The following is a 57,671-nucleotide window of genomic DNA, read 5'->3' on the forward strand; positions in this document are numbered from 1 at the left end:
GGACGCCGAGTTGAACATCGGCAGCCTGGACAACACGCAAGGCACGGTCGCGGCAGGCCGCAATCTGGCATTGAGCGGTGGCGACATCGACAATACGAAGGGTCAACTGCAAGCCGTGGCGGGCGATGCGACCTTGAAGGTTGGCAAGCTGAGCAATAACGCGGGCAGCGTGTTTGCCGGCGCCAACCTGAACACCACGCTCGATACCTTGAACAACACCGGCAGCCTGTATGCGGCTGGCAATCAGACTTTGAACGCCAGCGACGCCATCATCAACACGGGCGTCATCGCGGCACAGGGCAACACCAGCCTAACAGCCAACAGCCTCGACAGCGGCGCAAGCAGCCTGATCGGCGCGGGCATGCAGGCCGATGGCAAGCTGGGCACGTCGGGCGCCCTGACGATCAGCACAACACAAACGCTGGTCGCGCATGGCCAGAACCTGGCAGCAGGCAATGCCGTCCTAGCAGGCGCCACACTCGATATCAGCGGCAGCCAGACCAGCGCCGCGAACATCGGCTTGACGGCAACACAGGGCGATGTGACGAACAATAAAGCCGTGGTCAGCACGATCGGCGTCTTGACGGTCCATGCGCAAGATACCTTGCGCAATACGGAAGGACAACTCAGCGCCGGCCAACTCGATCTGCACGTGGGTAAGCTCAACAATGCCAAGGGCAGCGTGATCCAGACGGGCACGGGCGACACCGTCATCCAGACAGGAAAACTGGACAATAGCGCCGGGCGCATCGCTGTTAATAGCAATAATTTGACCCTGGGCGCGTCCACCTTGACGAATGCGGACGGCAAGATCGAGCATGCGGGTGCTAGCACGCTGGCCATCACGGCGGCCAACTTGCAGGGCGCCGGCGGCAGCATCATCGGCAATGGCGCCGTCGATCTCAAGGCCGGTCTGTTTGACCATGCCAACGCCACCACGACGGGGCGTACCCTGAGCGTGCAAGCAGACAGCCTGAGCAACCGGGGCGGCCATTTGCTGCAGACGGGCGCGGGCGGTATGACTGTCGCCATCACAGGATTACTGGACAATACGAGTGGTGAAATCGCCGGCAATGGCGTGTTGTCGGTGCAGATCGGTAGCCTGGACAATACCAAGGGCAAGATTACCTCGGCCACTTCCGCCGATCTTGTCAGCACTGGTGCGCTCGTCAATACCGACGGCGTGATCGCGGCGACGACCGATTTGCACCTGGGCGGCGCCATCGACAACACGCGCGGCTTGTTGCAAGCGGGCACCGGCGCCTTGAGCCTGGATGCAGCCAGCCTAGGCAATGCACAAGGCACCGTCAGCGCGGGCACGGATATCACGGCCAAGGTCGCCGGCGACGTGCTGAACGCTGGCGTGCTGTATGCGGGGGGCAAGCAGACGCTCGATATCGGTGGCTTGCTGAGCAATACGGGCTCGCTGGCCGCCCTTGGCAATACGACGATCACGGCAGGACAGCTCAGCGGTAACGGTTTGCTGGCGGCAGGCATGCGCGCCGATGGCAGCTTTGCCTCGGCCGGTGACCTGACGGTGACAGCCCGTGGCGTCTTGCAATCCGATGGCCAGAACATGGCGGCCGGCCAGTTGCAGATGACGGGCGCATCGGTCGACGTGGGCGGCAGCCAGACTACCGCGGCGAATATCGGCTTGACGGCCTTGGCGGGCAATGTGACGACCAGCAAGGCGATCGTGTCGACCAATGGCTTGCTGGCCATCACGGCCAATGCCGCCAACGGGCAGGCACTGGTCAACCAGGGCGGCAGCCTGAGTACTGGACAACTTTCCCTGCGTGTTGCCAACCTGGACAACACCAAGGGGACCTTGATCCAGACGGGCGCTGGCGACACGCTCATCGAAATGGGCAAGCTGGACAATACGGGCGGGCGCATCGCCGTCAACAGCGCCAACTTACGCCTGCAGGCGGGCGACCTGACGAATGTGGATGGCAAGATCGAGCATGCAGGCAAGGGTACGCTGGCGATCCGCGCCACGAATCTGTACGGCCAGCGGGGCCAGATTACGGGCAACGGTGCTTTTGGCATGGCGGCCGATTATGTCGATCACCGCAATGCCAGCACAATTGCGCGCCAGGTGATGGTGACGAGCGGTGTCTTGGACAATCGTCAGGGTGAAATCATGCAGTTGGGCACCGACCTGGCGAGCATCGTCGCCACGCGCAGCCTGGACAATAGCGGCGGCAAAATCGAGGGCAATGGCGATGTGCAGGTCGAAGCGGCGACCCTACTCAATGACCGTGGCCGCCTTGTTTCGGCACAGAATCTCGGCGTGAACGCCAGTAACGCTTTGAACAATGCTGACGGAAATATTCTGGGTGGGCGCAAGCTGACACTACGCGGGGGCGCAGTGGATAATACGCGCGGCCAGATCCAGGCGCTAGATGGCAACGCGGAGCTGGCTATCGGCGACCTGAACAATACTGGCGGCAAGGTGTTTGCCAGTATCGATCTGATTACGGTCGCCGCCAACGTCGTCAACAGCGGCAGCCTGTATGCGGGTGCCAACCAGACTTTGCGTGCATCGGGCGATGTCAGCAATACCGGCACTATCCTGGTACAAGGACACAACACGATCAATGCCGGCAGCTTGTCCGGTTCCGCGTCGAGTTTGCTGGCGGCGGGCGTCAAGGCTGATGGCAGTTTGCTGGCCACGGGCAATCTGAACGTGACGACGGGCCAGGCCTTGCGCGCATCCGGTCAGAATCTGGCCGCGGGTAACATGATTTTCAGCGGTGCTGCGGTGGATGTGGCGGGCAGCCAGACCAGTGCGTCGAACATCGCGTTGAATGCGAGCGCGGGTGACGTCTCCACCAGCGGTGCCGTGGTAACGACCCCCGGTACACTCGACGTCCATGCCGCCAATCAATATGGCCAGCGCTGGGAGAACGGTCGCGGCCAGGTCAGTGCAGGTCAATTGACAGTGCAAGTGGCGAACCTAGGCAATGTGCAGGGCAGCATCATCCAGACGGGCGATGGCGCGAGTTCGCTCAACCTCACTTCGCCTGGAGGGATGCTCGACAACACAGGCGGACGCATCGCCGTCAACAGTGTCAATCTGAACCTGAACGCAGGCGTGTTGGCAAATACGGACGGCAAGATCGAACATGCGGGTAGCGGGACACTGACGATGCATGCAGGCCAGATCAGCGGCCAGCGGGGCCAGATCACCTCGAATGGCAGTCTGGACATTTCCGCGACGGCGCTTGACCATCGCAATGCCAGCACCATCGCACAGCAGGTAACGATCTCGTCCGGTACGCTCGATAATCGTCAAGGAAATATTACCCAGCTGGGCCTCGGACAGACCGCTATCGGCGCCAGCCAGAGCCTGGATAACCGCGGCGGCACTATCGCCAGCAATGGCAGTACCAGCATCGCTGCCTACTCGTTGAATAACCAGGGTGGCACGCTGCAGGCGGCTGGCAGCGGTAGCTTGGATATTCGCGGTGGTGGTACGCTGGACAATAGCAATAGTGGTGTGATTGCAGCTGGCGGCAATTTCACGGCAGCGGTGGGAGAATTGCTGAACCAAGGCGGAAAAATGACCGCTGGCGGTACCCTCAATGCCAGCGTGGTTCAGGCGCTGCGCAATGAGGGCGGCTTGCTGGCCGCGACCGGCAACCTCGATCTGGCGGCAGGGTCCCTCGACAATACCGGTGGCAAGATTGCTACGGTACAAGGTAACTTGAGTTTCGTCAGCGGTGGGGTCCTGACAAACGACAGCGGTACGCTGCAGGCCGCTGGCGACAACACGCTCCAGAGTACTGCACTGAGCAATACGGTCGCTGCCGGACAAGGCGCTGCCGGTACGATTGTCGGCAAGAATATTCGGATCGATACGGGCCTATGGGCGCTGGATAACCATCTGGGCACCATTGCCGCCAGCCAGACGCTGAGCGTGTACTCCGGCCCGTTGACAAATGACGGCGGCCTGTTGCAGTCTGGCGCCGGTCTGCGGATCGACACGCGCGGCCAGGTCCTCAGCAACGGTAGCGCAGGCGCCTATGCCGCGCGCAACCAGGGCAATGCCGGTGGCATCGTCAGCGGCGGCGATGCCGTCCTGTCGACAGGCAGCTGGAACAACACGGCAGGCTATTTCGGTGCGGCAGGGGCGATCAGCGGCACCACCGGTTTGATCAACAATGCGGGTGGGCAGATCGTGGGCCAAGCCAGCCTGGCGTTGTCCGGCGCTGGCCTGGATAACCAGAATGGCCAGATACAGGTGGTGGGGAATATGTCGTTCGCTACCCCCGGTAGCATCGACAACCGGAATGGATTGATACGCTCCGGTGCCACGCTCAGCCTGACGGCGGCTGCCATCGACAACAGCACGACGCAAGGCAGTAACCAGGGTGTCGAGGCGATTGACGCCAGCCTGACGACGGCCTCGCTGAGCAATCGGGCGGGAGCGCTGCGCACCGATGGCAATCTGGATATCGTTGGCTCAGGTGTCTTTGATAATACACAAGGTCTGGCCAGCGCCGGGAGGGCGTTAAGCGTGGCCGATCAGGCGGCAAGCCGCAGTCTTGCCATCACAAATACGGAGGGGACGGTGATTGCCGGCGCGCTGGCCGATGTGCGCGCCGCCAGTCTGACGGGCGATGGACGCCTGTTGTCGCAACTGGACATGAACCTGGATCTGAGCGGTGGCTATAGCCATGGCGCTGGCGCGGAGCTGGTCGCCAATCGTAACCTTGGCATCGCCACCGGTGGCGACTTCCTGAACATGGGCAAAGTGCGCGCGGGTGGAACATTGACCCTGCGCACCAATGCCAACATCGATAACACGGCTTACGGCGATATCAGCGCAACCATTACGCGCCTCAGTGCCGGCACTCTGCTGGTGAATCGGGGTGTCATCGACGGTGTCGCTACCGAGATTAATGCAAACATTATTCATAACATGGGCACCGGACGCATCTATGGTGACCAGCTCAGTATTGCTGCCGGGACCTTGAACAATGATGTGGAAAATGGCGTCGCTGCGAGCATCGCCGCGCGCAACGATCTGCAAATTGGCGCACAAACCATTAATAACTTTGAACACGCGCTCATTTTCAGTGCCAACACCCTGTCTATCGGCGGCAGTCTTGACGGCAATCGTCAGGCGAACGGACGCGCGGCGGTATTGAATAACGCCAGCGCCACCATCGAAGCTTTGGGCAGCCTGAGCCTGAGCGCTGCCCAGGTCAATAATCTGAATCGGCATATTCAGGTGGAAATGGCCTCATCGACGAAACAGGAGTATGTGACCGAGTATCAGGGGGCCGGTGCAGCGAAACGCTATGTCTCGGGCACGCCGGGCGTGGCGACCTATGACGACGAGTCGCTGCATTTGCGCACGCCAGATGGCAATTATGAAAAATGGACGCTGTACCAGACCACGCGCACGTCGCGCCAGAGCGAGATTGTCAGCTCTGACCCGGGGCGCATTATTGCCGGCGGGAACATCTCCATCAGTGCCGACCTGGTTGCCAACGAGGACAGCCATATCATCGCTGGCGGCCTGCTGGATATGCAGGGCAGCCGCATCAAGAATGGACAGACGCAGGGCCAGAAAATCACCAATGAAACGGGAACAGCGACTTCGTACCGGCGCGATAGAAAGAAAGGACGGGATGTAACTGGAAAAAGCTCAATCGCATATGCACCTGCGCAGAAAATTGAAACTATATCGTTGAACGTTGCGCGGGAAGAACAGTTCGCCACGCCGCAGGGTAGTGGTACCAGCTTGTCCAGCGCCACGACCGGCGGCGTGAATGCGTCCACCAGCGCGGCCGGCGCGGCCAGCGCGCAGGTGCAAAGCAAGGCCATCGTCAGCGTACTGGCAGGCCTGGCCGGGGTTGATAATGCGGCTGGTCGCCAGGCCGGTGCGGCCAGTGGCGGCAGTGGCCCGAATGGAACAGCGCGGACGGCGGGGGCCGGCCAGGGCGGCACTGTCGGCAACATCGCCAGTAGCGCAGTCGATGCGGTTCAACAAGGCAATGGCCCGAATAGTGCTTACCCAGGCGCCATCACGGTTGGTACGGCGACAATGGGCGCCATGGCCCAAGACTTGAAGCATGTCGGCGGTACAGCCGCAGCTGATAGCACGGACCGCATCGGCCAAGCCGGCCACGGGGGATTCATTCGTGCAGTGTCAGGCGCGCTTGCCGCTACCGTGACAGGTTCGGATCAGCAGGGCCAGGCCAACTTGGCGACGGCTGGCAGCACCAGCATAGGCAACGCATCCGGCACCGCCGCGCAGGCTACGGGCCTAGGCGGCTTGCCGAGCCAGGCGCGCCTGGCCGGTATCGCGCAGGTGGCGCTCACGAACGCTTCCGGCCGCGCGCAGTTCGTGCGCACCAGCAGTCCACCGGTCACGCTGCCCAATGTCAGCTTGTTCCGCACCATGCCGTCACTGTCGTCGAGTTACCTGGTCGAGACTGATCCGCGCTTTGCCAGCTTCCGCGAGTGGACCGGGTCGGACTATCTGCTCAATCAAGTCAAGGTGGACCCGTCGGTGACGCAAAAACGCTTGGGCGACGGCTTTTACGAGCAAAAGTTGATCCGCGAACAGGTGGCGCAATTGACGGGCCTGCGCTTTGTCGGCGACTATACGAGCGACGAGCAGCAATACCGTGCCTTGATGGACGCTGGTGTGGCACATGCCAAGAACTATAATCTGCATCCGGGCGTTGCTTTGACGGCCGAGCAAATGGCGGCACTGACGAGCGATATCGTCTGGTTGGTGGAACGCGACGTGACGCTACCCGATGGCTCGGTGCAGAAAGCGCTGGTGCCGCAAATTTATCTGCGCCTGCGCGACGGGGACCTGGACGGTAGCGGAGCATTGCTGGCTGGCAAGGACATCAATATCAATCTGTCGGGCGACCTGAGCAACAGCGGCACGATTGCCGGGCGCAGCGTGGTCAAGCTGACGGCAGACAATGTGGAAAACATGGGTGGCCGCCTGCACGGCGACGCCGTCGCCGTGGCTGCCAGGAATGACCTGAATAATATCGGCGGCACGATCTCGGCCAACAGTGAGTTGATCGCCACCGCCGGGCGCGACATCCATATTGCCAGCACCACGCAAAGTGCCAGCAGCAGCGCTGGCGGCAATAGTTTCAGCCGCACGGATATCGACCGGGTGGCGGGCTTGTACGTGAGCGGCGACGGCAGCAGTGGCGGCGGAACGCTGCTGGTGTCTGCCGGGCGCGATGTGAGCATGCTTGCCGGCGTGATCGGCAATGCCGGCAAGGATGGCCAGAGCATCGTCACCGCCGGGCGCGACATCAATCTGGGCACCTTGACGACAGCGAGCAGCAACAATCTGAGCTGGGATGCAAAAAACTACCGCAAGGACAGCAGCAGTAGCGAGATAGGTAGCCAGATCCAGGGTAGTGGCAGTATTGTGCTACAGGCTGGCAACGATCTGCTTGCGCGGGCGGCCGATGTGCAGGCTGGCGCGGGGCTGGCCGTGACTGCGGGCCATGACATCGTGCTGAGCGCTGGCGCCAACCAGGTCACTGTCGACGAGGGGCATGAACAGACCAGTAGGGGCTTCTTGAACAAGAAGACCATCACCACGCGCGACATGCTGGACCTGGGTACTTCGGCCGGCAGCACTTTTGGCGGGGCCACGCTGGCGTTTGCTGCCGGCAATGACATCAAGCTGAGCGGCGCGCAGGTACTCAGCGATGGCGCCGCCAGCCTGCTGGCGAAGAACGCTATCAGCATTGAAGCGGTGAGCGAAACGAGCAAGGAGCTGCATCACCGCAACGTCAAGGAAAGCGGTCTCATGAGTGGCGGCGGCTTTGGCTTTAGCTATGGCACGCGCACCACGAGCACGGACCAGGAGCGTGACGCCGTCATCCAGAGCGGCCAGGCGCGCAGCAGCGTGGGTTCGACCAGCGGCGCCTTGAGCATCATTGCCGGCAAGGACCTGAAGATCGGTGGCAGCGATATCGTCGCCGCCACTGACTTGAACCTGGCTGGCAGCAGCGTCACTATCGTGCCGGGGCAAGATAGTGACAAAGGCAAATTCGAAACCAAGACCACGCAGGACGGCTTTACCGTCGCCCTGGGCGGCAGCGTGGTGAGCGCCATCCAGACCCTGCAAACCATGAGTACGGCGGCCAGCACGGCGAAGAACAGCCGGGTGACGGCCATGGCTGCGGCGACCACGGCCATGGCCGCCAAGGACGCCGCCAAGGACATGATGAAGGAGGGCGGACCGAGCATCAGCATCAGCCTGACGGCGGGCCATTCGGAAAGCGTGCAGACGCAAACGACGGCCAGCACCACCCATAGCGGCAGCGTATTGACGGGCAACAATATCAACATCTCGGCTACGGGTGGCGGCAAGGATAGCAACATCACGATCCAGGGCAGCGACCTGAACGCGAAGAACGATATTCGCCTGCATGCCGACAATAACGTCAACCTGCTGGCGGCGCAGGATACGGAAAGCCAGCACAGCAAGAGTTCGAGCCTGAGCGCGTCGGTGGGCGTGCAAGCCATCGTCAGCAGCAAGGGCGCGTCGTTCGGCTTCACGGCCAGCGCTAGCGGCAGCAAGGGGCATGAAGACGGCGACGGCACGACGCAGCTCAACACGCATGTGAACGCGGGTGACAAGCTGGTCATCAGCGGCGGCGGCGACACCAACATCAAAGGCGCCGTGGCCAGCGCCAATCAGGTCATTGCCGACATCAAGGGCAATTTGAACCTGGAAAGCTTGCAAGACACAGCCAAGTTCGACAGCAAGAACCAGAGCATCTCCGTCAGCGGCACCATGGGCATCGGTGCCAGCGTCAGCGGCAGCTACAGCCAGAGCAAGATGCACAACGACTACGCCAGTGTGCAGGAGCAAAGTGGCATCAAGGCAGGCGACGGCGGCTTCCAGATCAAGGTCGGCGGCAATACGGACTTGAAAGGCGCCGTCATCAGCGCCACCGAGGCAGGCAAGCAAAATAGCAGCCTGACCACCGCCACCCTGACGCACAGCGATATCGCTAATCATGCGATATCGAAGGGTAGCAGTGTGGGGGTGTCGGGTGGTTTTTCGGTAGCCGGCAAGGCGACCGAAGAGAATAAGAAATTGACCAACGTCGGTGGAAAAAAAGACGCCACTACAGTGGGCCTTCCAGCTATTGTTTCCCTGAGCGAGAACGCTAGCAGTACTACGCGCAGCGGCATTAGTGGCGGCACTCTGGTCATCACCGATGATGCGGCTCAGCGTGCAGCGACGGGCAAGGGAGCGGACGAAGCTATTGCTGGCCTGAATCGTGATGTGACGACCGGAGTGGATTCCAGCGGCAAGATTGGCAATAATTTTGACAAGGCCAAGTTGCAGGCGACGATGGATGTGACGGCGGCGTTTGCTGCTGCCGCGGCGAAGGAGGTTGGGGATTATGCGGCCAAACGCATGGCGGAATCAAAAGAACTCGCAAAGCAAGCGAATGATGAAAACGATCCTGTCAGGAAGAAAGAATTGCAGCAGCAGAGCGACGCGCTGGCAGACACCTGGAAGGAAGGAGGTTTGGCCAAGACGGCATTGCATACAGTTATCGGTGGTATTGTCGGAGGTGGAGGTGGGGCATTAGGCGCGGGTGCGGCAGAAGTCACGACACAAGCGATATCTGATCAAATTGCCAAATTGGGTCTTCCGAAAGAACTACATAGTGCAATATTGTTGGCCGCTAGCGCATCGGTAGGGGCGGCGGTCGGCGGTGAGGCTGGTGCGAATAGTGCGTTGAATGAAGTTGCAAATAATTACCTTAATCACAACAAGGTTGGCATTAAGAATTCGGAGCGGGAGCAGTATGAAGCGGCAAGGGCTGCTTGCAAGAGCCCTGGTGATCCGTCTTGTAAAACCGCCGAAGCTTTGGCGAAAAAGTCAGCGGAGCGGGATGCCTTGTTGACTTCGGTCTGCGCTGGGGGGACGTCGTCAGATTGTAATGTATTGACAAATCAAGCTATTTCATATGGCAATAGAGTTTTTTACGATCATAACAATCTGCCACATGCGATATCGAAGAATGAGCCGATGCTGCAGGCAATTCCAGATTATCGCGCTGGAACTTATCACTATACCCAGGCCGCCAGTTTGCGCGATGGCGTGGAGATGGCGGCAACTGATTTTGTGATTGGTAAAGCGCTGGGTGGTATTGCTGTAGGTGGGAAGTATGTATATGATGGCTTGGCCATTGGCGCGAAATGGATAGCGCCAGCGCTTGGTGAGGCTGTTTTTAAGTATGCTGAGCGTATGGGCGTAATTTCCTATGCGGTAGAGAATACAGGTGTTTCTACAGTAAAAAACGGAGGTTTGTCCCAAGGGGCAAATAGCTCAGTAGCTAACCCGCTAAGGGCCGGTCAACTTCATGAGGCCGAACAGCTCGCAGCACTTGGCATCGAGAAGAATAATGCCGTATTTAGACCGACAGCCGAACAGATTAATTCCTCAACGTTCAAAGATATTGTGGGCGTGCCAAAGTACACCAAAGGCGGTCAACCGAAAGGAACAATTTTTGATGGTGTTGAGAATGGATATCTTGAAATAAAGGGTGGTTCGAGTGCATTAAATTCGACATACCAATTACGTTTGGAAACCTACAAAGCAAATATTGACGGTCAGCCTTTTTTGATCCAAACAACGCGACCAGTAAATCCCCAGTTTCAAGATTACTTGAATGCTTGGGGAGTGAAGGTTGTTAAACCTACTAAGTGAGTAATTGATGGAATTTTCGTATACCAAGCACCAAATGCCCAGAGGGGCTAGAGCGGACGCGGAGGTGGGTGATAAGGTCTATCTAATAAAGAATGTGTCTCAGCTTCGCTTGACCTATCAGATAAAAATGCTAACATATATGGCGAAAACGCGGAACAAGATACTTATTATTCGATTGCCAAAAGCAGCTAAAATCCACGAGTCGTTACGGGAATTCGTGCGTAGCGTGAACGGATTAATAAATATTGAGTGGACGTAATATGGGCCTATATCTTTGTGTATTTGATGATGATGATAATGAGTTGGATGGCGTTGAGGTAGGTTCATATGCGGATTTTAATTTCTTCCGTGACGCTGTTGTTGCCACTGTTGAAAATGGGAATGCAGGTACAGTTTGCCCCGTGCTTAACACCCATTCAGATAATGATGGCGAATGGACAAGTGAGGAGGCTCGTCACTTGCTTACTGAATTGTCTCAGATCGCAGAAGTGATGCGTGGTTATCCACGGGTCGAATTTAATTCCAATTGGAAAAAAGAAGTTGCCAAAACATTCGGCCTTAGTCCTAAAATGTTGTTGGACTGCTTCTTTGACATTGATGGCGAGCCGCTTGTCGAACGGTTAGGTCAGCTTGCGCAGGTAAGTATTTCTAATAGCCAGCCAATTTTATTTCAGTAGTCGAAGGGCAATCTTCCCAAGTTAAGGAATTTTTGTGCCTTTAGCATGGCTTCTGTGTCATGAATTTGTGAGGTTTGGGCCTGTGCTTGCGTGGTTTTGACTGATTTTCTCGATGAAGATAGGTGTGCTTTCCAAGCAACTTGAACGTCTCGCGCAGATGTTTGGCGACTTTTTTCCCGAACAGCAGCGCTGGCATTGCACGTTTGATAACGGTGTGCGCGTAAGAGTGATTGATACGATCGAGGGCGCGCAGGTCAGCTTGGTGATGAGCGGCCAAAGCGACCAATGCCTGCAGGTTGTCACACATGATTTTGGCGGCGACATCGTGCACGACGGCCTGTTGCGACAGGCCTGAGACATGCTCCAGGTGAAGGCGCGACTTGAGCCGCTTGAAGGCCTCCTCGATGCGCCAGCGCTGGTGGTAAAGGTCGCCGAAGGCGCTGGCCGGGAAACGGCCGGTGTCGAACAAATTGGTCATTAACACGCGCACGGCCCCAGTGGAGGCGACGTGGCGCACCAGCCGAACCCGCTGGGGCGTGCAGGTGAAGTCGTAGTCGGCGGCGTCGCGCCGCGACGGCGCGCTGAGCGTGACGACCTGCTCATCGAGGCCGGAGTCCATGAACGCGCGCACGCAGGCGAAACCGCCGTCGCCGGCTTTGTCGACTCGCATACAGAACGAAATGGCGCGCTCCGAGAGTAAGGCCACCAGCCAGCGCGACGGATAGCCCCGGTCCAGCAACAGCAGGTCGTCGCTAGAGAGGCGGTCCAGATGCTGCGCCAGCATCTGGCGCTCGCCGCACTCGTCGATGCCGTGCAACGACGTCGCCAGCATCAGTTCGGCGCCGGGCAGGAACAGGCCGAATAGAATCTGGTCAGGCTGCGCGGCGTGCACGAGCTTGCTGGCGCGCACGCCGAAACGCACCGTCGAGGCATCGGCGGCAACCAGACGCAAACGGCGCCAGCGCGGCACGAAACCATGTTGTTCGGCACGTGCAACGAGCCAGTCGTTGAGCGCTGGAATGGCGGTCAACGACAGCTTGGCGCGCGCTTGCGCGAACGCCTGTTCGGAAACCGTACGCAGCAATTGCGCTTGCCCAGCCAGGTGAGCGAAGAACGTGTCGAGCTCGGCCTGGACACCCATGCGCATGCCGGTCAGCATGAGCGCCACCAGCGACGGCAATGGCAGTTTGCGGCGCCGCGTGAACGCCGTGGGATGCTCGGGATGCCTGGCCGACTCAAGGAATTCGGTGGACTGTAATCGTAAGGCGAGGTCGGTAAAAAGGGTCGTAAGGGACATGGCAACCAGCGAGGTAAAAAATCTCACTGGCGACGCCGTTCATGACTGATATGTCAAGCTATTTATCGCATTTTCCTAAAGTTTTTAGGTGAATTCCTTAACTTGGGAGGATTGGTTGCAGAGGGCCCGAGTCACGCAGGTCTGGCACGAGGGCCGGGGTCAGTGAGCAATCCACCCAAGTTAAGCAACAGGCTGCCATCGAGCAACCTTGTAGGCCATGTGTTTATGGGGCTTGTAGGCGTTGGTTTGCCGTGACCTTGATTGTCCTGGGCGATGTTGAAACGGGAGGGTTAGGGTCATGTCCGGCATTCGTACACGATCTCAGCCTTGGCCGTCTCGATCTGCAGCAAGTGACGCTTTTCTAAATGCCGATACTGCTCGACTGACTGTCCTGCTCGAGACGTGAAAAGCTGCGGCGGTGTGAGACATCGTAAAAGCTGTCGACAGATAAGCGCGTGCCATCGCCTCGTCCCTGTCACTGTAGCGGGCCTGGTATTGGGCTAATGTTAGTGTGACAGCGCGGCGCTGCAGCCTTGGCGTATCTTTTAACTCATCGGAACGCTGCGATTGTTGATGTGCCGAAACGAAGGTTTCATCGCCAAGTAGAATCTGGTGACAGGTGCGAGCGAGTGGACTTGCCTTTCCTATTCCGGACGCGACAAACCGACAGTAGTTGGCAATTTCCTCGTCGCGCGTGTCGCCGAAATGGCTTAAAAGCCAGTCGCATGCTAACCAACATGGAGGCGCTGCGTCGTCCAAAAAGTAGTGATGGCTACTCCAGTACCAGTCGTCGGGGGACGTGACCATGTGCGCGCGGACTGGATTCAATACGATGTAGCGGGCCAATTCCAATAGATAGTTCTCTTTCTGCACCAAGATAGCTTTGTAGCGGCCTTGCAGTACGTGTCCAACAAGCTTATGGCGCCGATTGAAATGCTGAGTGTACACGCCATTCAGTTGGCGCATGCCCTGCGACAGATTTGCCTCGAGCGTTTCAACGAGCAGATGATAATGATTGCTCATCTGGCAAAAGCTATGCACGACAAAATGGTGCCGCTCACATACCAACGCAAGCACTTCTTGCCAGGCAAGGCGATCAGTATCGTCCCGCTAAATGGCGCCGCGCCGGTCGCCGCGCGAAGTAACGTGGTAGAGGGCACCGGCGAACTCAAGGCGTAGTGGTCGTGTCATGGTTAGATGGTGCCTGGGCTAAGTATATTGGCACTGAGATTGCGCAGAGGTTCCTATGTCGGTATGGCTTAGGTCGTGTCGTAATGGCGGACCTGACCCCGGTGCCACCGGTGCCACGTTGCCACCGGTGCCAAAATTGCCAAAAATCGTAATGAAAATGCTTAAAAACGACTTTTAGGTAAAATATGTCCCGACGCCCAAAAAAATTGCGTCTCAGTCGGTAAAAACCGGAGATCTCTCCCCGTTTTTGACGCCCAGTTAATGGCGACGGCCTGCCCGATTTGGTCGACTCTGCCTGCGACGGTGTCTACGTAGCGATCAATCCCGTGAGTGCGCTCAATCCCCCCGCTCAAATAAATTAGCGATTTTGCTTCGGCGACTCTGTTCGCCGGGACCAATATCGACACCTACCTGCGGACCCTGCTCGATGTCTATGGCAACCGCTTGTTGGTGATAAGCCACTGCCGACTAATTGTATTTTAATATCAACATTTTTGTTTGCAAAAAGGTAATTATTTTGGTGAAAAAAATTAAGATGGCGCTGGCGTTCTTTGCGTTGGCTACCGTTGGTCTGATGGAGGCGAAGGCCGCGACGGACTACAACTGGACGCAGGTCTCGCGTTGGAGGGAAGGAGTCCGCTACAACCAGGATGGTGCCACGATTTATCCCCAAGAGTGGTATCCGGCCAAGGGCTATGACGTGCGTCCCCACAAGCAGCTCTACAAGATGTTTCCCGAGCTGGTCGTCGGAGATGGCAATAACAAGGCCACCAGCGACAACCTGTGGAAGGCCTTGCTCAACTCTCCCAATGTGATAGGCAACTCGAGCAACCTGGTTCGCGCACACGACATCTCCGAAGACTGGGACATCAACTTCGTTGATCCAAACGTGTCCAACAAAAACTACTGGACTGATTGGTATGTCGACAAGGGGTGGGGCGAAGTCCCTCGCGGAGCCTATCCTTTGACCCTGACTGGCGGTCCCCAGGCGGGTCAGAGCCTCTTGGGTAACAACAATCTGTTGGCCATGGGTGATGATAAATCGGTGTGGCTGGATGTCGATGGTACTTTGAGCTACTACAACTACTTCACCGGCACGCTGGCGTTCGATTCCAAGAAGACTGCATTCTCGGGTGGCGCAGCTGGCTGGAGTGGCGCATCCCTGACCGGCAAGCTCGGTAACATGATCGGTTTCGAGCAAAATAATTTGTACTTCCTGGAAGGTGCCAATACCGTCCACGTATACAACTATGACCTTGGCTTCGTGCGCACCGACGAGTTCAGATTCGATGGCGATCTGGCTGGGCGTTCGCTGGCCGATCTCATTGATGGCAAGGTTGATGGCTATAGCTACCTTGGCTGGGACTTGGGGCCCGTAGTCGTCGGGGTGTCGGCGGTGTCGCCGGTACCGGAGCCTTCCAGCATGGCCATGTGGTTGATCGGTGGTGGTTTGTTGGCGGCGCGTCTGCGCAAGAAGCGCAAGGGCGGCCAGCAAGCTTGATTCACCTGTCACGCTTGCTTTCTGACTGACTCCAAGGGTTGGTCGGCCAGGTGCTCTCACCGGGTCGGCCAGCCCTTGCGCCTTGTATGCCGGATCTGGCATATCCCAGCCTCAAAGGGGCGCAGCTCGGGAACACCTTCTCCGATAAGGTGTCGCCATGCCAAGAATTTTTTAAATGGCAAGTCAAGGACGTGCTGTGATGATGGCGATGTGCGACGACAAGTCCGCATCGTCGAACGCCCGGTCACAAAAGCCTTTCTCCAGTAAGTTCTAGATCGCCCTGCAACTGTGCCTGGCGCTGGCGAACGTGCGCGGGATCGTCAGAACGCGTGAGAGTGACACGATTTGCGCAAATATACGTGTATTTCTGTCTATATCTTTATGCTCGCATACATGCCCGGCCAGTCCGCAGCCATATCTTGTCGCGCGTAAAACCGTCATATATCACTGGCTGCTTCAGATATTTGCTGTCTTATATAAGATTCGTCCCCATCGGATACACAAACAGCGGCAGGACAGTCTAAAATACGTGGTGGGCAAGCACGGCGTCACCGCCGGCACACTAGCCGTCCAAAGCAAGGCTAACCGTCCTGTGTTTGGAATGAAGAAAGTTAACCACCAGGCATCACCGCATACAAGGGAATGAACATGGCAACACAAAAATCCAAAATCATCTACACGCTGACTGACGAGGCGCCGCTGCTCGCGACGTATTCCCTGCTGCCAATCATCAAAAAATTCACCGCGCCCGCTGGCGTGGACGTCGTCGCCAGCGATATCTCGGTGGCCTCGCGTGTACTGGCCGAATTTCCCGAATTCCTGACGGACGCGCAAAAAGTCCCGAATACTCTGGCTGAACTGGGCAAATTGACCCAGAATCCGGACACCAACATCATCAAGCTGCCTAACATCAGTGCTTCCCAGGGTCAATTGATCGCCTGCGTGCGCGAATTGCAAGCCCGTGGCTACAAGCTGCCCGACTATCCGGAAGATGCCAAGACGGAAGAAGAAAAAGCCTTGAAGGCCCGTTACGGCAAGTGCATCGGCAGCTCGGTCAACCCAGTGCTGCGTGAAGGCAATTCCGACCGCCGCGCACCGAAGGCGGTCAAAGAGTTCGCCCGCAAGCACCCGCATTCGATGGGCGAGTGGAGCCAGGCGTCGCAAACCCACGTCTCGCACATGCATCATGGCGACTTTTACCATGGCGAAAAATCGCTGACCCTGGAAAAGGCCCGCGATGTGAAGATGGAACTGGTCACCGCCTCGGGCAAGACTATCGTGCTGAAACCCAAGGTTTCCCTGCAAGCGGGCGAAATCATCGACAGCATGTTCATGAGCAAGAAAGCGCTGCTGGAGTTCTACGAGAAGGAAATCGACGACGCCTTCAAGACCGGCGTGATGTTCTCGCTGCACGTCAAGGCGACCATGATGAAGGTGTCGCATCCTATCGTCTTCGGCCACTGCGTACGCATTTTCTACAAGGACGCGTTCGCCAAGCACGCAGACCTGTTCGACAAGCTGGGCGTGAATGTCAACAATGGCATGAGCAACCTGTACGACAAGATCGAGACCCTGCCAGCGTCGCAAAAAGATGAAGTGCTGAAAGATTTGCACGCCTGCCACGCGCATCGTCCGGAATTGGCCATGGTCGATTCGGCCAAGGGCATCACCAACTTCCATTCGCCGAACGACATCATCGTCGATGCGTCGATGCCTGCCATGATCCGTATCGGCGGCAAGATGTGGGGCGCCGACGGCCGTCCGAAAGACGTCAAGGCAGTCATGCCGGAATCGACTTTCGCGCGCATCTACCAGGAAATGATCGGCTTTTGCAAATGGCATGGCAACTTCGATCCGAAGACCATGGGCACCGTGCCGAACGTGGGCCTGATGGCGCAGCAAGCGGAAGAATACGGTTCGCACGACAAGACGTTTGAAGTGCCTGAAGGCGGCATTGCCAACATCACCGACATCGAAACGGGCGAAGTGCTGCTGACGCAAACGGTGGAAGAGGGCGACATCTGGCGCATGTGCCAGGTCAAGGACGCGCCGATCCGCGACTGGGTCAAGCTGGCCGTCACCCGCGCGCGCAACTCGGGCATGCCTGCCGTGTTCTGGCTCGATTCTTACCGTCCGCACGAGAACGAAGTCATCAAGAAGGTACAGGTGTACCTGAAGGAGCACGACACCAAGGGCCTGGAAATCCAGATCATGTCGCAGACGCGCGCCATGCGCTACACCCTGGAGCGCGCCTTCCGTGGCCTCGATACCATCTCGGTAACGGGCAACATCTTGCGCGATTATCTGACCGACCTGTTCCCGATCCTGGAACTGGGCACCAGCGCCAAGATGCTCTCGATCGTGCCGTTGATGGCCGGTGGCGGCATGTACGAAACGGGCGCTGGCGGTTCGGCACCTAAACACGTCAAGCAACTGGTGGAAGAAAACCATTTGCGCTGGGATTCGCTCGGTGAATTCCTGGCCCTGGCCGTGTCGCTGGAAGACATGGGCATCAAGACGGGCAATGCGAAGGCTAAAATCCTCGCGAAAACCCTCGATGAAGCCACCGGCAAGCTGCTTGACAACAATAAGTCGCCATCGCCACGCACTGGTGAGCTCGACAATCGCGGCAGCCATTTCTATCTGGCCATGTACTGGGCGCAAGCGCTGGAAGCGCAGAAAGATGATGCGCAGCTGGCAGCACACTTCGCGCCATTGGCAAAAGCCCTGGCCGAGAATGAAGAGAAGATTGTCGCCGAGCTGAAAGCAGTGCAAGGCAAGGAAATGGATATCGGCGGTTACTATCTGCCCGATCCGGCGAAGACGGAAGCGGTCATGCGTCCTAGCGCCAGCCTGAATGCGGTGCTCGACAGCATCTGATGCCGTCCTGACAGGCAGTCAGTGCTTGACTGCTGCAGGATAAAAAACGCCGCCGGGAGTGATCCCGGCGGCGTTTTTCATTGCGCCGCAGTGTGCAGCCCGCAAGCGGCCATGGCCCGATGTCTGCGCTGCGCCAGAATATTAATCGTTGACGACAAACGCCTTCGGGTCGAGCTGATCGAGCGTGACGATGCTGCCGCTGTCGGCCGCGCCGCCGCTCTGGCTGAGCCGTGCATGTAACTGTGTCAGATAGTCGGCGCGGCAACGGCGCAGCACGTAGTCGCGAAAATTATCCTCTTCCAGGTCGCTCCAGGCACGTTCGCGTCCTTGCGCCGAGCGCACGCCGGCCATCTCGATGAGCGCGGGCGTGATGCTGGCGTCACCGCCGCTGAGACGCGTGTAGCCGTAGCGGTCCATATACGCTCCGGTGAGCGTTTCGATGAGCTCGATATCGTCATCCGATAGTTGCTGCCGGAATTTGTCGATATTGGCCGCGATCGGCGCATAGCAGTTGGCCGACCAGAGCGACGACAACTGCGCGATTTGCCGCGCTTCCGCCGAGGCGGCGACGTCGAGCATCTGCGGCAGGAAGTTGATGCCGAGGAAATGGCAGACCGTTTCCAGCGTCTCCTGTTGCCGCGAGAGGAAATCTTCATAGCGTATGGTCAGCACGCGCTGCCCATAGCGCTGCATGACATGGTCAGCTGCCACATGGGCTGCCAGCCAGGTCCTGGTATTGAGCAAGGTGTCGAAATCGTGGATGATGGCGCGGTTCATCGACGCCACTTGCGCGCGCGGATCGCGCACCACATTCAGGAACAGCATGTCTGGATACAGCTCCATGAGGTCATCGGCGTAGTGCACGCTGTCGAGCGACTTGTCCATTACCACCTGGGCCTGGTGGCGTTCTCCGGCGCGCAGCAGTAGTTCCCATGCCACGCGGTGGATGCTGCGCGGCTGCTCGCGCAGCGTCTCGAACAGTTCCACCGGATCGAAGACGACGCCCGGCCACTTGACCATGCTGACCGCCGCCAGGCCCACCACATCGACCACCAGGCGAAAGTAGGCACGGTCGTCGCGCAAGTCGCCGTACAGGGGCAGCAGCGGCATCATATCGATCAGGTGCAGCGGATACGGCGAATAAAACTGCGGCGACAGGTTCAGGCGCAGGCGCAGGGCATGGCTGCCGCAGCGGCGCAGGGGGATCATCATGACCGGGCGCGGGCGCGCGCCGGTGCCCGAAGGGGAGCTGCTATTCATCTCATCATTCCTCGAAAAAGGTAGCCGCGCGACATCAGATGAAGCGCGGGCAAAGCTGCTGGAATAGCTGTTCGCAAGCCTGTTCCAGCGACAGTGCGGCCGTATCGAGCGATAGCGCTGGCGCCAGCGGCGCCTCATACGGCGCGGAGACGCCCGTAAAGGCCGGTATCAGGCCGGCGCGCGCTTTCTTGTACAGTCCTTTGGGATCGCGCTCCTCGCACAGCGCGCACGGCGTACTGATGTAGGCTTCGATAAAATTGTCGCAGCCGATGATCTGGCGCGCGATCTCGCGGTCGCTGCGCAGCGGCGAGATGAAGGCGCAGATGACCATCATGCCGGCGTCGTTCATCAGCCTGGCGATGACGGCGCTGCGGCGGATGTTTTCCTGGCGGTCGCGGGGAGAGAAACCCAGGTCGCCATTCAGGTGGTGCCGCATATTGTCGCCGTCAAGCACGTAGGCGAGGCGTCCCTCCGCCAGCAGCCGCCTCTCCAGCGCGTAGGCCAGCGTCGACTTGCCTGCGCCGCTCAGGCCGGTAAGCCAGAGCGTCGCGGCGTGCTGGCGGGCCAGCAGGGCCCGCTGCTCTTTGTCGACATGGCCCGCATGCGGGAAGATGTGTTGCGCTACTTCGCTTGCAGCGACGACCTGTTCCAATTTACCCATATGCCTCACTCCTATGTTGCCGCTTTAAAACTGTTCCCACTCGATTTCGCTGGGCTTGGCGACGGCGGAACGGGCCGGCTTTGCCGTGGCGAGCGTGTGCCTCGCCGCTGGCGGTGGCGCTGGCGGGCGGCTAGACACGCGCGGCGGTGCCGCGCGCACGCTAGCGATGTTGCCCAGACTAAAGACGCTGACTACCTCGTTCAGGCTGTTGACCTGTGCCTGCATCGCCTGCGCGGCGGCGGCCGCTTCCTCGACCAGTGCCGCATTTTGCTGCGTCACATTGTCCATTTGCGTCACGGCCATATTAATTTGCTCGATACCTGTCGATTGTTCCTGGCTGGAGGAGAGCATTTCGGACATGATGCCGGTGACGCGTCGCACGCTGGCGACGACCTCGTGCATGGTCGAGCCGGCCTGTTCGACCAGCCGGTTGCCGGCCTGCACCTTGTCGACCGAATCGCCGATCAATTCCTTGATTTCCTTCGCTGCTGCTGCCGAGCGCTGCGCCAGATTGCGTACCTCGGTAGCCACCACGGCAAAGCCGCGCCCCTGTTCCCCGGCGCGGGCTGCCTCGACTGCCGCGTTCAGCGCCAGGATATTGGTCTGGAAGGCGATGCCGTCGATCACGGCGATAATGTCGACAATCTTGCGGGCCGAGACATCGATCGCCGCCATGGTGTCGACCACCTGCGCCACCACGGCGCCGCCTTTGGTAGCGACATCGGAGGCCGATTCGGCCAGCCCGTTGGCTTGGCGCGCATGGTCGGTGTTAATGCGCACGGTGCTGGTCAATTCTTCCATCGAGGAAGCGGTTTGTTCCAGCGTGCTGGCCTGTTGTTCCGTGCGCGAAGACAAGTCCAGGTTGCCCATGGCGATTTGCCCCGCCGCCGTGGAGATCGTCTCGGTGCTGGTATGGACTTGCTGGACGATTTTCGCCAGGCTGTCGCGCATCGACTGCATGGCGAACAGCAGGCTGTGCGTGTCGCCGGCGCGAGTATGGATGGGCACAACCAAGTTGCCACTGGCGATCTGCCCGGCGATCTCGGCTGCCTCGTCGGGCTCGCAACCGAGTTGACGCGTCACGCTGCGCGTGATCAGCACCGCGGCCAGCAGGCTCACGACCAGTGCCAGCGAGCCTATGCTCAGCATCATCAGGCGCGCCTGGTTATAAGCCTCCTCGGCGATGGTAGTAGCTTCGCTATTTTGCTTTTCTTCGAGCGCGATCAAGGTGCGCAACAATTCCCACCAGCGCTTTTGCACGGGGCGGAATTCATAGCGCAGCAGTTGATAGGCCTCTTCCTGCTTTTGACTCAGCGCCAGCGTAGCGGCCCGTTGGATGAAGGGGCCGGCCAGCTCGCTCTGCTGGCGGATCTGTTCGAGCAGATTTCTTTCTTCGGTCGATGTGCCGCCCAATTTGCTGAACATTTCTCCCAGCTTTTGTTGTGCGGCGGCATATTTCTTTTCCTGCGCCGCGATGCGCTCGACCTCGATCTTGATTTCCTTCTCTTCTTTCAGCAAAATAAGATTGCGTAGCGCCAACGCCCGCTCGGTGACTGTCAAGTCCATAGTTTGCGCCAGCCTGGTTTCAACGTTGTTGACCTTGGTTGCCTCATCCATGCGGTCCTGGATTTGCTTCATGCTGGCTAGCCCCAGCGTGATGATCAGTAACAGGAGTAAGGCGACCAGGCCAAAACCCAGGCCGAGCCGCTTGGCTATCGTTAAGTTCAAAAGTCTCATGCTGTCTCCTTAGGGCCGTGCTTGATGTTACGTATCAGCGAATGCGGATGTGTTGCGGTGTTCTCAGCGATCATAGTGATTGCGAGTACGGGAAATGTCACACATAGTCACTTTCGGCATTTGAGCAACAGTATAAATTTACTTGCGGCAACAGTGAGGACGTGCGCTATATGCCGAACATACCCCAATCCGGGCGTGGCGGCAGAGCGCGATGCAGGGTAATCATAAAAATATTGCAATATTATTTTTTATTCATGGCCTTGCATTTCATATTTCATATTTCATATTTCATATTTTGCATGGACCGATGTGCTGCCGGAGCAGGGCGAGGCTGACAGCGTTGAGTCTGCTTAGTGTGCTGCCTCTGGTGCAGCGTCAACGACAAAAAAGCCCGCCTTCTTGCGAAGGCGGGCTTTTTGCTGGTTTGTTTTTTGCTTGATTCAGCGTAAAGCCGCCTAGGCCTTGGCCTTGCTTTGCCTGATCCAGTAACCGATGCCCAGGGCGCACAGCCACACGGGAATCAGGTAGACGGAGACGCGCAGGCCCGGTGTCAGGTACATGATCACCAAAATGCCGGCCAGGAAAACCAGGCACAGGTAATTGGTGAATGGGTAGCCCAGGCTCTGGAACAGCGTCGTCTTGCCCTCGGCCTTTTTTTGTGCGCGGAAACGCAGGTGTATCCAGCTGATCATGGCCCAGTTGATGATCAGTGCCGAGACCACCAGGCCCATCAGCACTTCGAACGCTTCGCCGGGCATGAAGTAATTGACCACCACGCAGGCGCCCGTGGCCAGGGCCGACACGCCCAGCGCAGCGAGCGGTACGCCACGGCGGTTCAGGCGCAGCAGGGCGCGCGGCGCATTGCCTTGCTTGGCCAGGCCGAACAGCATGCGCGTGTTGCAGTACACGCCGCTGTTGTAGACGGACAGGGCGGCCGTCAGCACCACCACGTTCAGCGCCGTGGCCACCAGGTTGCTGTCGAGTGCATGGAAGATCAGCACGAAGGGGCTGCCGCCGGTGACGACGTTTTGCCAAGGGTATAGCGACAACAAAATGCCCAGCGCGCCAATATAGAAAATCAGGATGCGGTAGATGGCCTGGTTGGTGGCGCGCGGAATCGTCGTGCTCGGGTCATCGGCCTCGGCCGCCGTGATGCCCACCAGTTCCAGGCCGCCGAACGAGAACATGATGACGGCCATGGCCATCACCAGGCCCTGCCAGCCATTCGGGAAGAAGCCGCCGTGCTGCCACAGGTTGGCCACCGACGCCTGCGGACCGGCGTTGCCGGAAGCGAGCAGCCAGGCGCCGAAAACGATCATGCCGATAATGGCGACCACCTTGATGATGGCGAACCAGAATTCCATCTCGCCGAAGGCTTTGACATTCAATAAACTGATGGCGTTGATGGCGCAAAAAAAGATGAGCGCTGAGACCCAGGTGGGCACGTCCGGCCACCAGTACTGCACATAGATGCCGACGGCCGTCAGTTCTGCCATGCTCACCAGCACATACAGGACCCAGTAATTCCAGCCAGACAGGAAACCGGGCAGGTGGCCGCAGTATTTGTCGGCAAAATAGCTGAAGGAGCCGGCCACGGGCTCGTCGACTACCATCTCGCCCAGCTGGCGCATGATCAGAAAGGCGATGACGCCGGCGATGCCATAGCCGAGCAGCACGGAAGGGCCGGCCATCTTGATGGTTTGCGCGATGCCGAGAAACAGGCCGGTGCCGATGGCGCCGCCCAGGGCGATGAGCTGGATGTGGCGGCTTTTCAGGCCGCGCTTGAGCTCTTGTGGTTCGGTATTCCCGACTGCCGTCATATGTTTTATCCTGTTTTTACGGGGCTGAGGTGGCTGATTCTAAAGCATGCACGCGCAAATCAGGAGCGAAATGCATGTTGCACTGCGGGCTGGCAAGAAACGCCATGTATCTTCGCCGAACGGCGCGCAAACTGCAGCATGCTGCGCTGGCGGCACGCTATCATGCTGGCAAATATTGCGCGCACTCGCGCGCGAAAAGCGCTGCAGCGTTGGCGCGGCGTTCGACTGGCAGGGTTGCTTCTTGCTGCGCGAGGGCGTGCAGCAAAGCGGCGTAATGATCCACCGTCGGCGCCGCAGGCTGCGGCTGGAAATGCCACGGTAGCGCAGCCATGGGGCAGGCGCGTGCGCTTTTTCCATGCTGCGCCTACAATAAGTGGCATGAACCTCTCCCTTTTTGCCGATGAAGAGCAAGCCCCTGCCGCTCCTGCGCCGCTGGTGCCGGGCAGTTGCGCGTCGGTCTTGTTGCGCGCTTTTGCCCTGCCTTATCTGGACCAGCTGCTGCCGGCGCTGGAGGCCATTGTGCTGGCCTCGCCCCTGCGCCATATGGCCACGCCGGGCGGCTTGCGCATGTCCGTGGCCATGAGCAATTGCGGCGCCCAGGGCTGGATCACGGATGGACGCGGCTACCGCTACGTGCGGCTCGATCCGGAAAGCAGCCGACCCTGGCCGCCGATGCCGCCCGTGTTCCTGCGCCTGGCCCAGCAGGCGGCGCTGGCTGCCGGCTATCCGGGCTTCACGCCCGACGCCTGCCTGGTCAACCGTTATGTGCCCGGTGCGCGCATGGCCCTGCACCAGGACCGCGATGAATGCGATTTCACCGCGCCCATCGTTTCGGTCTCACTGGGCTTGCCTGCCATCTTCCTGTTCGGCGGGGCGGCGCGCGCCGACAAGGCTGCGCGCATCGCCTTGTTGCATGGCGACGTGGTGGTATGGGGCGGCGCCGACCGCCTGCGCTTTCACGGCGTGGCACCCCTGAAAGAGGGCGAACACGCGCTGCTGGGGGCACAGCGTATCAATTTGACGTTTCGCAAGGCTAGCTGAGCTGGCGCCAGGCAGCGCATGCCATGCCTGCTATGCCTGTAACACCCGTTTAATGCAAGTAACTTGCAAGTTGACGTTTTTCTCTGCATTATATGCAACTTGTTTGCATATGGAGCCATGAGCATGACGCGCGATTCCCTTTCCTTGCCTCTGCCCGACGTGGCAGCCGGCCCCCATCTCGGCCATCCCATACCACTGGACTGGGTCGGCATGCAGGGCATCGCCTTGCCGCTGTGGATCGAGGAGGGCGGGCAGGTACAACAAGTGCATGCCTGCGCCGACGTGCAAGTCGATTTGCCGGACCCGCACATCAAGGGCATCCACATGTCGCGCCTGTATCTGCTGCTCGATGCGTTTGCCGCCGCGCAGCCGCTCGATGCCGCTGTCCTGGCCGCCGTGTTGCGGCGCATGGTGGACAGCCACGCCGATTGCGGCAGCACGCAGGCGCGCCTGGCGCTGGCGTTCCCCGTGCTGCGGCGCCAGCCGGCGCTGTTGACGGCAGGACTGTCGGGTTGGAAGTCGTATCCCGTGCGCCTGCAGGCCAGTTGCTCCCCGCAGGGCTTTGCCCTGTCACTGACGGTGGAGATCGGCTATTCGTCGACCTGTCCATGTTCGGCGGCACTGGCGCGGCAGTTGCTGGCTGACGCCTTTGCGGCGCAGTTCGGCAGCGCAAGCGTCGACGCCGCAGCCGCCCGCGACTGGCTGCAAGAGCATGCCAGCCTGGCCACGCCGCACAGCCAGCGCAGCACGGCGACGGTGACCGTGCCATTAACGCAACAGGCGCAGCTCGATTTGTTTCCGCTGATCGACCTGGTGGAAGCGGCGCTGGCGACGCCGCTGCAAACGGCCGTGAAACGGGCCGACGAGCAGGCGTTTGCGCGCTTGAATGGTGCTAATCTGATGTATGTGGAAGACGCGGCGCGCCGCGTGCAGGCGGCGCTGCCACACCATGCGCAGGCGCGTGTTACCGTACGGCATATGGAAAGCTTGCATCCGCACGATGCCGTGGCGCAGGCGGGTCAGCTCGCCTGAACTTTTCATTCAAGCACCGCAGAGGACGACAGCATGCCGGAAAAAATCACGCAGGGCCCTGGCGAAGGTGGCCTGGAAGAGGAACTGGAGCGCGAACGACGCGAACATGCGCTGATCGACGAGGAAAAGCTGGGCATGGACGAACTGGAAGAGGCGCACCTGAAGCGCGAACGCCAACCGGGCGCGCCGGCAGGACGCTAGTTGGCAGGATCACACGCTCACGGTGGTCGATGGTCGCTGGCACCGCGTCGCGCTGCCCGGTACAATTTCGCTTTGTCCTGCTCCCCCAACCCCGGAGGCCCATGAAACATCGCGTATTTTCCCAGTTTATCCTCGGCTTGACAGGCACCGTTCTGGCCGCCTCGCATGTCCAGGCCGCTACCATTTGCACCGCCATGGCCGACGCCAAAACGGGCGCCGTCTTGCTGCAGGAAGGTAATTGCATCGACCGCGTCACCCCTGCCTCGACGTTCAAGATCGCGCTCAGCCTGATGGGCTATGACGCCGGTGTCCTCAAGGACCAGCACCAGCCGACCCTGCCGTATCGCCAGGGCTATGTGGACTGGGGCGGCGAAGCGTGGCGCCAGGAGACGGACCCGTCGCGCTGGATGCAGTATGGCGTGCTCTGGTATTCGCAGCAGATCACGCAGGCGCTGGGTGCCGAGCGGTTCCAGAAATACACGCGGGCGCTCGGCTATGGCAATGCCGATGTGTCGGGCGACAAGGGCAAGGAGAATAGCCTGGAGCGCTCGTGGATCAGTTCCTCCTTGAAAATTTCACCGTTGGAACAGCTGGGGTTTCTGCGCAAACTGGTCAATTACCAGCTGCCCGTGAGCAGGCAGGCGATGCAGGAAACGCAGCGTCTGACGCGCCTGGCGGACGTGGGTGGCTGGCAAGTGCATGGCAAGACGGGCACGGCCTTCCCGCGCCAGGCCGATGGCAGCTTTGACGAAGCGCATGGCTACGGCTGGTTCGTGGGCTGGGCCAGCAAGGGCGAGCGCAGCATCGTTTTTGCGCGCCTGGTGCAGGACGAGCAGAAAAGCCTGCCATCGGCGGGCCTGCGCACGCGCGACGCCATGCTGAAAGCATTGCCAGCCTTGCTGGAGCAGGCGCAGAAGTGACGGCCAGCGCCTGCACGTAATGACTAAGGATAAGGATAAGTTTGGTGGTGCGCAGATGGGCGCCGCCCTGCTGCTGGTGGAATACGCTTTTATACGCGGGACGCAGTCTGGGCAATAATCCTGTCATCTTCCGTCCTTGCGCTTACTTATTTCCATCCCGCCACATTGCCCGCCCTATATACTTGCGAAAACGGATCATCCGGCATCAGACAAGGTTACAAGCATGGCATCAGGCACGGAGCAGTTTCAGGCAAAAGCGCGGCAGGCGTTGATACAGGCGCGCGCGCAGGGGAGGCGCCTGGCCGGTGTGGCGTGGGTAAAGGCAGTGCTGCTGTACCGGCGCGGCCATGCGTACTTGATGACCTTGCCGCCGGTGCGGCGCGCGCTGGTGCTGGCCTCATGGTTGATGCTGGCCGTGCTGGCGCTGCTGGTCGTATACTTGCTGCTGTTGATACCCTTGACGCCCAGCATCCACGACTTGCGCCAGGCGCGCGCGGCCGCACCGAGCAGCATGGTTAGCGCCGATGGCAAGGAATTGGCCCGCTTCGATCAGGGTTTGCAGGAACGCGTCAGCTTGCAGCAGATTTCGCCCAATGTGATCAGCGCGCTCATTGCCACGGAAGACCATCGCTTCTACGACCACCATGGCATCGACTTCACCCGCACGGCCGGCGCCATTGTGCACACGGCCGGTGGCAAGCCCCAGGGAGGCTCCACCATCACGCAGCAACTGGCGCGTAATATGTTTCCAGAGGAAATAGGCCGCTCGCGCAACCTGAACCGCAAGCTCAAGGAGCTGATCACGGCGCTGAAGATCGAGGCCACCTACAGCAAAACGGAAATCCTGGAAGCGTATTTGAACACCGTGCCCTTCCTGTACAACACCTATGGCATCGAGATGGCGGCCCGCACGTATTTCGACAAGTCCGCGTCGCGCCTCGACATCCTGGAAAGCGCCACCCTGGTCGGCATGCTCAAGGGCACAAATTACTACAATCCTGTCGGCAATCCCGAACGCTCGCTGCAGCGGCGCAATGTGGTGCTGGGGCAGATGCGCAAACATGCTGTCATCGACGAGGCGCGCTACAAACAGTTGCTCAAGCGCCCGCTGCGCCTGCATTTCGAACGCCAGAGCGAGCGGGCGCAGTCGGACAGCCATTTCACGGCCTATGTGCGCAAGTGGTTGATCGACTGGGCCGACGAGAACGACTACAACCTGGCACTCGATGCGCTGGTGGTGCACACCACGCTCGACCATGCTTTGCAGCAGGCGGCCGAGCGCGCCGTGGAACGCCAGGCGAATGCCTTGCAGGCGATTGCCGACGTGGAATGGAGCCGCGCGGGCATGCCGTCGTCCACCTCGACCGGCATGTATGCGGGCATGCAGGCGGGCAGCGTGCCGTTCGATTATTTCTGGAAATCGCATCCGGCCCTGCTGGACGCCTTCGTGCGCGAATCGGCCGACTACCGCAAGCTGACAGGCACCGGCGCCGCGCCCGAGGCGGCGCTGGCACAGCTGAAGGGCGACCGCGCCTTCATGGCCGCCCTGCGCAAGTCGAAAACGCGCCTGGAAGCGGGTTTTGCGGCCATGGACCCGGCCACGGGCGCCGTGCGCGCCTGGGTCGGCAGCCGCGACTTTGCGCGTGAACAATTCGACCATGTATCGCAGGCGGCGCGCCAGCCCGGTTCCACCTTCAAACCCATCGTGTATGGCGCTGCGCTGGAAAAAGGCTTGAGCCCCGAGCACGTCTACCGCGATGCCGTGACGGATATCAAGGCGGCCGACGGCACGCTATGGCGCCCGACCGACATGAGCGGCACCACAGGGCGCGACATGAGTATGCGCGATGGCCTCGTCTACTCGAAAAACACGATCACGGCGCAAGTGATGCAGGATGTTGGCTTGCCTCCCATCATCAAGCTGGCGCGCGCGCTGGGCATCCGTGACAGCAAGCTGGAAAAAGTGCCGTCGCTGGCGCTGGGCACCAGTCCCGTGACCTTGCTGGAAATGGTCAACGCCTACGCCAGCATTGCCGCCCAGGGCGAGGCGCGCCTGCCGTTCGTCGTCACGCACATCACGGACCGCGAGGGCAAGGTCATCGCCCGTTTCGGCGAAGACAAACCCAAGCGCGCCATGCAGGCGGCATCGGCAGCCATCCTGACGGACATGATGCGCGGCGTGATCGACCGCGGTACGGGCACGGCCATCCGCAGCCGCTTCGGCATCCGCTCCGACGTCGCGGGCAAGAGCGGCACCACGCAAAACAATGCCGATGGCTGGTTCATTTTAATGCACCCGGAACTGGTGGGCGGCGCCTGGGTCGGCTTTAACGACGCCAGGGTGAGCATGCGCAGCAATTACTGGGGGCAGGGCGGCCATAATGCCGTGCTGGTGGTGGGCGACTTCTTCAAGACGGCGCTGGACACGGGCAAACTGTCGCGTGACGCCATCTTCCCCGGTGGCAAGCCACCACCGCCGCTGCGCGCTGTGCAGCCGGTCGAGGAAGCACAGGACGAACCGGTGGAAGAGCCGGGAGAATTGTTGCAAGAAGGCGTGCCGTCGGCACCGCTGGCCATGCCGGTCGAAGCCGAGCAGGAAACGCATGGCAAGGCGCAGCCCGAGCCCGCTCCCGCGCCCGTTCCTGCTTCCGCGCCGCAGCCGGCACCGCAAGGATAAGCGACGCCACTCCGGCCAATTCAACCATTGCATAGAATAATCATGACCTCAACCAAGCCCACGCTGCGCCTGATACTCGGCGACCAGCTCAATGCCCAGCACCGCTGGTTCACCGAAGTCGATGCCGCCACCATCTATGTCTTGATGGAGGTCAGGCAGGAAACCGATTATGTGCTGCACCATGCGCAGAAAATCCTGGCGATCTTCGCTGCCATGCGCGAATTGGCGCGCCAGTTGCGTCAGCTCGGCCACAACGTGCATTACATCGCCATCGACGAGGCGGAAAGCAGGCGCTCGATACCGGACAATATTGAAGCGCTGATTACCCGTTATGACGCTAGCGCCTTCGAATACCAGCAACCCGACGAGTGGCGCCTGGACCAGCAGCTTTACCAGGCGGGAAGACGCTCGGCCGTCCCCTGGCGGATGGTCGACAGCGAGCATTTTTATACGACACGCAACGAGGCAGCCGATATTTTCGCCGGACGCAAGCAATGGCTGATGGAGTTTTTCTACCGTCAGATGCGCAGCAAGCATCAGGTGCTGATGGAAGACGCGAAGAAGCCCGTTGGCGGCCAGTGGAACTTCGATCACGATAACCGCAAGCCCTGGCGCGGCACGCCTGCCGAGCCGCAAGATGCGCGCACGCTGCACGACCATGGGCAATTATGGGCATCCATCGTCGCCGCAGGCGTCAACAGCTTCGGCAACCCCAAGGCCGACCAACTGGCGTGGGCGCTGAATCGCGATGAAGCGCTGCAGCAGCTCGATGCCTTCATCGGCCGGGCATTACCGTATTTTGGCGATTTCCAGGATGCGATGAGCAGCAAGGCCTGGCGCTTGTTTCATTCCCTGCTGTCGTTTGCGCTCAATGTCAAAATGCTGTCGCCACGCGAAGTCGTCGCCAGGGCGCAGGCGGCGTATCACGCCGGCCATGCTCCGCTGGCCGCAGTCGAGGGTTTCATCCGCCAGATATTGGGGTGGCGCGAGTATGTGCGCGGTGTTTATTGGGCCAATATGCCCGGCTATGCGGAGAAGAATTTCTTTGGCCACACGCGCCCGCTGCCGGCATGGTTTTGGGATGGCAAGACGAAGATGCATTGCCTGTCGCAGGCGATTACCCAGTCGCTGGAGCAGGCGCACGCGCATCACATCCAGCGCCTGATGGTGATCGGCAATTTCGCGCTACTGGCCGGTCTGGATCCAGCCAAGGTGCATGGCTGGTACCTGGGCATCTATATCGACGCCTTCGAGTGGGTCGAGCTGCCCAACACCGTCGGCATGAGCCAGTTCGCCGACGGCGGCCTGCTGGCGACCAAGCCGTATGTCTCCAGCGCTGCGTATATCGACCGCATGGGCGATTATTGCAAAGGCTGCCATTACGATAAAAAGGCGCGCATCGGCGAGCGCGCCTGTCCCTTCAATGCCCTGTACTGGGATTTCTTCCACCGCAATGCGGACACCCTGGAACGCAATCCCCGCATCGGCATGGCCTATCGCCAGCTGGAAAAGATGGACGCGGAGGCGATCGCCGCCTTCCGGCAGCAGGCGGCCACGATGCTCGACAGGCTCGATACCCTTTAAAAGAGGACCATCAGGCAGGAGCATCAAACAGGCGCATAAAACAGGCGCATAAAACACGGCGATCCGGCCCCGCGCGCGCTTGTACGGTGTGCATGCCGCAAGCGCGATATTACTGCGCCGTGACGTCCTGGCGCTGGAATTCAATGCGGTTTTCCCGGTAGTCCCACTTGGTGTAGGGGCCGAACACGCGCCGGTTTTCCTTGCTGTCGGCATTCGCTTGCTCGCGCTTCATGCGCCGCGCCAGCGCCGGGTCGACGAGTGGCGCGGTCGTTGCGCTGAACACCTCGTGGCGCACGCTTTGCTTGGCATCGGCGCCGCGCGAAATGATGGTGAGCTTGTGTGACGCTGGATCGAAATACAGGCGCATGGCGAAAGTGTTCATATCCTGCAGATATAAGCCGTCGTCGCGCCACTGGGCATAGAAATAGTCGCCGCAGACGGCCTTCGGTTCGCGTTTCCATTCGCAGGCGAGCAGTATCAACAGATGCTGGTCATCGAGCTGCTTGATGGAAACACGGGCCTTGGAATAGCCCCAGCTGCTCGGTGGCACGGTGCTCGACGAGAGCAACTGGTACTCGCCCACCAGCTTGGGCATGGGCGCTTGCGCGGCGGCACTGGTACAGAGCGCCAAGACGGCTGCGGCGCAAGCGCCGTGTATCGAGGAAAGTACGGTCATGATATGCCATGAAAAAAGTTGCCAGATTATAAGTGACAACTTTCTTTGGGCAACGCGCGATTGAATTTCAGCGTGCGCCTTACTTCAGCTTGCTTAACTCCGCCACGTCGATCTTGACGACTTTGTCGCCCACGGCGGCCACCAGCGCCTTGAAGTGGGGCGTCGCTTCGTGCGCCGTCAGCGCCGCCTTGTCGGCCCATTCTTCGAGCATGATGAAGCGTGTCGGCATCTTGTTGTCGAGGTGTAATTCGTAGCGCAGGCAGGTGCTTTCGGCGCGGCTCGGTGGGACGACGGTTTCCAGGGCGACGCGCACGGCGTCGATATGGTCGGTGTGGGCATCGATGGTGGCGACGACGATCAGGGTCATGCTAGTCCTTGTAAAGTGGTAGGGCGGATGCAGCTTAGCGCATCTTGCGCATTCTTGCCCGACTTGCCCACCTTGCTGACCTTGCCTACGTTCATCGCGAATCGTTGCTGTCGAGGTAGTCGCGCTGCTGGGGTGGCAGTGGCAGTTCGCTGCGGCTGTCAAAATTGTCGGCCGTGACGGGGCGCAGGCTGATGGACATGAGCGAAGAGAGGAAAAAGCAGCACTTAGCGCTATGCGTAGAAATGATTCAATAGTCAACCCGCTTCCACCTTCCACCTTCCACCGCATGCTGCATCTGCCGGTCTGCAGTCCGGCTGCAGCCTGACACTACCACTATCGCGCGGGTTTGCGCGCCAAAAGCTGCGAATCGCGGCGCCCGGTTGGACCCCAAAGACACCTTGCCTTGGGTTAAGGTGGTGCACATGGTCTTTGGCCGCATGCAAAAGGCGCCAATATGCATCCCGATCAGAGAAAGGCCGGGGGCTGACGGCAATGGGTGCCGCATGCCATACTGTCACACTTGAAATGATGACGCGAGAGTGGCGGCCATGTGGCGTGGGATTGTGTGTGGTTTGCTGGCCGGCGCCTTCTGGGGCGCCGTTTTCATTGTGCCGGTCTTGCTGCCGGACTTTTCTCCGCTCGAGTTGATGGTGGGCCGCTACATTTGCTACGGCGTGCTGGCGGCCGCACTGATGCTGCCGCGCCTTTTGCCCCTGCTGCGGCGCTTGCGGCGCGACGACTGCTTGGCCATGCTGCGCCAGGCGCTGTCGGGCAACGTCGTGTATTACCTGCTGCTGGCCTACGGCGTCAAGCTGGCGGGCGTGGCGGCTACTTCGCTCATTATCGGCTTGCTGCCCCTGAGCGTGACGATTTTCGGGCGCAAGGATCACGGCGCGCCGCCCTTGCGCCGCCTGGCCTTGCCGCTGCTCGTGGTGGCAATGGGCATCGCCTGTATCAATCTCGATATCTTCAGCCATGCCGGCGGTGCTGGCACGGACGGCGCCAGCCTGGCCCAAAAACTGCTCGGCGTACTGTGCGCCGTCTGTGCGCTCGCCTGCTGGACCTGGTATGCGCTCGACAATGCCCGCTTCCTCAAGTGCCACGCGCAGGTCAGTGCCGTGGAATGGGCCATGCTGTATGGCCTGGCCAGCGGTGTCATCGCCTTGATTGTCGGTGCCGTAGTGCTGGCGCTGCAGCAGGCTGGCGCTGCCGACGCGGTGCCGACGCGCAGCTGGTCCCAGTTCTGGCTGGTGTGCCTGCTGCTGGCGCTGGGCGCATCCGTGGTCGGCAACTACCTGTGGAACCTGGCGTCGCGTCTGGTGCCGGTGACCCTGTCGGGCCAGCTGATCCTGTCGGAAACCCTGTTCGCGTTACTGTACGGTTTCCTGTATGCACAGCGCATGCCGCGACCGCTGGAGTGGGGCGCCATGGTCTTGTTGGCGGCGGGCGTGCTGTGGTCCGTACACGCGCATGCGCGCGAAGAATCGGCTGGCGGGGAAGAGCTGGCGTAGCGAAAAATACATCGTTGCCGGCCTGCTGTGGATACGGGGCGGGCCGTATAATGACGTTCTTTTGCTGGCCATTCAGGGAGTTCCGCTTGCAGCTACCTATCCGTTACCCGAACATGCCGCAATTGCTGTTGAAGGCCCGCGACAGCCTGCTGCAGCACTTCCGCCCCATCCTCAATCACTTCGGCGTGACCGAGCAGCAGTGGCGCATCATGCGCGCGCTCAATGAAAGCCCCACCCTCGAACCACGCGAGCTGTGCGACATCTGCCAGATTTCCAGTCCCAGCATGAGCGGCATCCTGGCGCGCATGGAAGAAATCGGCTTGATCGGGCGCAGCAAGTTCGAAGGCGACCAGCGCCGCCGCAAGGTGCAGCTGTCGGAAGCGGGCGCGAGCTTGCTGCTGCAGATGGGCAAGTTGATCGACTTGCAATATGAGCATCTGGAAGCGGCGTACGGCAAGCAAGTGTTCGAAGAGATGCGCCGCGCGCTGGACGCCTTCATCGCCCTGGAAACCTTGCCGGTGGCGCCCGCCATCCTGCGCTAAACTTTCCCGCCACGCGCATTTTTCTGCCTGCCCGAGTATCCACCGGGCGCGCGTTTTTTTAGCACGCGCTGCCGCTGCTGTGCCATGCTGGCAATGGCGCTTAAAGATGTATATGGTTTGCATGTTTAAGCATATTCCGCTACACTGGCAACACGCAAGCACGGAAGAGCGCCACGGTTAGCACTCGATTCAAACAGCGGTACCTGCCCCTCGCGCAGCACTATTTGTCGCCGCCGGCGCAGGTCTCTAGCGCGAGACGCATGCTCAGACCCCGGTTGTTGAAACGCCGGCGCGCTCCCCGCCTTCCTTGCTTACTTTGCTTACTTTAGCTAACGCTAGCTTAGCTATACCTATACCCACAGGAGTCTTACATGCTGACCCAAGCACAACGCGCCATTATCAAGGCCACCGTCCCGATTCTCGAACAGGGCGGTGAAGCGCTGACGCGCCACTTTTACAAGAATCTGTTTCGCGACCATCCCGAAGTGCTGCCGTACTTTAACCAGGCGCACCAGCATAGCGGCGACCAGCAGCGCGCGCTGGCCAATGGCGTGCTGATGTATGCCAAACATATCGACCAGCTTGCCGCGCTCGGCGATCTGGTGGCTACCATAGTCAACAAGCACGTGGCCCTGCAAATCCGCGCCGAGCATTATCGGCTGGTGGGCGCCAGCCTCTTGCAAGCCATCCGCGAGGTGCTGGGCGCCGAGGTGGCCAGCGACGCCGTCATCGATGCCTGGGGCGCGGCGTATGGCCAGTTGGCGGACATCCTGGCCGGTGAAGAAGGGCGCATTTACAAGGCGCAGGCCGCCGCACCGGGCGGCTGGAGCGGCGCGCGTGACTTCATCGTGCAGAGCAAAAATGTGGAAAGCGAGGAGATCACTTCCTTCCTGCTGGCGCCCGCCGATGGCCAGTGCGTGCTCGACTTTGCGCCCGGTCAGTATATTGGTGTGCTGGTTACTGTCGATGGCGTGGCCATGCGTCGCCAATACTCGCTCTCTGCCGCCAGTAATGGTCGCACGTACCGTATCAGCATCAAGCGCGAGCACGGTGGCAAGGTGTCCAATTTCTTCCACGCGCACGTGCAGGTCGGCGCGACCGTGCAACTGACGCCGCCTGCGGGCAACTTCGTGCTGATAGAGAGCGACAAGCCGCTGGTGCTGATCAGCGGCGGCGTGGGCATCACCCCGACGCTGGCCATGCTGACGGCGGCCCTGCGCGGCAAGCGTGCCGTGCATTTCATTCACGCGGCGCGCAAGCAGGGCGTGCATGCGTTCCGCGCGCAGATCGACGAACTGGCCGCGCAGTACCCGCAACTGCAGCGCTATTACTGCTATGCGGAACATGGCGGCGAGCCAGAAGCGCCCGATGCGCTTGGCTTGCTCGATAAAGAGCTGCTCGATCACTGGCTGCCCGCCTCGCGCGACGTCGATGTCTACTACCTCGGCCCGCAGCCCTTTATGCGCGCTGTTAAACAATACCTGCGCGAGTTGGGCGTGCCGGAACAGCAGACACACCATGAATTCTTCGGCCCCGCAGCCGCGCTGAACTGACCTTGCCAGCCCTGTGTTGCTCCTGTGAGAAAAAACCGCTGCCGTAAGGGGCGGGTAAGCCTCGCGCGGTATTGTGAACCTAAGCTCAACACTAAAAGAGCAGATTTTTACATAACGGAGGCAACACCATGCAAGACGATTTGGTACAAAAAATCAAGGGCGATCCCAATTATCATCAATTGGTCAAAGTGCGTTCGCGCTTCGGCTGGGCGCTGACGGGTCTGATGATGCTGGCCTACTATGGCTACATTTTGCTGATCGCCTTCAACAAGGAATTTCTCGCCACTAAAACGGGCACTGGTGTGATGACCTGGGGCATGCCGATAGGCCTGTTCGTCATCGTGTTTACCGTGGTTATTACCGGTATTTATGTGCGCCGGGCCAACAAGCAATTCGACGACCTGACCAGCGCCATCCAGGCACGGGTGCAAGCATGAATCGCCGCCCATTGACGCAACGCACATTCGCCTGCCTGGCAGCCTTGATCTCGCTGGCGAGCGTCAGCGGCAGCGTGCTGGCGGCCGGCGCCGACCTCGGCCAGGCAGTCAAGCAGCCCACCAACTGGACGGCGATCATCATGTTCGCCGCCTTCGTCATCTTCACCCTGTTCGTTACCAAGTGGGCGGCAGCGAAGACCAAGTCAGCCTCCGATTTCTATACGGCCGGTGGCGGCATCACCGGCTTCCAGAATGGCCTGGCCATCGCAGGCGACTATATGTCGGCCGCTTCCTTCCTCGGTATTTCCGCCGCCGTTTTCTTGAACGGCTACGATGGCTTGATCTATGCCATTGGTTTTCTGGTCGGCTGGCCCATCATTACTTTCCTGATGGCCGAGCGCCTGCGTAACCTGGGCCGCTACACCTTTGCCGACGTCGCCGCCTACCGCTTCAAGCAGGCGCCGATCCGCATTTTCTCGGCTTCCGGCACTCTCGTCGTGGTGGCCTTTTACCTGATCGCGCAGATGGTCGGCGCGGGTCAGTTGATCAAACTGCTGTTCGGCCTCGAATATTGGATCGCCGTCGTCCTGGTGGGGACATTGATGATGATCTACGTGTTGTTTGGTGGCATGACGGCGACTACCTGGGTGCAGATCATCAAGGCTGTGATGCTGCTCGGCGGTGCTACCTTCATGGCCGTCGCCGTGTTGGCGCAATTTAATTTCAGCCCGGAAGCGCTGTTTGCCAAGGCGGTCGACGTGCATGCCGCCAAGGAAGCCATCATGGGCCCCGGTTCCTTCATCAAGGACCCGATCTCGGCCATCTCGTTTGGCATGGCGCTGATGTTCGGTACGGCTGGCCTGCCGCACATCCTGATGCGTTTCTTCACGGTGCCTAGCGCCAAGGAAGCGCGTAAATCCGTGTTTTGGGCCACTACCTGGATCGCCTACTTCTACATTTTGACCTTCATCATCGGCTTTGGTGCCATCGTGCTGGTGAGCACCAATCCCGAGTTCAAGGATGCTGCCGGTAAGTTGTTAGGTGGTAATAACATGGCGGCAGTGCATCTGGCCAAGGCTGTCGGCGGTAATGTGTTCCTCGGCTTCATGTCGGCGGTCGCGTTTGCCACCATCCTGGCTGTCGTGGCGGGCTTGACACTGTCGGGCGCGTCGGCCGTGTCGCACGATCTGTATGCCACCGTCATCAAGAAGGGCAAGGCTACTGGCGCGAATGAATTGAAAGTGTCGCGCGTGACCACGATCGTGCTCGGTATTGTCGCCGTGGTGTTGGGTATTGCCTTCGAGAAGCAAAACATCGCTTTCATGGTGTCGCTGGCCTTCGCCATCGCCGCCTCGGCCAACTTCCCCGTGCTGTTCATGTCAGTGTTGTGGAAAGACTGCACCACGCGCGGCGCCACCATCGGCGGCTTCCTGGGCTTGATCACGGCGGTAGCGCTGACGATCGTGTCGAAGTCCGTGTGGGTCGACGTGCTCGGCCATCCGGCAGCGCTGTTTCCGTACGCTTCGCCGGCGCTGTTCTCGATGACGGCAGGCTTTGTCGGCATCTGGCTGTTCTCGGTGCTCGACAAGAGCCCGCGTGCGCGCATCGACCGTGCCGGTTACGAAGCGCAGCAAATGCGTTCCGAGACGGGCATCGGCGCCGCAGGTGCCAGCGCGCATTGATGCATTAATGCATTAGTTGTTTGCTGAACAAAACAATGCCCGGCTTGCCGGGCATTGTTGTTTTAGCGCACCGTCCAAGGTGCCTCGCTGCGTGCTTACTTTGCCAGGTGCAGGGGAATCACGCCCGCCGCTGCCGCTGGCACATTGCCTGCTGGTTCGAGGATGGCTGCCAGGGTGACCGTGTCGAGCACGGCCAGGAAGGCGCTCGTGGCTTGGCCCAGCTTGGCTTTCAGTAGGCAATCTGGCGTGAGTGGACAGGTATTGTTTTCCTGGTTAAAACATTCCGCCATGAAAAAATCGTTTTCCGTCTCGCGCACCAGCATGCCGATATTGATCTGGGCCGGGTCGCGCGCCAGACGCAGGCCGCCATTCCTCCCACGCACCGTTTCGACGATGCCTGACAGGCCCAGTTGGTGCACCACCTTCATCAAGTGATTTTTTGAAATGCTATGCAAGTCGGCGATGTCCTGGATGGTCACCAGCCGGTCGCGGTGCACGCCCAGGTACATCAGGGTGCGCAGGGTATAGTCGGTATAGGCAGTCAGTCGCATGGGAGAAGAGAGTAAAGCACCCGGCAAGCCTGCAGCGCTTGACGCTTGATGCCTTGGCAGCCTGCTATGCTCACCGTGCATTGGCACAGCTTTGCTACTCGGCCTCAAGGCATTGCGCGCGCCACGGTTTGTCCGGTGGGTGAAAGATGTGGATGACATCCTTGTTTCAGCCGCCAGCATACAGGACAGTGCCTCTGTATGTGACTTGCGCCGTCACTTTTCATCCTGGAAAGACAAAAGTTAATTGCCTTTCGTCTAAATGCGTAGTAAATTTTCATATTGTTGCCCTGGCAAACACCGTGCGAGCCCTTCGCGGCTCATTGATTATGGATTTTATTGATGAAAATCAAGAGGGTGGTGAGATGGTGAAGTAAATTTACTACAAAATGAATGATGGGCGTTTCCCTGGCCGGGAAACGCGTACGACGCAATCTGTGCGGTGCCGCCGTGTCCGCCCCAGGAAATGAATACCATGCAAATGAATGAAGTGAAAGACGAGCTGTTGAGCAGCGATATCCGTCAGCTGGGCCGTCTGCTGGGCGACGCCATCCGCAACCACTTGGGCGAGACCGCCTTTGAGCGCATCGAGCATGTGCGCCAGCTGGCGATCCGTTTTCGTCGCGATAATGATGCAGCGGCGCGTGCGCAGCTGTCGGACGCGCTGCAAGCGCTGTCGCAGGAAGAAACCACGCAATTGACGCGCGCTTTCAGCTATTTTTCGCTACTGGCCAATATTGCAGAAGACCAACATCACATCCGGCGCACGCGCGCCCATTTGATCGCCGGTTCGCCGCCGCGCCAGGGTAGCCTTAGTCATGCCGTCGGCAATGTGTTTGACGCCGGCAAGGCCGATGCGCTGGCAGCGTTCTTTGAAGATGCCTTCGTCAGCCCCGTCTTCACGGCGCATCCGACGGAAGTGCAGCGCAAGAGCATCCAGAATTGCCAGATGGCCATCGCGCGCCTGTTGAGCGAGCGCGACCGCGTGCAAATGACGCCGGAAGAGGCCGAGCAAAACGAAGAAGCGCTGGGCCGCGGCATCGTTACCCTGTGGCAGACGCGCCTGTTGCGCACGAGCAAACTGTCCGTCATGGATGAAGTGGCCAATGGCCTGTCGTTCTATGACCACACCATCTTGCGCGAACTGCCAAAATTGTATTCCTCGTTGGAAACCATGCTGGCCCAGCGCGATGCCCGCTGGGAAGATGCAGAATTACCCAATTTCATGAAGGTTGGCAGCTGGATAGGCGGTGACCGCGACGGCAACCCTTTCGTCACGGCAGACATCTTGCGCAGCACCCTGCAAACGCAGGCCGACAAGGTGCTCGATTTCTACCTCGGTGAATTGCGCAAACTCGCGTCGCAACTGTCGCTGGCGCAAATACTCAATGCCTGCAGCGAGCCGCTGCGCGCGCTGGCCGAACGCTCGGCCGATGCCTCGCCGCACCGCGTCGACGAGCCGTACCGCCGCGCCCTGCACGGCATCCATGCGCGCCTGGATGCGACGCGCAGCGTGTTCTCCAGCAAGGGCGAGCATGCGGGCAAGCAAGCCGACGAGGTGCAGCCCTACGCTGGTGCAGGCCAGTTGCTGGCCGACCTGGACGTGGTTCGTGATTCGCTGGTCGCCAATGGCTTGCGCGCGCTGGCCCAGGGCCGGCTGCGCCAGCTGCGCCGCGCCGTCAAGGTCTTCGGCTTTTCGCTCGCGCCGCTCGATTTGCGCCAGAATGCCGATGTGCACGAGCGTGTCGTGGGCGAACTGTTTGCGGGAGCGCAGCCGGGCCTCGTGTATCTGGATCTCGATGAAGATCAGCGCATCGCCGTGCTGCTCGCCGAGCTGGAGTCGCCACGCTTGCTGACGTCGCCGTATGCGCAATATTCGGCAGAAACCACGTCTGAACTCGACATTTTCCGCGCCGTGCGCGAAGCTCACATCAAATATGGCAAGGAATCGGTGCCTAACTGCATCATTTCCAAGGCCGCCAGCGTGTCGGACTTGCTGGAAGTGGCGCTGCTGCTGAAAGAAGTGGGCTTGCTGCGCCAGGATAGCCGCACAGTCGATGTCAACATCATCCCCCTGTTCGAAACCATCGCCGACTTGCGCGCCGGTCCCGCCATCATGGCGCACGCCTTTGGCTTGCCGTTTTACCGGGGCTTGCTGGCGTCGCGCGCTAACCAGCAGGAAGTCATGCTCGGTTACTCGGACAGCAACAAGGACGGCGGCTTCCTCACGTCCGGCTGGGAACTCTACAAGGCCGAGATCGAGCTGGTGTCGGTTTTCAAGCAACACCAGGTCAAGCTGCGATTGTTCCACGGGCGCGGCGGTTCCGTGGGGCGCGGCGGCGGCCCCAGCTATGAAGCCATCCTGGCCCAGCCGGCCGGCGCCGTGCAGGGGCAAATCCGCTTGACGGAGCAGGGCGAAGTCATCACGGCCAAGTATGCGAATCCAGAAGTGGGGCGGCGCAACCTGGAAGTGCTGGTAGCGGCCACCATCCAGTCGACTCTGCTGCCGCAGGCGCAGCTGCAAGCGAAGGCGTCGGCCAGCGCGGGACACCTGGCCGCGATGGAAGAGCTGTCCGGCACGGCCCTGAACGCTTACCGTGAGCTGGTCTACGGCACGGATGGCTTTGAACAGTACTTCTGGGAGTCGACGGTGATTGCGGAAATTGCCGCGCTCAATATCGGCAGCCGTCCCGCCTCGCGCAAGAAATCCACGTCCATCGAGGATTTGCGCGCCATTCCCTGGGTCTTGAGCTGGGCCCAATGCCGTTTGATGCTGCCGGGCTGGTTTGGTTTCGGTTCCGCCGTACAAGCCTACCTGGCCGCCCATCCGGCGGACGGCGCGGACGTGTTGCGCGGCATGTACACGGATTGGCCCTTCTTTACCTCGCTGCTGTCGAACATGGATATGGTCCTGGCCAAGAGTGACATCGCCATCGCCGGCCAATATGCAGAACTGGTCAAGGACAAGGCCTTGCGCGAGGCTATTTTCACGCGCATCCGCGCCGAATATGCGGCCACCCTCGATGCTTTGAAACTGATTACGGGCCAGCAAGAGTTGCAGCAAGCGAACCCGCTGATGCAGCGCTCGATACGCAACCGTTTCCCGTATATCGACCCGCTCAATCACGTGCAATTGGAGTTGTTGAAGCGTTTTCGCGAAGGCAAGCAAGATGCGGCGGCCCGCACGGGCATTCATTTGTCGATCAACGGTATTGCGGCGGGGTTAAGAAATAGTGGTTGATTAAGGCAAACCCAAGGGCGAGGGCTGGGGTCGTTCACTGCGTGATCGGAATGCGCCCCACTGGGGCGCATTCCCCCTCAGGGTACGACCCCGGTATTTGCCAGTGGGTTGGCTTTACGAACTGAGTAGAAAACAACAAGGAGACAGCATGAGCATCAAAGTTGCCATCAATGGCTATGGCCGCATCGGCCGCAATGTCTTGCGCGCTTTGTATGAAGGCGGCAAGCAGCACGATATCGAGATCGTCGCCATCAACGACCTCGGCGATGCCAAGTCGAATGCGCATTTGACGCGTTACGACACGGTGCACGGCAAGTTTCCGGCCGTCGTCACCATCGACGGCGACAACATGATCGTCAATGGCGACCGCATCCGCGTCTTCGCGCAGCGCGACCCGGCCCTGATACCGTGGGGCGAACTGGGCGTTGACGTGGTGCTCGAGTGCACGGGCTTCTTCACCAGCAAGGAAAAAGCCTCGGCCCACCTGAAGGGGGGCGCAAAGAAAGTCATCATTTCCGCGCCCGGTGGCAAGGACGTGGACGCCACCATCGTATTCGGCGTCAACGAGCATGTATTGAAAGCCACCGATACCGTCATTTCCAACGCTTCGTGCACCACGAACTGCCTGGCGCCACTGGTCAAGCCGCTCAATGACGCCATCGGCATCGAATCGGGCCTGATGACCACGGTGCACGCCTACACGAATGACCAGGTGCTGTCCGATGTGATGCATGAAGACTTGCGCCGCGCCCGTTCGGCCACGCATTCGATGATACCCACCAAGACGGGCGCGGCCGCTGCCGTGGGCCTGGTCTTGCCGGAACTGAATGGCAAACTCGACGGTTTTGCCGTACGCGTGCCGACGATTAATGTCTCGCTGGTCGACCTGTCCTTCATCGCCAAGCGCGACACCACGGTCGAGGAAGTCAATGCACTGCTCAAAGCGGCGTCCGAGGGCGCGCTGAAAGGCATTTTGACGTACCAGACGGAGCCGCTCGTTTCCATCGATTTCAACCACAACCCGGCCTCGTCGAACTTCGATGCGACCCTGACCAAGGTCTCGGGTCGTCTCGTGAAAGTGTCGTCGTGGTACGACAACGAGTGGGGTTTCTCGAACCGCATGCTCGATACCACGGTCGCCCTGATGGCGGCCAAGTAACAAAAAGCCAGCGCTGATCGAGCGCCCCGGAATGGCTGGCCTACAAGGCTGGCCCTAGTCGCAACTTATTATAGAAAGCAGCACATTATGACTCTGCAAGTACAGCAACGCGCCACCAAGATCGTTGCCACTATCGGCCCCGCTTCGAACGATATCGCCACCCTGGTGCGCATGTTCAAGGCCGGCGTCGACGTCGTGCGCCTGAACTTCTCGCATGGCAAGGCGCAAGACCATATCGACCGCGCCCGCATGGTGCGCGAAGCGGCGGCCCTGTGCGGCCGCGAAGTGGCCATCATGGCCGACTTACAAGGCCCAAAGATTCGCGTCGGCAAGTTTGAAGAAGGCAAGATTTTCCTGGAAAACGGCGCTTCCTTCATCCTCGACGCAAAATGGGGCGAAAACGGCGAACTGGGCAACCTCGAGCGCTGCGGCCTCGACTACAAGGAATTGCCGCGCGACCTGCGCGCCGCCGACGTTTTGTTGCTCAACGATGGCCTCATCGTTTTGACGGTCGACAAGGTCGTCGGCAGCGAAATTCACACGACAGTGAAAATCGGCGGCGAATTATCCAATAACAAGGGCATCAACCGCCAGGGAGGCGGCCTGTCGGCGCCGGCCTTGACGGCGAAAGACATGGAAGACGTGAAAACGGCGATGAGTTTCCAGGCCGATTACGTGGCCGTGTCCTTCCCGAAAAACGCCACCGACATGGTGATGGCACGCCAGTTGGCCAATATTGCCGGCGAAGCGTGGGACCACAAGCCGATGATGATCGCCAAGATCGAGCGCGCCGAAGCCATTCCTGCGCTGCAAGAGATTCTCGACGCCTCCGACGGCATCATGGTGGCGCGTGGCGACCTGGCCGTGGAAGTGGGCAATGCGGCCGTGCCGGCCTTGCAAAAACGCATGATCAAGATGGCGCGCGCGTCAAATAAATTGGCGATCACGGCCACACAGATGATGGAATCGATGATCGTCAACGCCGTGCCGACCCGCGCCGAAGTGTCGGATGTGGCCAACGCCGTGCTCGATGGCACGGATGCTGTCATGACGTCGGCGGAAACGGCCTCGGGCCGCTACCCGATCGAAACGGTGGAAGCGATGGCCGCCATCTGCCTGGATGCGGAAAAGTGGGATACTTGCAAGCTGGACGCCGATTTCCTTAACGCCACGTTCTCGCGCATCGACCAGTCGATCGCCTACGGCGCCCTGTTTACGGCCCACCACCTGCGCGTGAAGGCGATTGCCACCTTGACGGAGTCGGGTTCCACGGCCCTGTGGATGAGCCGCTGCAACATCGACATTCCCATCGTCGCCCTGACCCCGAGCGTGGGCACGCGCCGCAAGCTGGCGCTGTACCGCAACGTCAGCACCTTGGAACTGACGTCCGGCACGGACCGCGACAAGGTCTTGCAGCAGGCGGAAGACTTGCTGCTGGAACATCAAGTCGTGGCCAAGGGCGACACCGTCGTGCTGACCTGGGGCGAGCCTATGGGCAAGGTCGGCGGCACGAATGCCCTGAAAATCATGAAGATCGGCCAGCACTGATCGATGCGCGGGTGGCGTGCGCGCTACCGTGCGCCACGCCGGGCATCGCGTGGATCGCGACCGCCGGTGGGAAATGCAATCCGAACGACGCCATCGTCGCTCATGCCGTGCCGATGCGCAGGCTGATGGGCGATGGCGGCCAAGCTGTCACCGGCACGCTGGCAGCAAACGCTTGAGCGGCCCCTTGTCGCGTGGCAGCCGCAATAGCTGTCATTGATGATAACTGCATTGCTGAAGTACTATGAAACTGTCGGCAAAGTAACTATACTCAAGATGCTTTTAAAAATCATCGTCAGGCTGGCGGCAAGCTATGCGCGCCAGGGTTTGTACGCATTCCGCTTTTTCTCCCTGAAAGAGCACCTTTTTTCCGCGCTGCAGGCGCTGGCGTGATGACCGAGCCTCGCCTTGGGCGATAGTTGTCGTTGTCATTTTCGCTGTGTTAGTTCTTTGGAAAAATTCCAATCAGCGGCGCGTGGTGCGCTGCCATGTTTTGCGACCTTGGGCTTCACTCTCTTAATATTTCGATAGTATGCTGAGTTCCATCTTTGCCTTCTCGACCGATACCGTGCCGTCTATTTATGGCACGCATGATGCCGGGCTGGTGCTATTTTCGATCGGCATCGCCATCTTTGCCTCGTTCATGGCCCTGCAGATCGCCGGCATGGCGCGCAGCAGCGAACGGGGCTTCCAGCGCCAGACGGCCATCATCACGGGCGCCATCGCATTGGGTGTCGGCATCTGGGCTATGCACTTTATCGGCATGCTGGCCTTCGATATTTGCACGCGCGTTTCCTTCGACCCCAGCCTGACCCTGCTGTCCATGCTGCCAGGCGTGGCCGCCTCGTGGGTAGCGCTGCACTTGCTGGCGCGCCCGGGCATCAGCCGGCGCCAGCTGGCGGTGAGCGGCGTGCTCGTTGGGCTCGGTATCGGTTCCATGCATTACAGCGGCATGGCCGCCATGCAAACCTCGCTGACCCTGCTTTATGAACCTTGGCTGTTTGCCCTGTCGCTGCTGGTGGCTATCGTCATGGCCATGCTGGCGCTGTGGATACGCTTCGGCCTGAGCGCCTTGTGCCAGCGCCTGAGCCCGTTAGCGGCGCTGCTGTCGAGCAGCGTGGTGATGGGGCTGGCAATTTCCGGCATGCATTACACGGGCATGCTGGCAGCGCGCTTTTCCGGCATTCCCGCGGCGGGCGACAACACCATTACCGTGCAGGCCTCGTTCATGGCCCTGGCGGTGGCTCTGATCAGCGTCACCCTGACGGTCTTCGTGGCGGCCGCGAACGGCTTGCTGCGCTACCGCCAGCTGCTCCGTCACGCCAGTGTCAGCGAGTCGCGCCTGCGCGCCATCGTCGATACGGCGGCCGACGGCTTGATCACCATTGACGGTCAGGGCAAGGTGCGCTCTTTCAATCCTGCTGCGGAAAGCCTGTTTGGCTGGCGCGAGGCGCAGATCGTGGGGCGTGACGCAAGCGTGTTGCTGCAAACGGCCGACGCTGTCCAGTACCAAGCTTATCTGCGCGACTACCTGGCAACGGGTTCATCGCGCATCCTCGACAGCGGAGGCGAAGTCGATGGCCGCCACAAGAGTGGCGCGGTGTTGCCCATGCGCGTGGCGATCGGCAAGATCGACACGCCGGGGCAGCTGCTCTTCGTCGCTTTCGTCACCGACATGCGCTCTTCGCGCAGCATGGAGCAGGCGCTCAAGGATAGCGAGCGCCAGTATCGCTCTTTGATACGTAATATTCCCGGCGTATCCTTCCACTGCAGCTATGCGCCCGAATGGAAGATGATTTTCATCAGCGATGCCGTGTTTAACCTGACAGGCTGGATGCCGCAGGACTTCATGGATGGGAAAGTGAGGATAATTGACCTCGTGCATCCGGACGACCGCCAGCGTGTCAACGATACCTGCGTGCAGGCGGCCGGCGAACGGCGCGACTTCGAAAACGTCTACCGCATGATACACCGCGACGGGCGCGAGCGCTGGGTGCGTGAAAGCAGCGGCCCGGTGCTCGATAACGACGGCGTGGTAGGCTGGATAGACGGCGTCATCCTCGACATCACGGACAGCAAATTGCGCAACGCCGAATATGAGGGCAAGGTGACGGCCATCTCGCGTGCAATGGCCGTTATCGAGTTCGACCTGCAGGGCCGCATCCTGGCAGTCAACCAGAACTTCCTCGACTTGCTCGGCTACCAGCTCGACGACGTGCTGGGCCTGCACCACAGCATCTTCTGCGAAGCGGGCTATGTGACTTCGCCAGATTATGGCGTCTTCTGGCAGCAGTTGGCGAATGGCCAATTCAATACGGGCGAGTACAAGCGCATCGACAAGCATGGGCGGGAAGTGTGGATACAGGCGTCCTACAATCCTATCCTCAACACCGATGGCAAGCCGTTCAAGGTGGTCAAGCTGGCCACCGACGTCAGCGAGCGGCGCGCCATGCAGGAAAGCCTGCGCGCGGAGAAAGAGCGCGCCGAGCTGGCGGCCGAATCGAAGACCAGCTTCCTGGCCAACATGAGCCATGAAATCCGCACGCCGATGAACGCCATCATCGGCTTTACGGAAGTGCTGCTGGGCACCGCCCTGGACAGCCTGCAGCGCCGCCATCTGGGCACGGTGGGCCAGTCGGCGCGATCCCTGCTCGAACTGCTCAACGACATCCTCGACACGGCCAAGCTGGAAAAAGGCGCCACCGAGCTGGAACTGGTGGACTTTTCGTTGCCTGACTTAGTCGAGCACGTGGCGGCCTCCCTGCGCATCACGGCGCATGCGCGCGGACTGTTGCTGCAGGTGGATGTCGATCCGGGCATGCGCCAGTTCTTCCTGGGCGACGCGCGCCGGGTGCAGCAGGTGCTGACCAATTTGATCGGCAACGCCGTCAAGTTCACTGAGGTGGGCCATGTGCGCGTGGCCGTCGGTATGCAGGACGGTCAGGTGCATATTGCCGTGCACGACACGGGCATCGGCATCCCCGCCGACCGTCTGGATAAGATCTTCGCCCCCTTTACGCAAGCCGATTCTTCCATGAGCCGTCGCTTTGGCGGCACGGGCCTGGGCACCACGATTTCGCTGCAACTGGTCGAACTGATGCAAGGCAGCATCACGGTGGAGAGCACGCTGGGCGTGGGCAGTGTGTTTCACGTGCTGCTGCCGTTGGCGCCGGGCAAGGCCATGTTGCGTCGCACCGAGCAGCCCGTAGTGGCCTTGCCGCCGCTGCGCATCCTGGCGGCCGACGACGTGCCGCAAAACGTGGAGCTGCTCCTGATCAGCCTGGGCGCGGCCGGTCACCAGGTGATCGCCGCCAGCGATGGCGAGAGCGCCGTGCGCGAGTTTAGCAAAGGTAGCTTCGACATCGTCCTGATGGACGTGCAAATGCCGCGGATCGATGGCCTGGAAGCGACGCGCCTGATCCGTGTGTATGAGCGCGAACAGGGCTTGAAGCCGACGCCCATCATCGCCCTGACGGCCAGCGTGCTGGAACAGGACCGGCGCGCCGCGCAGGCGGCGGGCATGAATGGTTTCGCCTCGAAACCGCTGGAAATGCACAAGCTGACGGCAGAAATCGCCCGCCTGCTCGATCTTGCCGTGGCCATGCCGCCGCCGCCATTGCTGGGTGCGGTGGAGCGTACTGCCACCGGCCAGGTGGATTGGCAGCGCGGTAGCGCCCTGTGGGGCGGCCACGAAGCGTTGCAGCGGGCCATTACGCGCTTCGTGCAGGCCAATGGCGACTGCGCTGCCATGCTGGCCACGGAACTGGAACGTGGCGATGGCAGCGTGGCCGGCCATTTGCTGCACCGTATCAAGGGCGCAGCGGGCAACTTGTGCCTGGTGCACATCGACAGCCTGCTGGGACGCATCGAGCAGGCGATTGCGCGCCAGTTACCGGTCGGCCAATTGCTGGTGCAATTGGCGGCCGCCTTTATGGCGCTGGGCGGCGAACTGGAGTCGGGCGGCGAGGCCCGGCCGGCGCCGGCGCACGCAGCACTCGCCAGCGCACCCCTCGATGCATGCGCCGCAGGGGCCTTGCTGCGGCAAGCCATCGCCAGCCTCGAAGGCGGGCAGCTGGACGACGCCTTGATGGCGCAGGTCGCCGTCATGCTGGCGCCGCACGGCCAGCAGCAGCGCCTGCACCTTTTGGCCTGCGCCATCGACGACTTCGAATTTGCGCGCGCCACAGGCGTGCTGCGCCAGCTGCTGGCGTGGCTGGAAGCGCCAGTGCCTGCCGACCTTTCCTGATATGGGGCTAGACATGACCTTACATAAAGACAAACCGATCCTGCTGCTGGTCGATGATGAGGCGACGAATCTGCAGGTGCTGCGGCAGATCTTGCAGGACGATTACCTGCTGCTGTACGCCAAGGATGGCGCCAAGGCGCTGGAACTGGCGCAGAAGAACCCCGTCGAACTGATCCTGCTCGACATTATGATGCCCGCCATGACTGGCTACGAAGTGTGCCGCCAGCTCAAGGCCATGCCCCTCACCGCGGCCATTCCCGTCATTTTCGTCACCGCCCTGTGCGACGTGAAGGACGAGGCGGACGGTTTTGATGCCGGCGCCGTCGACTACATCATCAAGCCCGTCAGTCCATCCATCGTGCGTGCCCGCGTGCGCACGCATTTGTCGCTGGTCGATGCCGAGCAATTGCGCCGCTCGCGCCTGCAAGTGATCCAGACCCTGGGTATGGCGGCCGAGTACAAGGATAACGAGACGGGCATGCACGTCATCCGCATGAGCTATTACGCGCGCCAGTTGGCGCTGGCGGCCGGCTACAGTGCGGCCAGGGCGGAAGATTTGCTCAACGCGGCGCCCATGCACGACGTAGGCAAGATCGGCATCCCCGACGCCATCCTGCAAAAACCGGGCAAGCTCGATGCGCACGAATGGAATATCATGCGCCGCCATGCTGAAATCGGTGCGGCCATCATCGGCGAGCACGCGGGCGGTCTGTTGAAAATTGCGCGCAGCATCGCCCTCACGCACCACGAAAAATGGGATGGCAGCGGCTATCCGCAAGGCTTGAAAGGCGCGGAAATCCCGCACGAAGGGCGCATCGTCGCCATCGCCGACGTCTTCGACGCGCTCACCAGCGAACGCCCGTACAAGCCCGCCTGGACGGTGGTGGACGCCATCGCCACCATGCAGCGCGACAGCGGTGCGCACTTCGATCCTGACTTGCTGGTGCTGTTCGTGGAACACTTGCCGGCCATGCTGGAGATCAAGGAAAAGTGGCGCGAGCCGGCGTAGGACGACGGCATTGGCCTAATCAGGCAAGCGCAAAATGCGCCGTATCTCCAGGATCGCTTGCGGGCTTTCCTGCACGCTGTGCCATGAGGCGATGATTTTTTCCGACAGCGCGCCGTCGAGGTGGGCGCTGGCGTAGGGCACCACGCCGTCGCTCGATGCCGCCAGCGGCAGGCCCGGCGTGTCGTTGCCCATGATGGAGTAGTAGCGCACTTTCGGGCTAATGGGCAGGTCGGCTACCAGGCGCACGAACGGATCTTTGTCGCTGAGGTTATCGATGCTGTTGGGAATATGCAGCGCTTCGCTGCTGCCCGTGTCGAGCTGCGCCAGGCTGGCGGCGGCGTCCGACAGCTGATCGAGCATGTTGAAAGGGAGCGTCACGAGGTTGGCGATCCAGCGCGCCACCCTGTGGTTGGCGAATGCAGTGCCGCGGTGCGGCGCAGCGATGAAGATGGCGCGATTGACCTGCGCCATGGGCGTGAAATTGAGGTAGGGCGCCAGGCCGGCGCGTACTTTTTCCGCCTTTTCGCCCTCTAAATTGTATTCTTGCGTGATGGCGTCAAGCACGCTGTTGCTGGCGTCGGAGACCATCAGTCGCGCCAGCACGCCGCCCATGCTGTGGCCGATCAAGACCATGTCGTTTGCCGCATCGGCCTTGGCCGCAGGGTCGAACTGCGCCAAAGTCGTTTGCAGGGCTTGGCGAATGGCGACGTTGTTGGCGGCCAGCGGCGCGTTGCTCGGGTAGTACACTTGCCAGATCTGGTAGCGGCGGCGCAGCTGTTCGTCGCCCATCAGTTCATTTGCCACATTGATCCACGCTTCCGGGCTGCTGGCCAGGCCGTGCAGCATGACGATGGTGCGCTTGTTCGGGTCGTAGGGCTGCATCAGGTGCACCTGCGGGCGCGAAATGCCGTCGGCGCGGCCGAACAGGGTGCGCAGTGCCTGCACGCCGAAGCCGGAACGGGCCAGCCACAGGCCATAGCCGGCCGTGAAGTTGGCCGCCACGGGCAAGTCCTGGCCCGCCATGCGCGTCGATTCGTTGCGCGTCGGGTCGACCAGCATCACCATCAACTGCTGCGTGGCCAGCACTTCGCGCAAGCTGTTGCCGTCGAAGCGGATCAGCGCCGTAACGACGGGGTAGCGGGTCTCCTGGTACGGCACATGGCCGCCTGTCGACTCGCGCGGCTTGGGCATGACGGCGACCAGGTCGGCGCCGAAGCCGTCGCGCCGGTATATATTGCGCAGGCCGGAAAACGACAGCGAAGTCGCTGGCAGCAGTTCCTCGGGCAGCGTGCCGTCTTCGGGCAGGCGCAGGGCCGACAGCTCGCTGTCGATCTGCCAGCCGGCGACGCGGATCACATGACCGTCGGGACGATACTGGCCACGGTGGTGGAACAGATTGCCGACCGCTTTCTGCACGGCGTAGTTATAGTAGTCGCGGATTTGCGTCTGCCGTTCCTCGAAGGCGCGCTGGCCCGGCGTGCGCGCCGTGTAAAACAAATAGGCATAGGCGTAGCGGGCCGATTCGAGCCAGGCGGCCAGCACTTTGGCGCTGGCATGGCCGCCTTGCTGCTCTTCTGCCAGCGCGCTTTCGAGCCATAATTCGGAGAGTGTGGCCAGGCGCTGCTCGTCGCTGAGCAAATCGGAGCGGGCCAGGTCGGCGCGGCAGCTGCCCGTATTGGCGACGCAGGCGGCGCTGTCGCTGCCGATGATGCGCAGCACTTCGCTGGCCGAGGCGCTGAGCTTACCCGTGGTGAGGATGTCGCCGCGCCGTTGCTGCAGGTAGTCGGACGGCGAGATCGCGCTGACGGTGACGGCAGCGCAGCCGCTCAGTAGCGCCGCAGCGCAGAGCAGGGCGCAGGCGCGCACAGGCCGCATCAGCATCAGCATCAGCATCAGCAAGTTGAGGTGAAATGAGGGCGCGTTAGAACGAGTAGACCAGGGTCAGCGACGTTTGCGTATCCGTGTTCTTCTTGTCGTCCGGTACGCGCGTGTCGTTGCGGGCGCTGAAGGCGGCCTTCATTTGCATGGTGCCGTTGATCTTGGTGCTCAGGGCAGTTTCGGCGATGGAGTGGGTGTTTGAGGTGCCCCGTTCGACGCTGATCGTCTGCGTAAATATCGCCGACTGGCTGATTTTCCACTTCATGGAGGCCGCGCCGCGCACCGTCAGGCCGTGCTCCGATTCGCCCGCGTCGTTGGTGCCGCTGAAATAGCCAGGACCGACTTCCACGTCGACGCTTTTGTCGTTCGACTGGTACCAGCGCGAGCCATGACCGACGGCCAGGGTCGAGTACTTGGTGTAGGCGCCGAACTTGTCGTTCACGTGCGAGGCAAGCACAAACAGTTTTTCATGGTTGGACATCAGCTTGTAGGCGGCCTTGGCGGAGGCGGAAAAGCGTTCTGCCGAGCGCTCGCGCACTTTTTCCCCGTGCTCGTTCGTCGTTTCATCTTCCTTGAAGTAGCCGCTGAAGATGTACTGGTTGCTCCAGTCGTCGAGCTCCTGGCGCGCGTCGATCTTGCCCGTGATGGAGGTGCCGACCGTATTGCCCGAGGTGGTGATGGCGCCTAGTTCGGCGGAGGTGCTCCAGCTGCCGATGGGAATTTCATCGAATAGCATGCTTAGCTTGGAGTCTGCGGCGGCGGCGCTGCCGCAAGTAATGGCCGTGGCCAGCGCCAGTGCGAGAGAGTGGGTCGATTTCATGGCAGTATTCGTCTGTGGCACGCGCCAGGCGCACCTGCTGTGTGAGTGGCAGTGGTATCGATGCAGGCCGCGGCAAGCCGGGAGGCGCCGATAAGAGCTGCGCACATGCGCGCGGGCGCGGCCAAACATTCTAGAGCGCATATTGTACCCGACCCTGTCATCGTTCGCCGCACGCGCCGGTGTGCACGAATTATGTTGCAATAGTAGCAGTAATTGAAGAATAAAATATGTGGAGCATGAGCATGAACACGCCATGCCATGCCATGCTAGCTTGTCGCTGTGGCCTGGCTGTGCCGAAGCGCAACTGCCCGATTGTCAAGCTGCGCGGAAAGTAGCACTAGCCTGCATGCGCGCTGACGCCACGGGAGTGCGACAAGTCTGGCAAGTGGCGCTTGTCTGGCGTATGCTGCGGCTATTCTCTGCGGCTATTCTCTGCCCGATCTTTACAAGGAATCTCCCGTGCGCTGCCTGGTCATTGAAGACGAAGCCGAAACTTCTCGTTACATTTGTGCCGGCCTGCGCGAGGCGGGCCACGACGTCACCGCCTGCGACAACGGTATCGACGGCATGCGCCTGGCCTGCGGCGAAGATTGGGATGCGCTGGTGCTCGACCGCCTGCTGCCCGGCGAGATTGATGGCTTGGCCATTGTTGCCCGCCTGCGCGGCATGGGCTGCAATACGCCCGTGCTGGTGCTGTCGGCGCTGTCCAGCGTCGACGAGCGCGTGCGCGGCCTGCGCAGCGGCGGCGACGATTATCTGTCGAAACCGTTCGCCATCGCCGAACTGCTGGCCCGCATCGAGGCGCTGCTGCGGCGCGCCGCGCCCGTTCCCGAATCGACGCAACTGCAAGTGGCTGACCTGGTGCTCGACATGCGCACCATGCGCGTGACGCGCGCCAACCGGCAAATCGCCCTGCAGCCGCGTGAATTTCGCCTGCTGGAATACCTGATGCGCCATCAAGGCCAGTCCGTCACGCGTGCCATGCTGCTCGAAGCCGTATGGGATTACCATTTCGACCCGCAGACGAACGTCATCGATGTGCAGGTGAGTCGCTTGCGCACCAAGGTGGACAAGGAGTTTTCCCCGCCGCTGATCCATACGGTGCGCGGCGTCGGCTACACCCTGGGCGTGCTCGATAGTGCTTGACTGGCACCGCTCCATTGCGGCCCGCCTGGCGCTCGGCTACGGCGTGCTGGTGGTCGTCTCGATCAGCATCGTTTGCGCCGTATTCTATTTCGGCACCATCGGCGTGCTTGACCGCAGCGTGGACCGTAAGCTGACCGTGCTCTCGGAGCGCCTCGCGGCGCTGTACCAGCAAGGTGGCAGCAGCCGCACGAGGGCGGAAATTGCCCATCTGCTGACCGACCGTACCGACAGCGACACGGAGATATTCTTGCTGGTCGACGCCGATGGCCGCCGCGTGGCGGGCAATCTGTCTTCCTGGCCCGACGCTGCCAGTCCGGTGGGGCGCTTGCTGCACCACGACGTCACGCGCGAAGGGCGCAGGGGGCCCGCGCGCATGTTGGTCCGTGAACTGGCCGGTGGCGCGCGCCTGTTTGTCGGACGCGACATGGAAGAGGGCAAGTCTATCCGCACGCTGGTACTGCGCTCGCTGGCCTATGGCGGCGCGGTGGCCATCTTGCTGGTGGTGGCGGGTGCCTGGCTGTTTCGCCGCCAGCTCGAGGCGCGCATCGGTCAAATCCGTCGCACTGCCGGGGAAATCGAGGCGGGCGACCTGAGCAGGCGCATCCCCGTCGCCAGCGAGGATGAATTCGGCTTGCTGAGCCGCGATATCAACCGCATGCTTGACCGCATCGAACACTTGATGGAAGGCGTGCGTCACGTATCGAACGCCATTGCGCATGACTTGCGCACGCCGCTGGCGCGCATCCGCAACAAGCTCGACGGCGCCTTGCGCCAGCAGCAGAGCGTGGCCGGCTACGAAAGTGCAGCGCAGGCGGCTATCGACGATATCGACGACCTGACGCGCGTGTTCGACAAGCTGCTGCAGATCGCGGCGGCCGAATCGGGCATGCGTCCCGAGAATTTCGATGACATTGACCTGTATCAGATCGGCGCTGACATCGTGGAAATGTACGAAGCCACGGCCGACGAGCAGGGCGTGCTGCTGGTGCAGATGTTTGGCGACAGCGTGCCGGCGCGCGGCGATCGCAATCTGCTGGGCAGCGCGCTGGCCAGCCTGGTCGACAATGCCATCAAGTATGCGGGACCGGGTGCCACGGTGGAAGTGTCGGCCGGCAGCGATGAAGAGGGCAGTTGGTTGGCTGTGCGCGACAACGGCCCCGGCGTGCCGAGCGAAGAATTGGCGAAGCTGACGCAGCGTTTTTACCGCCTCGACAAGAGCCGCCACCTGCCCGGCAATGGCCTCGGTCTATCCATCGTGGCCGCTATCGCCGCCTTGCATGGGGGCAGCCTCGATATCGAGGATGCGGCGCCGGGCTTGCGCCTACGCCTGCGCCTGCTGCGCTGAGTTGTCGTTGCCATTGCCAGACTGGTGTGGCATTTCGGCACATTACCAACTTGTAACCCCCTTCATTTTCGCCTCCCCCTATCATCTGTTCGATCCGGCGTAAAGCGGCTGCCTGCGCGTAGTCGCCGTTGCCGGGCTGCTTGCGGCTGTCGCCGCGTCCCGTTCATACAGACCCGTCGTAGAGCCATTTTCATGCAACCTTTTACCGCCACAGGCGACAACGCCGCGCAGCAGCAGCCGGCACTGCGCCAGCATGGCCATCGCCTCAAGGCCGCCCTGGGCGCGCTGGTGTTTCCCGTGCAGCGCGCGCGCTGGCAAGCCTTCATTGCCGGCACGCCCGGCCTGGCGGCGCTGGCGCAAGCCCATCCCAGCCTGCTGTACAAAATCTACCGCCCCTATGCCAGTCGCCACATTGGCTGCGCGGCGCGGGCGGAGCTGTTGCGCGGGCATTACCGCTTTCTGTGGCAGGCGGGCGCTCGTCCGCTGGTGGAATACGCGGCACGCCGCGCGCTGGTGTTGGCCGCTATCGAGGGCAAGGATGGCGCCATCTACCGATTGCAACTGACGGCTATCCACGACAGCCACCGCGAGGGCGACCTGTGCCTGCGCCTGACGCGCGACGGCGTCTCGCTGTACCTGGCCAGTTTCCTGTTCCGGCCGCAGCCCGGCGGCTGCGCCATCCAGCTGGGCGCCTTGCAGGGCTTGCGCTCGGCCGCCGGCGCCCAGGCGGTGAAGGAAGCTACGCGTGCGCTGCACGGCTGCCGGCCGAAAAACCTGATGGTGGCCGCCTTGCGCGACCTCGGTGACTTTTTTGGCTGCGGCCATCTGGACCTGGTCAGCAATGCCAATCGCATCGCGCTGAACTGGCATCGGCGCCGTCATATCTCCAGCGACTACGACCTGGCGTGGCAGGAACTGCAGGCCTTGCCTACCAGCGACGGCAATTACCGCCTGCCCTGCAGCGCTTGCGGGATGCCTGACCTGGAGCAGCTGCCGTCGAAAAAGCGGGCCGAAGCGCGTCGCCGCGGTGCCATGTTGCTGCAGTTGGCGGCAGACATGCGCTGGCAAGTGGCGGCCCTGTTGCACACATGATCAAGACGCAGTGAACGGGCAAGCCCGCATTTTTTGACCTGCGCGGCTTTTTTGCCGGGCGGCCCGGCGCAATCGGCTTGATCGGCGTATACTCATCGGCGTTCTCAACCTGAAGCCAGTGATCCCATGCCAGCAAACTACCCAACTTCGCGCATGCGCCGTCTGCGCGCGACCCCGCAACTGCGCGAGCTGTTTCGCGAGACCGAGATCAATCCGCGCGACCTGGTCCTGCCGATCTTTGTCGACGAAGGTGCCAGCGATTTCATCGACATCACCTCCATGCCTGGCGTGCGCCGCATTCCCGAAGCGAAGCTGGCGCAGGAAATCGAGCGCTACGCGCGCGCCGGTTTGCGCTCCGTCATGACGTTCGGCATTTCGCACCATAAGGATAGCCATGGCACCGATACCCTGAACCCGGACGGCCTGGTGGCGCGCATGTCGCGCATCATCAAGGATGCCGTGCCGGAAATGGTGGTCATGTCCGATACCTGCTTTTGCGAATACACGGACCACGGCCATTGCGGCATCTTGCATGGCGACACGGTCGACAACGACAGCACGGTGCTGAACCTGGGCAAGCAGGCTGTCATCGCCGCCCAGGCTGGCGCCGACATCATCGCGCCATCGGCCGCCATGGATGGCCAGGTAGCGGCGATCCGCAGCGCGCTCGACGCGGCCGGCTTCCACGACACGCCCGTGATGGCGTATTCGACCAAGTTCGCTTCCGGCCTGTACGGCCCGTTCCGCGACGCCGCCGGCAGCACCCTCAAGGGTGACCGTAAAACGTATCAGATGGACCCGATGAACCGCCGCGAAGCGATCCGCGAGTCCTTGATCGACGAAGCCGAAGGCGCCGATGCGCTGATGGTGAAGCCGGCCGGCGCCTACCTCGACATCATCCGCGACTTGCGCGAAGTGACGCGCCTGCCGATCGGCGCCTACCAGGTCAGCGGCGAATACGCGATGATCAAGTTCGCCGCGCAGGCGGGCGCCATCGACGAGCGCCGCGTGGTGCAGGAAACCCTCGGTGCCATCAAGCGCGCGGGCGCGGACATGATCTTTACGTACTTCGCGATGGATGTGCTGAATAATCCGTACTAAGTCAACACGGGGCAGGGCAGCCGCCTTTTCAGCTATCATGCGCGCTGCCCAACCTGGTCCTACGATGTGTAGCCTCCTATGCCCCTGAAAATCTCCCGCATCCTGCACGCCGGCTATGTCTTCGAATGTGAAGGCACGGCCATCGCCTTCGACCCCATCGTCGAAAACCCGTTCAGCCGCAACTGCCACGCATTTCCCTCGGTGCGCTTCGACCTCGATGCCGTGCGCCGGCTGCGCTGGGATGCCGTCTTCATCTCGCACTTCCACGACGACCACTGCTCGCTGGACAGCCTCGATGTGCTCGACCGCGCTACGCCCATCTACCTGTACTGCGTCTTCGACGAGCTATTCGCGATGCTGCGTGCGCTCGGTTTTACCGCCGTCGCGCGCTTGCATGTCGATATGCCCGTGCGGGTCGGTGCCATCGAGGTGATCCCGCGCCGGGCGCTGGACGATGATGTCGACTCGCTGTTCCAGGTGCGCGCCGCCGGCCTGAATGTGCTCAACGTCGTCGATTCCTGGATCGGTCCGGCAACCTTGGCGCAGCTGGCCGCCTTTG

The 57,671-nt window shown here is 60.8% G+C and carries 38 protein-coding genes (2 of these 38 cut by a window edge); 27 read left to right on the forward strand and 11 right to left on the reverse strand.

Annotation, left to right across the window (positions count from 1 at the left end; all coding sequences use genetic code 11):
* Both ACQ4V8_RS12765 and ACQ4V8_RS12770 read left to right on the forward strand, forming a co-directional pair.
* Positions 1 to 10,735, forward strand: the 3' portion of a protein-coding gene (locus ACQ4V8_RS12765; protein ID WP_436571587.1) for a two-partner secretion domain-containing protein. It extends 4,322 nt beyond the left edge of the window; the window shows 10,735 of its 15,057 coding nt (coding positions 4,323-15,057); the start codon falls outside the window, past its left edge; the stop codon is at positions 10,733 to 10,735.
* Positions 10,736 to 10,995: 260 nt separating this feature from the next.
* A complete protein-coding gene (locus ACQ4V8_RS12770; RefSeq protein WP_043461706.1) occupies positions 10,996 to 11,412 on the forward strand; it encodes an Imm70 family immunity protein in 417 nt (138 codons plus the stop codon).
* Between the two features lie 40 nt (positions 11,413 to 11,452).
* On the opposite strand, the gene ACQ4V8_RS12775 is transcribed toward ACQ4V8_RS12770, so the two are convergent.
* Positions 11,453 to 12,709 carry an IS4 family transposase gene (locus ACQ4V8_RS12775; protein ID WP_436571588.1) on the reverse strand — a complete coding sequence of 419 codons (1,257 nt, stop codon included), beginning with the start codon at positions 12,707 to 12,709 and terminating at the stop codon, positions 11,453 to 11,455.
* Positions 12,710 to 13,030: 321 nt separating this feature from the next.
* Positions 13,031 to 13,786, reverse strand: coding sequence for a transposase (locus tag ACQ4V8_RS12780; protein ID WP_436571589.1), 756 nt, complete (start codon positions 13,784 to 13,786; stop codon positions 13,031 to 13,033).
* Here ACQ4V8_RS12780 and ACQ4V8_RS12785 point away from each other — a divergent pair.
* From ACQ4V8_RS12785 to ACQ4V8_RS12795, 3 genes are all read left to right on the forward strand, one after another.
* Positions 13,721 to 13,888 (forward strand): hypothetical protein, encoded by a 168-nt coding sequence (locus ACQ4V8_RS12785; protein ID WP_436571641.1) that lies wholly within the window; start codon positions 13,721 to 13,723, stop codon positions 13,886 to 13,888. The two genes, ACQ4V8_RS12780 and ACQ4V8_RS12785, sit on opposite strands and share 66 nt — an antisense overlap.
* A 484-nt stretch (positions 13,889 to 14,372) precedes the next feature.
* The gene (locus tag ACQ4V8_RS12790) at positions 14,373 to 15,401 is read left to right on the forward strand and encodes a PEP-CTERM sorting domain-containing protein (RefSeq protein ID WP_436571590.1); all 1,029 of its coding nucleotides are present in this window, start codon (positions 14,373 to 14,375) and stop codon (positions 15,399 to 15,401) included.
* Between the two features lie 648 nt (positions 15,402 to 16,049).
* Complete coding sequence (locus ACQ4V8_RS12795; RefSeq protein WP_010397737.1) at positions 16,050 to 18,281, forward strand: NADP-dependent isocitrate dehydrogenase; 2,232 nt, start codon at positions 16,050 to 16,052, stop codon at positions 18,279 to 18,281.
* A gap of 141 nt (positions 18,282 to 18,422) precedes the next feature.
* Here the strand turns inward: ACQ4V8_RS12795 and ACQ4V8_RS12800 are convergent, their stop codons facing one another.
* From ACQ4V8_RS12800 to ACQ4V8_RS12815, 4 genes are all read right to left on the reverse strand, one after another.
* Positions 18,423 to 19,541: a sulfotransferase family protein gene (locus tag ACQ4V8_RS12800; protein WP_010397740.1), complete on the reverse strand. Its 1,119-nt coding sequence runs from the start codon at positions 19,539 to 19,541 to the stop codon at positions 18,423 to 18,425.
* Positions 19,542 to 19,575: 34 nt separating this feature from the next.
* Positions 19,576 to 20,202, reverse strand: coding sequence for an adenylyl-sulfate kinase (gene cysC, locus ACQ4V8_RS12805; protein ID WP_436571591.1), 627 nt, complete (start codon positions 20,200 to 20,202; stop codon positions 19,576 to 19,578).
* 24 nt (positions 20,203 to 20,226) lie between these two features.
* Positions 20,227 to 21,939: a methyl-accepting chemotaxis protein gene (locus tag ACQ4V8_RS12810; protein WP_436571592.1), complete on the reverse strand. Its 1,713-nt coding sequence runs from the start codon at positions 21,937 to 21,939 to the stop codon at positions 20,227 to 20,229.
* 455 nt (positions 21,940 to 22,394) lie between these two features.
* Positions 22,395 to 23,759, reverse strand: a complete 1,365-nt coding sequence (locus ACQ4V8_RS12815; protein ID WP_010397746.1) for an amino acid permease — start codon at positions 23,757 to 23,759, stop codon at positions 22,395 to 22,397.
* 378 nt (positions 23,760 to 24,137) lie between these two features.
* Between ACQ4V8_RS12815 and alkB the strand changes: the two genes are divergently transcribed.
* From alkB to ACQ4V8_RS12845, 6 genes are all read left to right on the forward strand, one after another.
* Entirely contained in the window at positions 24,138 to 24,800 is a 663-nt protein-coding gene (alkB, locus tag ACQ4V8_RS12820; RefSeq protein ID WP_436571593.1) for a DNA oxidative demethylase AlkB, read from the forward strand.
* Between the two features lie 117 nt (positions 24,801 to 24,917).
* Positions 24,918 to 25,832: a GTP cyclohydrolase FolE2 gene (gene folE2 / locus ACQ4V8_RS12825; RefSeq protein WP_010397749.1), complete on the forward strand. Its 915-nt coding sequence runs from the start codon at positions 24,918 to 24,920 to the stop codon at positions 25,830 to 25,832.
* Positions 25,833 to 25,865: 33 nt separating this feature from the next.
* Positions 25,866 to 26,033: a hypothetical protein gene (locus ACQ4V8_RS12830; RefSeq protein ID WP_436571594.1), complete on the forward strand. Its 168-nt coding sequence runs from the start codon at positions 25,866 to 25,868 to the stop codon at positions 26,031 to 26,033.
* 101 nt (positions 26,034 to 26,134) lie between these two features.
* Positions 26,135 to 26,953, forward strand: a complete 819-nt coding sequence (gene blaOXA / locus ACQ4V8_RS12835) for a class D beta-lactamase (protein ID WP_070347397.1) — start codon at positions 26,135 to 26,137, stop codon at positions 26,951 to 26,953.
* A gap of 223 nt (positions 26,954 to 27,176) precedes the next feature.
* A complete protein-coding gene (locus ACQ4V8_RS12840) occupies positions 27,177 to 29,630 on the forward strand; it encodes a penicillin-binding protein 1A (protein ID WP_010397753.1) in 2,454 nt (817 codons plus the stop codon).
* 42 nt (positions 29,631 to 29,672) lie between these two features.
* On the forward strand, positions 29,673 to 31,214 hold the full coding sequence (locus ACQ4V8_RS12845) for a cryptochrome/photolyase family protein (RefSeq protein WP_010397756.1): 1,542 nt from the start codon (positions 29,673 to 29,675) through the stop codon (positions 31,212 to 31,214).
* Positions 31,215 to 31,323: 109 nt separating this feature from the next.
* On the opposite strand, the gene ACQ4V8_RS12850 is transcribed toward ACQ4V8_RS12845, so the two are convergent.
* Together ACQ4V8_RS12850 and ACQ4V8_RS12855 are read right to left on the reverse strand one after the other, a co-directional pair.
* Positions 31,324 to 31,890 (reverse strand): hypothetical protein, encoded by a 567-nt coding sequence (locus tag ACQ4V8_RS12850; RefSeq protein ID WP_010397759.1) that lies wholly within the window; start codon positions 31,888 to 31,890, stop codon positions 31,324 to 31,326.
* A 79-nt stretch (positions 31,891 to 31,969) separates the two neighbouring features.
* Positions 31,970 to 32,257, reverse strand: a complete 288-nt coding sequence (locus ACQ4V8_RS12855) for a putative quinol monooxygenase (RefSeq protein WP_010397762.1) — start codon at positions 32,255 to 32,257, stop codon at positions 31,970 to 31,972.
* A 548-nt stretch (positions 32,258 to 32,805) separates the two neighbouring features.
* On the opposite strand from ACQ4V8_RS12855, the gene ACQ4V8_RS12860 reads away from it, so the two are divergent.
* The 5 genes from ACQ4V8_RS12860 to ACQ4V8_RS12880 all read left to right on the forward strand — a co-directional run bounded on the left by ACQ4V8_RS12860 (position 32,806) and on the right by ACQ4V8_RS12880 (position 37,982).
* A complete protein-coding gene (locus ACQ4V8_RS12860; protein ID WP_436571595.1) occupies positions 32,806 to 33,768 on the forward strand; it encodes a DMT family transporter in 963 nt (320 codons plus the stop codon).
* An 86-nt stretch (positions 33,769 to 33,854) separates the two neighbouring features.
* Positions 33,855 to 34,310: a homoprotocatechuate degradation operon regulator HpaR gene (hpaR, locus tag ACQ4V8_RS12865; protein ID WP_280720891.1), complete on the forward strand. Its 456-nt coding sequence runs from the start codon at positions 33,855 to 33,857 to the stop codon at positions 34,308 to 34,310.
* A gap of 371 nt (positions 34,311 to 34,681) precedes the next feature.
* Positions 34,682 to 35,863: an NO-inducible flavohemoprotein gene (gene hmpA, locus ACQ4V8_RS12870; protein WP_436571596.1), complete on the forward strand. Its 1,182-nt coding sequence runs from the start codon at positions 34,682 to 34,684 to the stop codon at positions 35,861 to 35,863.
* A 128-nt stretch (positions 35,864 to 35,991) separates the two neighbouring features.
* A complete protein-coding gene (locus ACQ4V8_RS12875) occupies positions 35,992 to 36,300 on the forward strand; it encodes a DUF485 domain-containing protein (protein WP_010397770.1) in 309 nt (102 codons plus the stop codon).
* Positions 36,297 to 37,982: a cation acetate symporter gene (locus ACQ4V8_RS12880; protein ID WP_070347395.1), complete on the forward strand. Its 1,686-nt coding sequence runs from the start codon at positions 36,297 to 36,299 to the stop codon at positions 37,980 to 37,982. Before ACQ4V8_RS12875 ends, ACQ4V8_RS12880 begins: the two co-directional genes overlap by 4 nt.
* Positions 37,983 to 38,077: 95 nt before the next feature.
* On the opposite strand, the gene ACQ4V8_RS12885 is transcribed toward ACQ4V8_RS12880, so the two are convergent.
* Entirely contained in the window at positions 38,078 to 38,533 is a 456-nt protein-coding gene (locus ACQ4V8_RS12885) for an RrF2 family transcriptional regulator (protein WP_010397774.1), read from the reverse strand.
* A gap of 472 nt (positions 38,534 to 39,005) precedes the next feature.
* On the opposite strand from ACQ4V8_RS12885, the gene ppc reads away from it, so the two are divergent.
* From ppc to ACQ4V8_RS12915, 6 genes are all read left to right on the forward strand, one after another.
* Positions 39,006 to 41,771 (forward strand): phosphoenolpyruvate carboxylase, encoded by a 2,766-nt coding sequence (ppc, locus tag ACQ4V8_RS12890; RefSeq protein WP_436571597.1) that lies wholly within the window; start codon positions 39,006 to 39,008, stop codon positions 41,769 to 41,771.
* A 148-nt stretch (positions 41,772 to 41,919) separates the two neighbouring features.
* The gene (gene gap / locus ACQ4V8_RS12895) at positions 41,920 to 42,930 is read left to right on the forward strand and encodes a type I glyceraldehyde-3-phosphate dehydrogenase (protein WP_010397779.1); all 1,011 of its coding nucleotides are present in this window, start codon (positions 41,920 to 41,922) and stop codon (positions 42,928 to 42,930) included.
* A gap of 87 nt (positions 42,931 to 43,017) precedes the next feature.
* A complete protein-coding gene (pyk, locus tag ACQ4V8_RS12900) occupies positions 43,018 to 44,478 on the forward strand; it encodes a pyruvate kinase (protein ID WP_010397782.1) in 1,461 nt (486 codons plus the stop codon).
* A gap of 228 nt (positions 44,479 to 44,706) precedes the next feature.
* Positions 44,707 to 44,868 (forward strand): hypothetical protein, encoded by a 162-nt coding sequence (locus ACQ4V8_RS12905; RefSeq protein WP_208760802.1) that lies wholly within the window; start codon positions 44,707 to 44,709, stop codon positions 44,866 to 44,868.
* 139 nt (positions 44,869 to 45,007) lie between these two features.
* Entirely contained in the window at positions 45,008 to 48,721 is a 3,714-nt protein-coding gene (locus ACQ4V8_RS12910) for a PAS domain S-box protein (protein WP_436571598.1), read from the forward strand.
* 13 nt (positions 48,722 to 48,734) lie between these two features.
* Positions 48,735 to 49,730, forward strand: a complete 996-nt coding sequence (locus ACQ4V8_RS12915; protein WP_196855399.1) for a response regulator — start codon at positions 48,735 to 48,737, stop codon at positions 49,728 to 49,730.
* Positions 49,731 to 49,745: 15 nt separating this feature from the next.
* On the opposite strand, the gene ACQ4V8_RS12920 is transcribed toward ACQ4V8_RS12915, so the two are convergent.
* Both ACQ4V8_RS12920 and ACQ4V8_RS12925 read right to left on the reverse strand, forming a co-directional pair.
* Positions 49,746 to 51,611 (reverse strand): esterase/lipase family protein, encoded by a 1,866-nt coding sequence (locus ACQ4V8_RS12920; RefSeq protein ID WP_436571599.1) that lies wholly within the window; start codon positions 51,609 to 51,611, stop codon positions 49,746 to 49,748.
* Positions 51,612 to 51,651: 40 nt separating this feature from the next.
* The gene (locus ACQ4V8_RS12925; protein ID WP_010397791.1) at positions 51,652 to 52,428 is read right to left on the reverse strand and encodes a DUF481 domain-containing protein; all 777 of its coding nucleotides are present in this window, start codon (positions 52,426 to 52,428) and stop codon (positions 51,652 to 51,654) included.
* Between the two features lie 459 nt (positions 52,429 to 52,887).
* Between ACQ4V8_RS12925 and ACQ4V8_RS12930 the strand changes: the two genes are divergently transcribed.
* From ACQ4V8_RS12930 to ACQ4V8_RS12950, 5 genes are all read left to right on the forward strand, one after another.
* Positions 52,888 to 53,574, forward strand: a complete 687-nt coding sequence (locus tag ACQ4V8_RS12930) for a winged helix-turn-helix domain-containing protein (protein ID WP_070347401.1) — start codon at positions 52,888 to 52,890, stop codon at positions 53,572 to 53,574.
* The gene (locus ACQ4V8_RS12935) at positions 53,567 to 54,919 is read left to right on the forward strand and encodes a sensor histidine kinase (RefSeq protein WP_070347391.1); all 1,353 of its coding nucleotides are present in this window, start codon (positions 53,567 to 53,569) and stop codon (positions 54,917 to 54,919) included. The genes ACQ4V8_RS12930 and ACQ4V8_RS12935 overlap by 8 nt, the downstream gene beginning before the upstream one ends.
* Before the next feature lie 192 nt (positions 54,920 to 55,111).
* The gene (locus ACQ4V8_RS12940; RefSeq protein ID WP_436571600.1) at positions 55,112 to 56,011 is read left to right on the forward strand and encodes a VirK/YbjX family protein; all 900 of its coding nucleotides are present in this window, start codon (positions 55,112 to 55,114) and stop codon (positions 56,009 to 56,011) included.
* A 126-nt stretch (positions 56,012 to 56,137) separates the two neighbouring features.
* Positions 56,138 to 57,112 (forward strand): porphobilinogen synthase, encoded by a 975-nt coding sequence (hemB, locus tag ACQ4V8_RS12945; protein ID WP_029496375.1) that lies wholly within the window; start codon positions 56,138 to 56,140, stop codon positions 57,110 to 57,112.
* A 78-nt stretch (positions 57,113 to 57,190) separates the two neighbouring features.
* Positions 57,191 to 57,671, forward strand: partial view of an MBL fold metallo-hydrolase gene (locus ACQ4V8_RS12950; RefSeq protein ID WP_436571601.1) — the start only. 863 nt of this gene lie beyond the right edge of the window; the window shows 481 of its 1,344 coding nt (coding positions 1-481); its start codon is at positions 57,191 to 57,193; its stop codon lies beyond the right edge, outside the window.

The sequence above is a fragment of the Janthinobacterium paucivorans genome (assembly GCF_051380805.1).
In the GTDB taxonomy this organism is placed as follows: Bacteria; Pseudomonadota; Gammaproteobacteria; order Burkholderiales; family Burkholderiaceae_D; genus Janthinobacterium; species Janthinobacterium lividum_D.

Bases quoted from the DNA above. Each gene is read 5' to 3' on its own strand.
- ACQ4V8_RS12880 (WP_070347395.1), top strand. From the start codon at position 36,297: ATGAATCGCCGCCCATTGACGCAACGCACATTCGCCTGCCTGGCAGCC.
- ACQ4V8_RS12770 (WP_043461706.1), top strand. From the start codon at position 10,996: ATGGGCCTATATCTTTGTGTATTTGATGATGATGATAATGAGTTGGAT.
- ACQ4V8_RS12860 (WP_436571595.1), top strand. From the start codon at position 32,806: ATGTGGCGTGGGATTGTGTGTGGTTTGCTGGCCGGCGCCTTCTGGGGC.
- hmpA (WP_436571596.1), top strand. From the start codon at position 34,682: ATGCTGACCCAAGCACAACGCGCCATTATCAAGGCCACCGTCCCGATT.
- cysC (WP_436571591.1), bottom strand. From the start codon at position 20,202: ATGGGTAAATTGGAACAGGTCGTCGCTGCAAGCGAAGTAGCGCAACAC.
- ACQ4V8_RS12875 (WP_010397770.1), top strand. From the start codon at position 35,992: ATGCAAGACGATTTGGTACAAAAAATCAAGGGCGATCCCAATTATCAT.
- blaOXA (WP_070347397.1), top strand. From the start codon at position 26,135: ATGAAACATCGCGTATTTTCCCAGTTTATCCTCGGCTTGACAGGCACC.
- ACQ4V8_RS12885 (WP_010397774.1), bottom strand. From the start codon at position 38,533: ATGCGACTGACTGCCTATACCGACTATACCCTGCGCACCCTGATGTAC.
- ACQ4V8_RS12910 (WP_436571598.1), top strand. From the start codon at position 45,008: ATGCTGAGTTCCATCTTTGCCTTCTCGACCGATACCGTGCCGTCTATT.
- ACQ4V8_RS12830 (WP_436571594.1), top strand. From the start codon at position 25,866: ATGCCGGAAAAAATCACGCAGGGCCCTGGCGAAGGTGGCCTGGAAGAG.
- ACQ4V8_RS12840 (WP_010397753.1), top strand. From the start codon at position 27,177: ATGGCATCAGGCACGGAGCAGTTTCAGGCAAAAGCGCGGCAGGCGTTG.
- ACQ4V8_RS12795 (WP_010397737.1), top strand. From the start codon at position 16,050: ATGGCAACACAAAAATCCAAAATCATCTACACGCTGACTGACGAGGCG.
- ACQ4V8_RS12815 (WP_010397746.1), bottom strand. From the start codon at position 23,759: ATGACGGCAGTCGGGAATACCGAACCACAAGAGCTCAAGCGCGGCCTG.
- ACQ4V8_RS12800 (WP_010397740.1), bottom strand. From the start codon at position 19,541: ATGAATAGCAGCTCCCCTTCGGGCACCGGCGCGCGCCCGCGCCCGGTC.
- ACQ4V8_RS12775 (WP_436571588.1), bottom strand. From the start codon at position 12,709: ATGTCCCTTACGACCCTTTTTACCGACCTCGCCTTACGATTACAGTCC.
- folE2 (WP_010397749.1), top strand. From the start codon at position 24,918: ATGAGCATGACGCGCGATTCCCTTTCCTTGCCTCTGCCCGACGTGGCA.
- alkB (WP_436571593.1), top strand. From the start codon at position 24,138: ATGAACCTCTCCCTTTTTGCCGATGAAGAGCAAGCCCCTGCCGCTCCT.
- pyk (WP_010397782.1), top strand. From the start codon at position 43,018: ATGACTCTGCAAGTACAGCAACGCGCCACCAAGATCGTTGCCACTATC.
- ACQ4V8_RS12940 (WP_436571600.1), top strand. From the start codon at position 55,112: ATGCAACCTTTTACCGCCACAGGCGACAACGCCGCGCAGCAGCAGCCG.
- ACQ4V8_RS12855 (WP_010397762.1), bottom strand. From the start codon at position 32,257: ATGACCCTGATCGTCGTCGCCACCATCGATGCCCACACCGACCATATC.
- gap (WP_010397779.1), top strand. From the start codon at position 41,920: ATGAGCATCAAAGTTGCCATCAATGGCTATGGCCGCATCGGCCGCAAT.
- ACQ4V8_RS12850 (WP_010397759.1), bottom strand. From the start codon at position 31,890: ATGACCGTACTTTCCTCGATACACGGCGCTTGCGCCGCAGCCGTCTTG.
- ACQ4V8_RS12785 (WP_436571641.1), top strand. From the start codon at position 13,721: ATGATTGCTCATCTGGCAAAAGCTATGCACGACAAAATGGTGCCGCTC.
- ACQ4V8_RS12810 (WP_436571592.1), bottom strand. From the start codon at position 21,939: ATGAGACTTTTGAACTTAACGATAGCCAAGCGGCTCGGCCTGGGTTTT.
- ppc (WP_436571597.1), top strand. From the start codon at position 39,006: ATGCAAATGAATGAAGTGAAAGACGAGCTGTTGAGCAGCGATATCCGT.
- hemB (WP_029496375.1), top strand. From the start codon at position 56,138: ATGCCAGCAAACTACCCAACTTCGCGCATGCGCCGTCTGCGCGCGACC.
- ACQ4V8_RS12915 (WP_196855399.1), top strand. From the start codon at position 48,735: ATGACCTTACATAAAGACAAACCGATCCTGCTGCTGGTCGATGATGAG.
- ACQ4V8_RS12925 (WP_010397791.1), bottom strand. From the start codon at position 52,428: ATGAAATCGACCCACTCTCTCGCACTGGCGCTGGCCACGGCCATTACT.
- ACQ4V8_RS12920 (WP_436571599.1), bottom strand. From the start codon at position 51,611: ATGCTGATGCGGCCTGTGCGCGCCTGCGCCCTGCTCTGCGCTGCGGCG.
- ACQ4V8_RS12845 (WP_010397756.1), top strand. From the start codon at position 29,673: ATGACCTCAACCAAGCCCACGCTGCGCCTGATACTCGGCGACCAGCTC.